Annotated in this window: 62 protein-coding genes, 2 tRNA genes and 1 pseudogene (1 of these 65 running past the window's edge); 44 read left to right on the forward strand and 21 right to left on the reverse strand. The window is 66.4% G+C overall.

The genetic code is table 11. The features are described 5' to 3' along the window. Nucleotides 1-69: 69 nt before the first annotated feature. The gene (locus BLR57_RS07295; RefSeq protein ID WP_089695975.1) at nt 70-1425 is read left to right on the forward strand and encodes a ribonuclease J; all 1356 of its coding nucleotides are present in this window, start codon (nt 70-72) and stop codon (nt 1423-1425) included. Beyond that, nucleotides 1422-2474 (forward strand): geranylfarnesyl diphosphate synthase, encoded by a 1053-nt coding sequence (gene idsA3, locus BLR57_RS07300; protein ID WP_089695980.1) that lies wholly within the window; start codon nt 1422-1424, stop codon nt 2472-2474. Before BLR57_RS07295 ends, idsA3 begins: the two co-directional genes overlap by 4 nt. 251 nt (nt 2475-2725) lie before the next feature. Here idsA3 and bcp read toward each other — a convergent pair whose 3' ends face one another. The 4 genes from bcp to BLR57_RS07320 all read right to left on the reverse strand — a co-directional run bounded on the left by bcp (nt 2726) and on the right by BLR57_RS07320 (nt 5885). Next, complete coding sequence (bcp, locus tag BLR57_RS07305) at nt 2726-3181, reverse strand: thioredoxin-dependent thiol peroxidase (RefSeq protein WP_089695983.1); 456 nt, start codon at nt 3179-3181, stop codon at nt 2726-2728. A gap of 68 nt (nt 3182-3249) precedes the next feature. Next, a complete protein-coding gene (locus tag BLR57_RS07310; protein ID WP_089695986.1) occupies nt 3250-4137 on the reverse strand; it encodes a DNA replication complex subunit Gins51 in 888 nt (295 codons plus the stop codon). Beyond that, nucleotides 4134-5294 (reverse strand): DNA primase small subunit PriS, encoded by a 1161-nt coding sequence (gene priS, locus BLR57_RS07315; RefSeq protein ID WP_089695988.1) that lies wholly within the window; start codon nt 5292-5294, stop codon nt 4134-4136. Before priS ends, BLR57_RS07310 begins: the two co-directional genes overlap by 4 nt. Before the next feature lie 117 nt (nt 5295-5411). Then, nucleotides 5412-5885 (reverse strand): GNAT family N-acetyltransferase, encoded by a 474-nt coding sequence (locus tag BLR57_RS07320; RefSeq protein WP_089695992.1) that lies wholly within the window; start codon nt 5883-5885, stop codon nt 5412-5414. A gap of 162 nt (nt 5886-6047) precedes the next feature. On the opposite strand from BLR57_RS07320, the gene BLR57_RS07325 reads away from it, so the two are divergent. The 3 genes from BLR57_RS07325 (at nt 6048) to BLR57_RS07335 (ending at nt 9233) form a co-directional block, all read left to right on the forward strand. Then, complete coding sequence (locus BLR57_RS07325) at nt 6048-6458, forward strand: archease (protein WP_089697623.1); 411 nt, start codon at nt 6048-6050, stop codon at nt 6456-6458. A 106-nt stretch (nt 6459-6564) separates the two neighbouring features. Beyond that, a complete protein-coding gene (locus BLR57_RS07330; protein WP_089695995.1) occupies nt 6565-7674 on the forward strand; it encodes a DoxX family protein in 1110 nt (369 codons plus the stop codon). Between the two features lie 89 nt (nt 7675-7763). After that, a complete protein-coding gene (locus tag BLR57_RS07335) occupies nt 7764-9233 on the forward strand; it encodes an RtcB family protein (protein WP_089695998.1) in 1470 nt (489 codons plus the stop codon). Between the two features lie 65 nt (nt 9234-9298). Here the strand turns inward: BLR57_RS07335 and BLR57_RS07340 are convergent, their stop codons facing one another. Further along, complete coding sequence (locus BLR57_RS07340; protein WP_089696001.1) at nt 9299-9490, reverse strand: DUF7556 family protein; 192 nt, start codon at nt 9488-9490, stop codon at nt 9299-9301. Between the two features lie 4 nt (nt 9491-9494). Then, entirely contained in the window at nt 9495-9947 is a 453-nt protein-coding gene (locus BLR57_RS07345; RefSeq protein WP_089696003.1) for a DUF7969 family protein, read from the reverse strand. Between the two features lie 164 nt (nt 9948-10111). Between BLR57_RS07345 and BLR57_RS07350 the strand changes: the two genes are divergently transcribed. From BLR57_RS07350 to BLR57_RS07360, 3 genes are all read left to right on the forward strand, one after another. Further along, nucleotides 10112-11155, forward strand: a complete 1044-nt coding sequence (locus BLR57_RS07350) for an Mrp/NBP35 family ATP-binding protein (protein ID WP_089696006.1) — start codon at nt 10112-10114, stop codon at nt 11153-11155. Beyond that, entirely contained in the window at nt 11152-11442 is a 291-nt protein-coding gene (locus BLR57_RS07355; RefSeq protein ID WP_089696010.1) for a DUF7976 family protein, read from the forward strand. Before BLR57_RS07350 ends, BLR57_RS07355 begins: the two co-directional genes overlap by 4 nt. A 70-nt stretch (nt 11443-11512) precedes the next feature. Beyond that, nucleotides 11513-12148 carry a uracil-DNA glycosylase gene (locus BLR57_RS07360; RefSeq protein ID WP_089696013.1) on the forward strand — a complete coding sequence of 212 codons (636 nt, stop codon included), beginning with the start codon at nt 11513-11515 and terminating at the stop codon, nt 12146-12148. A 25-nt stretch (nt 12149-12173) separates the two neighbouring features. Here the strand turns inward: BLR57_RS07360 and BLR57_RS07365 are convergent, their stop codons facing one another. Then, complete coding sequence (locus BLR57_RS07365) at nt 12174-12386, reverse strand: hypothetical protein (RefSeq protein ID WP_089696016.1); 213 nt, start codon at nt 12384-12386, stop codon at nt 12174-12176. A 53-nt stretch (nt 12387-12439) separates the two neighbouring features. Continuing rightward, the gene (locus BLR57_RS07370; protein ID WP_089696019.1) at nt 12440-12649 is read right to left on the reverse strand and encodes a hypothetical protein; all 210 of its coding nucleotides are present in this window, start codon (nt 12647-12649) and stop codon (nt 12440-12442) included. A 232-nt stretch (nt 12650-12881) separates the two neighbouring features. Between BLR57_RS07370 and BLR57_RS07375 the strand changes: the two genes are divergently transcribed. The 6 genes from BLR57_RS07375 (at nt 12882) to BLR57_RS07400 (ending at nt 18213) form a co-directional block, all read left to right on the forward strand. Next, a complete protein-coding gene (locus BLR57_RS07375) occupies nt 12882-13640 on the forward strand; it encodes a DUF2064 domain-containing protein (RefSeq protein ID WP_089696022.1) in 759 nt (252 codons plus the stop codon). Between the two features lie 44 nt (nt 13641-13684). Then, a tRNA-Ser gene (locus BLR57_RS07380) sits at nt 13685-13767 on the forward strand. A gap of 234 nt (nt 13768-14001) precedes the next feature. Beyond that, a complete protein-coding gene (locus BLR57_RS07385) occupies nt 14002-14235 on the forward strand; it encodes an LSM domain-containing protein (RefSeq protein WP_089696026.1) in 234 nt (77 codons plus the stop codon). Next, on the forward strand, nt 14232-14408 hold the full coding sequence (locus tag BLR57_RS07390) for a 50S ribosomal protein L37e (RefSeq protein ID WP_089696029.1): 177 nt from the start codon (nt 14232-14234) through the stop codon (nt 14406-14408). The genes BLR57_RS07385 and BLR57_RS07390 overlap by 4 nt, the downstream gene beginning before the upstream one ends. 286 nt (nt 14409-14694) lie before the next feature. Beyond that, entirely contained in the window at nt 14695-16173 is a 1479-nt protein-coding gene (purF, locus tag BLR57_RS07395) for an amidophosphoribosyltransferase (RefSeq protein WP_089696032.1), read from the forward strand. A 177-nt stretch (nt 16174-16350) separates the two neighbouring features. Continuing rightward, nucleotides 16351-18213 (forward strand): sensor histidine kinase, encoded by a 1863-nt coding sequence (locus tag BLR57_RS07400; RefSeq protein WP_089696034.1) that lies wholly within the window; start codon nt 16351-16353, stop codon nt 18211-18213. Nucleotides 18214-18229: 16 nt separating this feature from the next. Here BLR57_RS07400 and BLR57_RS07405 read toward each other — a convergent pair whose 3' ends face one another. Continuing rightward, the gene (locus tag BLR57_RS07405) at nt 18230-18643 is read right to left on the reverse strand and encodes a pterin cluster protein (protein ID WP_089696037.1); all 414 of its coding nucleotides are present in this window, start codon (nt 18641-18643) and stop codon (nt 18230-18232) included. A 62-nt stretch (nt 18644-18705) separates the two neighbouring features. Further along, nucleotides 18706-19269, reverse strand: a complete 564-nt coding sequence (locus BLR57_RS07410) for a DUF420 domain-containing protein (RefSeq protein ID WP_089696040.1) — start codon at nt 19267-19269, stop codon at nt 18706-18708. 157 nt (nt 19270-19426) lie between these two features. Between BLR57_RS07410 and BLR57_RS07415 the strand changes: the two genes are divergently transcribed. The 5 genes from BLR57_RS07415 (at nt 19427) to BLR57_RS07435 (ending at nt 23372) form a co-directional block, all read left to right on the forward strand. Continuing rightward, nucleotides 19427-19511: transfer RNA gene (locus BLR57_RS07415), tRNA-Leu, on the forward strand. 252 nt (nt 19512-19763) lie between these two features. Continuing rightward, nucleotides 19764-20285 (forward strand): helix-turn-helix domain-containing protein, encoded by a 522-nt coding sequence (locus BLR57_RS07420; protein WP_089696043.1) that lies wholly within the window; start codon nt 19764-19766, stop codon nt 20283-20285. Nucleotides 20286-20324: 39 nt separating this feature from the next. Continuing rightward, nucleotides 20325-21545 carry an alanyl-tRNA editing protein gene (locus BLR57_RS07425; RefSeq protein ID WP_089696046.1) on the forward strand — a complete coding sequence of 407 codons (1221 nt, stop codon included), beginning with the start codon at nt 20325-20327 and terminating at the stop codon, nt 21543-21545. A gap of 87 nt (nt 21546-21632) precedes the next feature. Continuing rightward, complete coding sequence (locus BLR57_RS07430; RefSeq protein WP_089696050.1) at nt 21633-22769, forward strand: acyl-CoA dehydrogenase family protein; 1137 nt, start codon at nt 21633-21635, stop codon at nt 22767-22769. Nucleotides 22770-22832: 63 nt separating this feature from the next. Continuing rightward, nucleotides 22833-23372, forward strand: coding sequence for an HAD family hydrolase (locus BLR57_RS07435; protein ID WP_089697624.1), 540 nt, complete (start codon nt 22833-22835; stop codon nt 23370-23372). A 32-nt stretch (nt 23373-23404) separates the two neighbouring features. Here BLR57_RS07435 and BLR57_RS07440 read toward each other — a convergent pair whose 3' ends face one another. Beyond that, nucleotides 23405-23701, reverse strand: coding sequence for a DUF5822 domain-containing protein (locus tag BLR57_RS07440; RefSeq protein ID WP_089696053.1), 297 nt, complete (start codon nt 23699-23701; stop codon nt 23405-23407). A 187-nt stretch (nt 23702-23888) separates the two neighbouring features. Here BLR57_RS07440 and panB point away from each other — a divergent pair, with 187 nt between their 5' ends. Next, entirely contained in the window at nt 23889-24698 is an 810-nt protein-coding gene (gene panB / locus BLR57_RS07445; RefSeq protein ID WP_089696056.1) for a 3-methyl-2-oxobutanoate hydroxymethyltransferase, read from the forward strand. 140 nt (nt 24699-24838) lie between these two features. Here the strand turns inward: panB and BLR57_RS07450 are convergent, their stop codons facing one another. Beyond that, the gene (locus tag BLR57_RS07450) at nt 24839-25618 is read right to left on the reverse strand and encodes an alpha/beta fold hydrolase (protein ID WP_089697625.1); all 780 of its coding nucleotides are present in this window, start codon (nt 25616-25618) and stop codon (nt 24839-24841) included. A gap of 159 nt (nt 25619-25777) precedes the next feature. On the opposite strand from BLR57_RS07450, the gene BLR57_RS07455 reads away from it, so the two are divergent. Beyond that, entirely contained in the window at nt 25778-26026 is a 249-nt protein-coding gene (locus BLR57_RS07455) for an Hsp20/alpha crystallin family protein (protein WP_089696059.1), read from the forward strand. Next, on the forward strand, nt 26023-28290 hold the full coding sequence (locus BLR57_RS07460) for a CDC48 family AAA ATPase (protein ID WP_089696061.1): 2268 nt from the start codon (nt 26023-26025) through the stop codon (nt 28288-28290). The genes BLR57_RS07455 and BLR57_RS07460 overlap by 4 nt, the downstream gene beginning before the upstream one ends. A gap of 149 nt (nt 28291-28439) precedes the next feature. On the opposite strand, the gene BLR57_RS07465 is transcribed toward BLR57_RS07460, so the two are convergent. Next, nucleotides 28440-28733: a hypothetical protein gene (locus BLR57_RS07465; protein ID WP_089696064.1), complete on the reverse strand. Its 294-nt coding sequence runs from the start codon at nt 28731-28733 to the stop codon at nt 28440-28442. Continuing rightward, complete coding sequence (locus BLR57_RS07470) at nt 28730-28960, reverse strand: hypothetical protein (RefSeq protein ID WP_089696068.1); 231 nt, start codon at nt 28958-28960, stop codon at nt 28730-28732. Before BLR57_RS07470 ends, BLR57_RS07465 begins: the two co-directional genes overlap by 4 nt. A gap of 684 nt (nt 28961-29644) precedes the next feature. On the opposite strand from BLR57_RS07470, the gene BLR57_RS07475 reads away from it, so the two are divergent. Next, nucleotides 29645-31360 carry a glutamate--tRNA ligase gene (locus BLR57_RS07475; protein WP_089696071.1) on the forward strand — a complete coding sequence of 572 codons (1716 nt, stop codon included), beginning with the start codon at nt 29645-29647 and terminating at the stop codon, nt 31358-31360. Between the two features lie 42 nt (nt 31361-31402). On the opposite strand, the gene BLR57_RS07480 is transcribed toward BLR57_RS07475, so the two are convergent. Further along, nucleotides 31403-31897, reverse strand: a complete 495-nt coding sequence (locus BLR57_RS07480; protein ID WP_089696074.1) for a DUF456 domain-containing protein — start codon at nt 31895-31897, stop codon at nt 31403-31405. A gap of 113 nt (nt 31898-32010) precedes the next feature. Between BLR57_RS07480 and BLR57_RS07485 the strand changes: the two genes are divergently transcribed. The 7 genes and pseudogenes from BLR57_RS07485 (at nt 32011) to BLR57_RS07515 (ending at nt 38773) form a co-directional block, all read left to right on the forward strand. After that, on the forward strand, nt 32011-32340 hold the full coding sequence (locus BLR57_RS07485) for a 4Fe-4S dicluster domain-containing protein (RefSeq protein ID WP_089696077.1): 330 nt from the start codon (nt 32011-32013) through the stop codon (nt 32338-32340). A gap of 115 nt (nt 32341-32455) precedes the next feature. After that, nucleotides 32456-33331, forward strand: a pseudogene (locus tag BLR57_RS07490) (electron transfer flavoprotein subunit beta/FixA family protein); the annotation flags it as partial. A gap of 260 nt (nt 33332-33591) precedes the next feature. Next, nucleotides 33592-35304 (forward strand): electron transfer flavoprotein subunit alpha/FixB family protein, encoded by a 1713-nt coding sequence (locus BLR57_RS07495; RefSeq protein WP_089696080.1) that lies wholly within the window; start codon nt 33592-33594, stop codon nt 35302-35304. Beyond that, entirely contained in the window at nt 35297-36988 is a 1692-nt protein-coding gene (locus tag BLR57_RS07500) for an FAD-dependent oxidoreductase (RefSeq protein WP_089696083.1), read from the forward strand. The genes BLR57_RS07495 and BLR57_RS07500 overlap by 8 nt, the downstream gene beginning before the upstream one ends. Before the next feature lie 3 nt (nt 36989-36991). Next, a complete protein-coding gene (locus tag BLR57_RS07505) occupies nt 36992-37447 on the forward strand; it encodes a DUF8055 family protein (RefSeq protein ID WP_244509955.1) in 456 nt (151 codons plus the stop codon). 161 nt (nt 37448-37608) lie between these two features. Further along, a complete protein-coding gene (locus BLR57_RS07510) occupies nt 37609-38343 on the forward strand; it encodes a GNAT family N-acetyltransferase (RefSeq protein WP_089696087.1) in 735 nt (244 codons plus the stop codon). Between the two features lie 103 nt (nt 38344-38446). Further along, nucleotides 38447-38773, forward strand: coding sequence for a hypothetical protein (locus tag BLR57_RS07515; RefSeq protein ID WP_089696090.1), 327 nt, complete (start codon nt 38447-38449; stop codon nt 38771-38773). A gap of 9 nt (nt 38774-38782) precedes the next feature. On the opposite strand, the gene BLR57_RS19315 is transcribed toward BLR57_RS07515, so the two are convergent. From BLR57_RS19315 to BLR57_RS07525, 3 genes are all read right to left on the reverse strand, one after another. Continuing rightward, a complete protein-coding gene (locus BLR57_RS19315) occupies nt 38783-38947 on the reverse strand; it encodes a DUF8014 family protein (protein WP_170830586.1) in 165 nt (54 codons plus the stop codon). 22 nt (nt 38948-38969) lie between these two features. Further along, nucleotides 38970-41225: a tRNA(Met) cytidine acetyltransferase TmcA gene (gene tmcA / locus BLR57_RS07520; RefSeq protein ID WP_089696093.1), complete on the reverse strand. Its 2256-nt coding sequence runs from the start codon at nt 41223-41225 to the stop codon at nt 38970-38972. Between the two features lie 75 nt (nt 41226-41300). After that, a complete protein-coding gene (locus BLR57_RS07525) occupies nt 41301-41582 on the reverse strand; it encodes a hypothetical protein (protein ID WP_089696097.1) in 282 nt (93 codons plus the stop codon). 79 nt (nt 41583-41661) lie between these two features. Here BLR57_RS07525 and BLR57_RS07530 point away from each other — a divergent pair, with 79 nt between their 5' ends. Both BLR57_RS07530 and BLR57_RS07535 read left to right on the forward strand, forming a co-directional pair. After that, on the forward strand, nt 41662-42747 hold the full coding sequence (locus BLR57_RS07530; protein ID WP_089696100.1) for a zinc-binding metallopeptidase family protein: 1086 nt from the start codon (nt 41662-41664) through the stop codon (nt 42745-42747). A 147-nt stretch (nt 42748-42894) separates the two neighbouring features. Then, nucleotides 42895-43371: a 50S ribosomal protein L11 gene (locus tag BLR57_RS07535; RefSeq protein ID WP_089696103.1), complete on the forward strand. Its 477-nt coding sequence runs from the start codon at nt 42895-42897 to the stop codon at nt 43369-43371. 81 nt (nt 43372-43452) lie between these two features. Here the strand turns inward: BLR57_RS07535 and BLR57_RS07540 are convergent, their stop codons facing one another. After that, a complete protein-coding gene (locus tag BLR57_RS07540; RefSeq protein ID WP_089696106.1) occupies nt 43453-44721 on the reverse strand; it encodes an outer membrane protein assembly factor BamB family protein in 1269 nt (422 codons plus the stop codon). A gap of 87 nt (nt 44722-44808) precedes the next feature. On the opposite strand from BLR57_RS07540, the gene BLR57_RS07545 reads away from it, so the two are divergent. The 7 genes from BLR57_RS07545 to BLR57_RS07575 all read left to right on the forward strand — a co-directional run bounded on the left by BLR57_RS07545 (nt 44809) and on the right by BLR57_RS07575 (nt 49365). After that, nucleotides 44809-45153, forward strand: a complete 345-nt coding sequence (locus BLR57_RS07545; protein WP_089696109.1) for a DUF5518 domain-containing protein — start codon at nt 44809-44811, stop codon at nt 45151-45153. A gap of 199 nt (nt 45154-45352) precedes the next feature. Further along, nucleotides 45353-45994 carry a 50S ribosomal protein L1 gene (locus BLR57_RS07550; protein ID WP_089696112.1) on the forward strand — a complete coding sequence of 214 codons (642 nt, stop codon included), beginning with the start codon at nt 45353-45355 and terminating at the stop codon, nt 45992-45994. After that, a complete protein-coding gene (locus BLR57_RS07555) occupies nt 45991-47031 on the forward strand; it encodes a 50S ribosomal protein L10 (protein ID WP_089696115.1) in 1041 nt (346 codons plus the stop codon). Before BLR57_RS07550 ends, BLR57_RS07555 begins: the two co-directional genes overlap by 4 nt. 21 nt (nt 47032-47052) lie before the next feature. After that, complete coding sequence (gene rpl12p, locus BLR57_RS07560; protein WP_089696120.1) at nt 47053-47382, forward strand: 50S ribosomal protein P1; 330 nt, start codon at nt 47053-47055, stop codon at nt 47380-47382. A 241-nt stretch (nt 47383-47623) separates the two neighbouring features. After that, on the forward strand, nt 47624-48865 hold the full coding sequence (locus BLR57_RS07565) for a tripartite tricarboxylate transporter permease (protein ID WP_089696125.1): 1242 nt from the start codon (nt 47624-47626) through the stop codon (nt 48863-48865). Between the two features lie 54 nt (nt 48866-48919). After that, on the forward strand, nt 48920-49096 hold the full coding sequence (locus BLR57_RS07570; protein ID WP_009367546.1) for an HVO_2753 family zinc finger protein: 177 nt from the start codon (nt 48920-48922) through the stop codon (nt 49094-49096). Nucleotides 49097-49098: 2 nt separating this feature from the next. Further along, a complete protein-coding gene (locus BLR57_RS07575) occupies nt 49099-49365 on the forward strand; it encodes an elongation factor 1-beta (protein ID WP_089696128.1) in 267 nt (88 codons plus the stop codon). Between the two features lie 177 nt (nt 49366-49542). On the opposite strand, the gene BLR57_RS19320 is transcribed toward BLR57_RS07575, so the two are convergent. Both BLR57_RS19320 and BLR57_RS07580 read right to left on the reverse strand, forming a co-directional pair. Beyond that, a complete protein-coding gene (locus BLR57_RS19320; protein WP_170830587.1) occupies nt 49543-49716 on the reverse strand; it encodes a hypothetical protein in 174 nt (57 codons plus the stop codon). 56 nt (nt 49717-49772) lie between these two features. Then, nucleotides 49773-50945, reverse strand: coding sequence for a cystathionine gamma-synthase (locus BLR57_RS07580; protein ID WP_089696132.1), 1173 nt, complete (start codon nt 50943-50945; stop codon nt 49773-49775). A gap of 177 nt (nt 50946-51122) precedes the next feature. On the opposite strand from BLR57_RS07580, the gene BLR57_RS07585 reads away from it, so the two are divergent. From BLR57_RS07585 to BLR57_RS07605, 5 genes are all read left to right on the forward strand, one after another. Further along, nucleotides 51123-51413: a 50S ribosomal protein L21e gene (locus BLR57_RS07585; protein WP_089696137.1), complete on the forward strand. Its 291-nt coding sequence runs from the start codon at nt 51123-51125 to the stop codon at nt 51411-51413. Next, nucleotides 51414-51770 (forward strand): RNA polymerase Rpb4 family protein, encoded by a 357-nt coding sequence (locus tag BLR57_RS07590; RefSeq protein WP_089696141.1) that lies wholly within the window; start codon nt 51414-51416, stop codon nt 51768-51770. Between the two features lie 43 nt (nt 51771-51813). After that, nucleotides 51814-52431 (forward strand): DUF655 domain-containing protein, encoded by a 618-nt coding sequence (locus BLR57_RS07595; protein ID WP_089696144.1) that lies wholly within the window; start codon nt 51814-51816, stop codon nt 52429-52431. 83 nt (nt 52432-52514) lie between these two features. Next, nucleotides 52515-53423, forward strand: a complete 909-nt coding sequence (locus BLR57_RS07600; protein WP_089696147.1) for a 16S ribosomal RNA methyltransferase A — start codon at nt 52515-52517, stop codon at nt 53421-53423. A gap of 7 nt (nt 53424-53430) precedes the next feature. Further along, nucleotides 53431-54004, forward strand: partial view of a mechanosensitive ion channel family protein gene (locus BLR57_RS07605; RefSeq protein ID WP_089696150.1) — the beginning only. The gene runs 629 nt beyond the window's last position; 574 of the gene's 1203 nt are visible here — the first part of the coding sequence; its start codon is at nt 53431-53433; the stop codon falls past the right edge of the window.

Raw genomic sequence — 54004 nt, forward strand, 5'->3', positions numbered from 1 at the left:
GTACTGCGGATTTCAGTGAGCACCCTTGCCACGTTTGTGGCGTTTCGATGCTCGGAAACGATTCAAACTATGGAAATCGAAATCGCAACCATTGGCGGCTACGAAGAAGTCGGTCGGCAGATGACTGCCGTCCGCGCCGGTGACGACGTTGTCATCTTCGACATGGGTCTGAACCTCTCGCAGGTTCTCATCCACGACAACGTTGAAACCGAGAAGATGCACAGTCTCGACCTGATCGACATGGGCGCTATCCCGGACGACCGGGTCATGAGCGACCTCGAGGGCGACGTCCAGGCCATCGTCCCCACACACGGCCACCTCGACCACATCGGTGCCATCTCGAAGCTGGCCCACCGCTACGACGCTCCCGTCGTCGCGACGCCGTTCACCATCGAACTGGTGAAACAGCAGGTCCAGGGCGAGAACAAGTTCAACGTCGAGAACGACCTCATCAAGATGTCCGCCGGTGAGACGATGTCCATCGGTGACTCCGGCAAGGTCGACCTCGAGTTCGTCAACGTGACGCACTCCATCATCGACGCCATCAACCCTGTCCTCCACACGCCGGAGGGCGCAGTCGTCTACGGTCTCGACAAGCGGATGGACCACTCGCCGGTCATCGGCGACCCCATCGACATGGAGCGGTTCCGCGAGATCGGCCGCGAGGGCGAGGGCGTCCTCGCCTACATCGAGGACTGTACGAACGCCGGCCGGAAGGGCCGCACGCCCTCCGAGTCCGTCGCCCGTAAGCACCTCAAGGACGTCATGTACTCCGTCGAGGACTACGACGGCGGCATCGTCGCCACGACGTTCTCCTCGCACATCGCCCGCGTCACCTCGCTCGTCGAGTTCGCCCACGACATCGGCCGACAGCCGGTGCTCCTGGGTCGCTCGATGGAGAAGTACTCCGGTACCGCAGAGCGACTGAACTTCGTCGACTTCCCGGACGACCTCGGGATGTACGGCCACCGCAAGTCCGTCGACCGCACGTTCAAGCGGATCATGAAGGAGGGCAAGGAGAAGTACCTCCCCATCGTCACGGGTCACCAGGGCGAGCCGCGCGCGATGCTCACCCGGATGGGTCGCGGCGAGACGCCGTACGAACTGGACGACGGCGACAAGGTCATCTTCTCGGCACGAGTCATCCCGGAGCCGACCAACGAGGGCCAGCGCTACCAGTCCGAGAAGCTCCTGAAGATGCAGGGTGCGCGTATCTACGACGACATCCACGTCTCGGGCCACCTGCGCGAGGAGGGCCACTACGCGATGCTCGACGCGCTGCAGCCGCAGAACGTCATCCCGGCCCACCAGAACCTCAAGGGCTTCGCGCCGTACGTCGACCTGTGTGAGAGCATGGGCTACCGCCTCGGCCGTGACGTCCACGTGACGCGCAACGGCAACATGATCCAGCTCGTAGAGGAATGAGCTCAGAAGCGACGGAACAGCGGGTGCTCGCCGCCGTCGGCGAGCGCCGCGAACTGGTCAACGCCGCCATCGACGAGGATCTGCCGATGGCCGACCCCGAACGGCTGTACGAGGCCGCACGCTACCTGCTGAAGGCCGGTGGCAAGCGGCTCCGCCCGACGGTGTCGTTGCTCGCTGCCGAGGCCGTCGCCGACGTCGACCCGCTCTCGGAAGACTACCGGACGTTCCCGACTGTCGGCGGCGAGGCGTCGGACGTCGACGTGATGGCGGCCGCTGTGAGCCTGGAGGTCATCCAGTCGTTCACGCTCATCCACGACGACATCATGGACGACGACGACCTCCGTCGTGGCGTCCCTGCGGTCCACAAGGCCTACGACACCGAGACGGCCATCCTCGCCGGCGACACGCTCTACTCGAAGGCATTCGAGATCATGGCCGAGACGGGGGCGGACCCCGCCGACGGTCTCGAAGCGATGCGGATGCTCGCGAGCACCTGTACCAAGATCTGCGAGGGCCAGGCGCTCGACGTGCAGTTCGAGTCCGAGACCGAGGTGCTCCCCGAGGAGTATCTCGACATGGTCGAGCACAAGACCGCCGTCCTCTACGGGGCGGCCGCGGCCATCCCGGCCATCATCCTCGGCGCGGACGAGGAGGTCGTCGACGCGCTCTACCAGTACGGCATCGACTCGGGTCGCGCCTTCCAGATCCAAGACGACGTGCTGGACCTGACGGTCCCGAGCGAGAAACTCGGCAAGCAGCGCGGCTCGGACCTCGTCGAGGACAAGGAGACGCTCATCACGCTGCACGCCCGCCAACAGGGCGTCGACGTGGACGGGCTCGTCGACAGCGAGACCGTCGAAGCCGTCACCGAGGAAGAGATCGACGCCGCCGTCGAGCGGCTCGAAGAGGCAGGCAGCATCGACTACGCCCGCCAGACGGCCCGCGACCTGACCGAACAGAGCAAGGAGTGTCTCGACGTCCTGCCGGACAACGAGGCGCGCGAACTGCTCTGCGACATCGCGGACTACCTCATCACGCGCGGCTACTGAGTAGTCGAGATACTCGGCTCGTTCGCCTTATTCGGCGTACTCGGGTCTCTTCGACCCGGTTCGGTTCTCGGGAGTGAGGCAACTGTCCCGCTCCCGTCGCCGACAAACGGACAACTAGTGACAAGTTCTTTTCACCGGAAACGTGGTGTGTTGCGGAGCCGACGCTCTCGGGAGAACGAGTCGGACGGTATCCACTCTGCCGGGCGGTGTCACATAAGCGGTTCGACTAGTGCCGACACGCGACGACGCGATCAGTCGAGGTCCGCGAGAATCTCCTCGGCGTGACCGTCGGGTGAGACGCCCTCGTAGACGTGCTCGACCGTGCCGTCCGCGCCGACGACGTACGTGTTGCGGAAGACGCCGTCGAAGGTGTTGCCGAACATGTTCTTCTCGCCGTAGGACTCGTACTTCTCGGAGACCTCGCCGTCCTCGTCGGAGAGCAGCGTGAAGGGTAGGTCGAACTTCGCGGCGAAGTCGTCGAGGTCGTCGACGGGGTCGTCGCTGATGCCGAGGACGGCCACGTCCCGCTCCTCGAAGGCGTCCCACGAGTCGCGGAAGCCGCAGGCCTCGGTCGTACAGCCCGGCGTGTCCGCACGCGGGTAGAAGTAGACGATGACGGGGCGTCCGCGGAAGTCCGAAAGCGAGACAGACTCGCCGTCTTGGTCGGGCAGTTCGAAGTTGGGGGCGGTGTCGCCGACGCTGAGCATATGTGACTCTGTCTCGGGCAGAACCAAACCGTTTCGCTTCTCGCTTTGCACTTCTCGCGCGCAGACGCTCAGTCCAACTTCTCTGCGGCCTCGCGCTCGATGAGCGGTTCGGCGTTCGTCGTCGGCAGCATCACGACGTCGTCGGTCGCGAGGTCGTACTCGCGCTCGTCGACGCCGAAGATGGAGCCGACGTCCTTCGTGATGCGCACCGTCGTCCGCTCGGTGTCGTCCGCTGCCGCTTCCGTCGCGTCGGGAGCCGCCGGAGCGTCGGCCGACGCGTCGGTCGACTCGTCGGACGGTTCCGAGACCGCACCCGGCGGCGCGGGTTCGGGGTCGACCGGTGTGTGGTCATCCGTGGAGTCGTTGTCGGCTGCGGGCGACTGTTGCGCGTCCGCTTCGGCGTCGGTCGTGTCGCCGCCCATCGCGTCGGCGAGGACGCCACCGGCGGCCGAGTCGGCCGGCTCGGTCTGTGGGACCGGGGTGGACGACTCGCCTCGAGAGCCGTCGGGACCGACCATGTCGGTGGCAGCCGTCGACATCGACTCTCCCCCGGTGTCGACCGGCTCCCGCTTGCCCGCGAGGATGGCGAGGACGTTCTCCTTGTTCTCCTCGATGCGGGCGACGAGGTCCTCGAACAGCGCCTTCTCCTCGGCGGTCATCCCGTCTTCGTCGACGGGCATCTCGGCGGCGGCGAAGCTCGCGAGCTTGACCACCTTGCCGACGCGGCGTTCGTAGACCGCCTCGATGACCTCTTCGGCCGTTTCGATCTCGTCGGTGAGTCTGGAGACCTCCGGCGAGGAGAAGGGGTCGTCGGCCTCCTCGGCCGCGGCCGACCGCTCCGCCTTCAGGTCGGCGATGTAGCCCGCGACGTCGCCGTAGAACGAGTCCCGAAGATGCTGTAAGCTGTCTTTCCGTCGCTCCTTCGACTGGACCGTTCGTAGCTCGTCGAGATTCATTCTTTGGCCTTCTCCGCGTCACCGCGTGCCATCAGCAGCACGCCGACACATTCACGGACTGAATTCTCTCCCGGTTCGATATTAGTCCTTTCCCCGAACATCTCGACGGTCGCCGGCTTGTCCGCTTCGACCGTGATGAGCCGCCGCGTGAACCGCTCGGGGACAGCGTCCTCGAGCGGCTGGAAGTCGTCGACCGCGTCGCGCTCGATGCGCTGCACTTCGAGACCGGTCCCGCCGTGCAGGCTCCCCGGCAGCCGGATGAGCCGCCGGAGGTCGGTCGTCACGGGTTCGTCGATGGGAGCGGTCTGCTCCTCGACGACCTCCTGGGCGAGTGCTTCCACGAGCATCCGCAGGCCGGGACCGCCGGCCTCGACGTTGCCCGTCTGAACCGCCTCGGAGTTGCGCTCGAACGCGCCGAGAATCGTCGTCGCCCGCCCCTCGCCGATTCCGTCGAGTTCCTGCAGTCGGTCGAGGGCGTCGTCTTCGTCCATCGCGTCGAGTTCGTCCACGAACGCGAGGAGGCGGTCGTGAGTGCGCTTCCCCCAGCCGCCTTCCGTGCGGAGCATCCGGCGAGTCGTCCCGCCGACGGCCCGCGTCTGGACGAGACCGTCGAAGTCGAGGTCGATGGCGCGGATGTAGTCGACGATCTCGCGCCGCGCCTCGCTGTCCAGTTCGCGGACGCCCTCGTCGCGGACGTGGACGTGGTAGCCACGGCCGCCCGAGAAGACCACCTCCAGCTCTTCGAAGCCGAAGTCGTCTTCGAGGATGTCGAGCAAGCGGAGGAGCGCTCCCTTACACGCCGTCAACATTCCCTTGTAACTCGTCTGCTCGGGGTCGATTGCGGGCAGGTGGTCGGCGTCGAGGTCGAAGACGAGATCCGCAGACCGCCAGTCTTTGGCACTCATCGATTTGGCGCTCGGGTCGGTGTAGCGCGCCGCGGAGAAGTAGGCGTGCCGCGGTGCTTCGCGCGCGAGGAAGTCCCCGATGTGGCCGAGGTTGAGCAGCGACTCGTGGCGAACCATCGTCGTCCCCGACCCCGCAGTCCACGGGATGTAGCCCCACTCGCGGGCGTCCGCGTTCGGCGGCGGCGTCACCGTCGCCTGTCGGTAGTAGTCGCCGAACCGCCCTTTGAGGTAGTCGCGCGTCCGAGCGTCCATCGCTTTCGGTTGTTTGTGCGAACGGCGGTTTAGTCGTTGTCTTTGTCCGCGCTTCCGAGAGGCTGCCACACGACGCCGTGGCTGGTCGGGATGGTGTCTCCAGCAGCACGTACCGCGTCAGCGACGCATGAACTCGCTTAGCTTGTCGCGCAATCCGTCCTCACCGAGTTTGAGATAGTAGGCTCCGCCGCCGTCCTCGTAGTAGTTGTCGATGCGGCGTTTGACCCGGAAGCCGATGTGCTTGTAGAACTCCAGGGCGGGGGCGTTTGTCGTCCGCGCGTGGCAGGTCACGGAGCGGTGGTTGTCTGCGACCTCGGCGACGAGCATCTCGCCGAACCCCTCGCCGCGGACGTCCGGATTGACGGCGAGAAAGAGGATGTAGCCGTCGCGTCGCGCCGAGGCGAAGCCGAGGAGCGTGTCGTCTTCGTAGAGGAGGTAGGTCGTCGAGCGACGGTAGGCGTCCATGAAGAAGCCACGACGCTGCTTGAGGACGCCCTCCTCGCGACGGACACGCTCTTTCAACTCCCACGCCTCCTCGGCGTGCGTGTCGTTGCCCGGGGCATCCGTCCGTTTCTCCACGTTGACGCTCACTACCACGCGTGTAATAGGGATGGGAATATAACTCCACCGTCGCGTTCTGTCGTCCTGACGAGTTGGTGGCCGACGAGTCGGTGAGGCTGGTCTCACGTCACTGACGCCCGGCCGTCGCCCCGAGCGGAAACCACTATGTCGGCGACTGTCGACTGTCCACTCGTGAGCTTCGAACTGCGTGACCACACCGCCGACGTGGCTGTTGAGGCGACCGCCGCCGACTGCTCCGGACTCTTCGGGGCGGTCGCCGACGGTCTCGCCGCCGCGATGTGTGAGTCCATCCCCGCCGACGGCGAGCGTTTCTCCGTCACTGTCCGCGCCGAGAGCCGCGAGGCCCTGCTGTTCGACTATCTCGACCAGCTCATTTACGAGCGTGACGTGCGTGCCGTCCTCCCCGTCGACAACCGCGCCGACGTCCGCGAGGACGACGACGAGTGGGTCGTCGACGCCAGTGCTCGCGGCGTCCCGCTCCAGGGTCTCGGCGCGCGCGAGGTCAAGGCCGTGACCTACTCGGAGATGCTGGTCGAGGAGACCGACGAGGGCTGGCACGGCTACGTCGTTTTCGACGTGTGAATAATTGTTGTAAATTGCCGTTAGATACCTACAGACTCTAAATTTCAGGAGTTTTGGTGGTGAGAGACTGCGCTGGATTAAGGACCGTCGGGACCGAAGCGTCCGTGTGAACCGGCGTCTCTCTGCGGCACTCGTCGCGACGACCGCGCTCCTCGCGAGCAGCGGCGTCGCCAGTGCCCACGTCAAGTACGTAACGCCCGGAAGCGACCCCGTCGCTGTTGTCGAGTTCCTCCTCTCGGCACTCTCCGACCCGTTCAACCTCGCCGTCCTCGCGCTCGGTGGGGTGTCGATCGCGGTCGGGGGCCTCCTCTATCTCCGCTTTCGACCCGCCCGCCGCGACATCACGCTCCTCCGATCGCTGCTCACGGACTACCAGGACCTCCTGCCGTGGCTGTTGCGACTGAGTGTCGGCCTTCCGCTGGTCGGTGCGGGCTTCGCGGGCTACTTCTTCTCGCCCGCCGTCGAGCCTGCGGCACCGACGTTCGTCCGCCTGTTCGGCATCTCGACGGGCTTTCTCGTCCTGTTCGGCTTCGGAACCCGCTTCGTCGCCACCGTCGGTCTGTTGTCGTATCTCGTCGGCTTCGTCCTCAATCCGGCACTGATGCTCGCCTTCGAGTTCGTCCCCGGATTCATCGCGCTCGCGCTCGTGGGCGGCGGCCGCCCGAGTGCCGACCAGGTCATCGCCCGGATGGCCGACGACGAGCGGACGATCTACTCGCGTATCGACCCGTTCTACCGCACCGTCGCCAAGCCGTTCGCCGAGCGCGTCCAGCCCTACGAGGCACTCGTCCCTATCGTGTTGCGGGTGGGTCTCGGCATCTCGTTCATCTATCTCGGCGTCGCCCAGAAGCTGATGAACCCCGGCGAGTCACTCGCCGTCGTCGCGAAGTACAACCTGACTGCGGTCGTCCCGGTCGGCCCGGAGCTGTGGGTCATCGGCGCGGGGCTGACGGAGACGCTCGTCGGCGTGATGTTCATCGTCGGCCTGTTCACGCGGGCGTTCTCCGGTGTCGCCTTCCTGCTCTTCACGACGACGCTGTTCGGCCTGCCGGACGACCCGGTGCTCGCACACATCTCGCTGTTCGGTCTCGTCTCGGCACTGCTCGTCACGGGTGCCGGTGCGTTCTCGGTGGACGAGTGGCTCCACGCGATGGACGACGACCCGAACACGCCCGGTATCGTCCGTGGCGGTATCACGAGTGAAGATAGTAGATAGGCTGCGGGGTTGGGTCGCCCGCAGTCCACAGTCCTACCTGACGCCGCGGGACAACAACGCTATTCCCGTCGTCTCTCGTCTCTCCGTGCATGACCACGCGAGAGACCAAGGAGTTCGACGGTATCACCCTCGAACGGGTCCGCGAACACGTCTGGGAGATTCCCCAGGAGGGCGAGATGCGCGTTCCGGCGCGCGTGCTCGCTTCCGAACCCCTCCTCGAACAGATCGGCGACGACAAGACGCTCCAGCAGTTGAAGAACGCGACCCACCTGCCGGGCATCACCAAACACGCGCTCTGTATGCCCGACGGCCACCAGGGCTACGGCTTCCCCGTCGGCGGCGTCGGCGCGACGGACGCCGAGAAGGGTTGTATCTCGCCCGGCGCGGTCGGCTACGACATCAACTGCGGCGTCCGGATGATGCGGACGAACCTGACCTACGACGACCTCAAGGGGAAGGAAGAGGAACTCGTCGACTCGCTCTTTGCGAACGTTCCTTCGGGTCTCGGCGGCGGCGGCGTCGTCGAGGAGGGCATCGACACGGTCGAGGAGATTCTGGCCCGTGGGATGGACTGGGCGCTCGAACGCGGCTACGCCACTGAAGCGGACCTCGCGCACTGCGAGGACGAGGGGATGCGCCCCGACGCCGACCCCGACGCAGTGTCGCAGAAAGCCAAAGACCGAGGGAAGAACCAGATCGGTTCGCTCGGCTCGGGCAACCACTTCCTCGAAGTCCAGCGCGTCACCGACGTCTTCCGGCCCGAGGTCGGGGAGGCCTATGGACTCGAAGAGGACCAGATCGTCGTCCTCATCCACTGCGGTTCTCGGGGGCTCGGCCACCAGACCTGTACGGACTATCTCCGCCGTATCGAAAAGGAACACGCCGACCTGCTGGAAGACCTGCCGGACAAGGAACTCGCCGCCGCGCCCGCTGGTTCGGAACTCGCTGAGGAGTATTACGGCGCGATGTGTGCGGCCATCAACTTCGCGTGGGTCAACCGCCAGCTCATCATGCACCGGACGCGACAGGTGTTCGCCCGCGTCTTCGGCCGCGACTGGGAGGACATGGAGATGGAACTGCTCTACGACGTCGCGCACAATATCGCGAAGAAGGAGACGCACACCGTCGAGGGCGAGGAGCGCGAACTCTACGTCCACCGGAAAGGGGCGACTCGGGCGTTCCCGGCGGGCCATCCCGAGGTCCCGGCGGCCTACCGCGATGTCGGCCAGCCGGTCATCATTCCCGGCAGCATGGGTGCGGGGAGCTACGTCCTCCGCGGCGGCGACGAGTCGATGGGTCTCACGTTCGGCTCGACGGCCCACGGCGCGGGCCGCGTCATGTCCCGAACGCAGGCGAAACAGGAGTTCTGGGGCGAGACGGTGCAGGACGAACTCCGCGACCAGGAGAAAATCTACGTCAAGGCGCAGTCGGGCGCGACGGTCGCCGAGGAGGCACCCGGCGTCTACAAGGACGTCGACGAGGTCGTCCGCGTCAGCGACGACCTCGGCATCGGCGACAAGGTCGCCCGCACGTATCCGGTCTGTAACATCAAGGGGTAGTCGGCGACGCTGTCGCCGTGGTGAGGTGAGTCAGTAACAGTCGTCGTCGCGAGCGCGGTAGCGTCTCAGCGCCACTCGTCCAACGAGGGTGCGTCGTCGACGTCGACCGACAGCCACGCGTCGTCGCGCTCGGTGTCGGCGATGACCAACTCGGCCCGGCGGCCTTCGCCGTCGACGGCGGCCATCACCGACTCGTCACCACGCTCGCGTAACGCGCCGAGGTAGCTCTCGCTCCCGGAGGGGTTTGCTCGACTCATGGTATCACCGGAAAGAGGGACCGCGCGGGCCACTCGGCGTCGCCGGGCTGTTTCCGTCTCCGATGTGGACGTACTCCGAGGGCTGCCGCGGGTCGAGTTCCTCCCCGTCGGCGAACTTGACGAAGCTGAGATAGAAGGGTTCACCGCAGCCGAGAGCGGCCGTGTCGGCGTCCGCGGAGGCGTCGGCCGTGCCCTCTTCCCCGTCGGCGTCGCTGCCGACAGTGGACGCGGCGTCGTCGCCCGCCGTCCACGGGTTCGCCCGCCACGTGAGATTCGGTGCGTCGTCGCCGCAGACGAACCGGACGCCCTCGGCGTCCTCGAAGTCCTCGTCGGGGGCGGCGTACGTCCATCCCTCGAAGGGGTAGGGCGTGACCGCCTTGTCCGCGAGATACTCGTCGCGGTCGACGTCGACCATCGTCTCACAATGGGGACAGTAGTACGAGACGGTGAACGTCATACTTCGAGGTTGGTCGTAGAGTAACTTAATCACCCCGTCTTCGGGTGCCGAAAGCGGCCCGAATTGCCTCGACCGGCGGCGAATCCGCCAGCGAGCGGCACCGAGAAGCCGGCGGACGCGCCCCTGTCGTTACCCTTATTCGCGGCACGCTCCGACAACGGGGCATGAACGAAGCGGACGTCCGCGATCTGTTGCAGTCTGTCGAGGACCCCGACCTCGGCGACGACATCGTCTCGCTCGGACTCGTCAACGCGGTGGAGGTCGACGGCGACGCCGTCCGAATCTCGCTCGCGCTCGGCGCGCCCTACGCCCCCCACGAGACAGACATCGCGAGCCAGGTACGCGACGTACTCGGCGAGCACTTCGAGGAGGTCGACCTCACGGCGAAGCTCCCCTCGTCGCTGTCGGCCGACGAGCAGGTGCTGCCGGGCGTGAAGAACATCATCGCCGTTGCGAGTGGGAAAGGCGGGGTCGGCAAGTCGACCGTCGCGGTCAACCTCGCGGCCGGCCTGTCGAAACTCGGTGCGCGCGTCGGCCTGTTCGACGCCGACATCTACGGGCCGAACGTCCCGCGGATGGTCGACGCGGGCGAGCGGCCGCAGGCGACCGCCGACCAAAGCATCGTCCCGCCGGAGAAGTACGGGATGAAGCTGATGTCGATGGCCTTCCTCGTCGGCGAGGACGACCCGGTCATCTGGCGCGGCCCGATGGTCCACAAGATTCTGACCCAGCTCACCGAGGACGTCGAGTGGGGCGAACTGGACTACATGATTCTCGACCTCCCGCCGGGCACGGGCGACACTCAACTCACTGTCCTCCAGACGCTGCCGCTGACGGGCGCGGTCATCGTGACGACGCCGCAGGGCGTCGCCGTCGACGACGCTCGCAAGGGGCTGCGGATGTTCGGCAAGCACGACACGAACGTCCTCGGTGTCGCCGAGAACATGTCGAGTTTCAAATGTCCGGACTGTGGCGGCACGCACGACATCTTCGGCTCCGGCGGCGGTAAGGCGATGGCCGAGGAGAACGACCTGCCCTACCTCGGCGGCATCCCGCTCGACCCGGCCGTCCGGTCGGGCGGCGACGGCGGCAAGCCCATCGTCCTCGACGACGACAGCGAGACGGGTGACGCCTTCCGCGTCCTGACGGAGAACGTCGCCAACAACGTCGGCATCGTCAACCGCCGCGGGGTGCAGCGACAGCGATGACGGCGGAGGAACCGGCCGACGACGAGGGACGTGAGACCGACGAGCAGGACTGGCAGATGGCTCCCGACAGCGACGCCGCCTTCCAGCCGGACCCCGAGCGGGTCGCCCTCATCCGGGAGATCGCCGAGGACGTCCGGGGCGACAGCTCCGAGAGCAAGCAGCTCGCGGCCATCCTCTACCGCGTCAGCGACCTCTACGACGCCGAGGGCAGCACGTCGCCCGAGGAGATCTACCTCAACGTGCGACACATCATGAACATCAAAGAGCAAGGCGGCATCGAGCGGTAGCCGAGTCGGCCGCCGACACCCCCAACGCACAGTCCCGCACCGTTTTAGTTCTCGACATCCACTCCCGACTGTGGACGCTCACCAGGACACCTTCGCGAACCCCTTCAGTATGGACGCCGACTGTACGAACTGTGCAGCCCTCTGTGAGACGCGCACGTCGGTCGTCCACGGCTACGGCGACGTCGGCGCGGAGTTCCTCTTCGTCGGCGAGGCTCCGAGCGAGGCAGCCGACGCCGCGGGTGTCCCGTTCGTCGGCGACGCGGCCGGTGAACGACTGCAGCGGATGCTCGGCGAGTTGGGCTTCGTCCGCTCGGACCCCGACTCACTGGAACCGGACATCCAGAACGCCTTTCTGACCTACCTCACCCGGTGTCGCCATCCCGAACGGCCACCCGCAGACGAGGAGGTCGTCACCTGCGAACCCTACCTGAACGCGGAGATCCGGATGATCAACCCACAGATCATCGTCCCTATCGGCCAGCGGGCACTGGAAGAGCTGGCCGTCGAGTACACGACCCGACGACCCGACAGCTTCGACGTCGACGCCGAACACGCGACGACCATCCGGGGCCGTGGCTTCGAACTCATCCCGATGGTCGCCCTCGACGAGCAGACCGACGAACAGAGCGAGGCCTTCGTCGAGCACTTCATGGAGAACGTCTTCTCGCGGGACTACCGCCAGACGAAGGGTCGACGGAGCCGTTGAGTCGCCGAGTCGGTGCGTCACGGAACTACCAGTAGGTCGTCTCGACGTTCTCCGCACGACTGATGCCGCCGAGTGCCAGCCAGCCGACGACGGCGGCGACAAGAACGAGTGTGACGAGCGATGGAAGGAGTACATCGGCCGTTGCGAGCAGTCCCGTGACGAGACTGACGAGGCTGCCGACGACCGAGAGGGCGACGACGGCGACGGCGAGCCGAGCGAGGAGACAGAGCGTGTTCATACGCACTGCTCGGTCACGGCGGGCTTAACTCGGTCGGCCGACCGTGCCTCAGGTCACTGTTGGAGGCTCGAAACGAGTCCGTAGGCACGGGGGAGCGACCGTCGCGCGAGGAGGAGGGCAGCGATGGAGGCACCGAGACCGATGCTGAGGGCACTTGCGGATCGTTCGTCGAAACCGAGACCGAGTGCGACGGGAATCGCTATCGTCGAGAGGACGGCGTAGGCACCGACTGCTTCACCCAGGGGACCAACTCCGGGAATCATACCCGGTTTTACGCTCTCGTGTACCGTCAACATAGACTCCGTAACGCACGTCGTGCCGACGTCGTGGCTCGTGTTGCGAGCGGACAACATCGCAGTCCCGCGTTCGGGTATGACAGCACTACCGTGGCCGTGTGGTCGGCTCGCCTCGATACGAGTGCGATGCCAGTTGAGTGAGCGCGGCCCATCGGTGGAGACCAGCGCGTTCAAGACGCCGCCGCGACCAGTATCGGCCATGACCACCATCGCCGTCTTCGTCGACCCGCCGCGTGAGGGGCTCGTCGGCACCGAACTGGCCGAGACGAGTCCGTTGACCTCCTCGGAAGCGGCCGACTTCTACGCCGCGTGCATCAAAGACGCCATCCTCGCCGCCGAACGCTCGGGCGGCGAGCTGCTCGTCAACTACCGGCCCGACGACCTCATTCCCGAGGAGTTCCACGGCGAGCAGAGTGCCGAGGCGGAGGTCCGCGCGCTCGTTGCCGACGCGCTCGGCGACACGAGCGACGTCCGCTTCGAGGTGCAGGTCGGCTCGACGTTCGACGCACGGGCGGGCAACACGGTCAGTCACCTGCTGCGCGAGGAGGGCGTCCAGTCGGTCGCCATCGTCCGCGGCAACGCCCCGATGCTCCTGCGGACGGCCATCGACTCGGCGGCGATGAAGCTCCGGACCAACGACGTGCTGCTCGGTCCCTCGACGGAGGGTCGCGTCTACTACGCGGCGTTCCGCGAGGCAATCGACTTCGAAGGCGCGTTCGAGACACCCGAACTGGACACGCTGGCGGACCGTGCCGACGACACCGGCCACACGACGGAGTTCATCCCGATGCAGCCCGTCGTCGAGACGGGCGACGACCTCGCGACGTTCCTGCCGCTGCTCGAATCGCGCGTCACGGCAGAACGCATCGTCCCGAAGCACACGGCGACGCTCGTCCGCGAGCTCGGCCTGCGGGTCGAAACCGACGACGCGGGCGACCTGACCGTCGTCCGCGACTGAGGACCGGTAGTTCTTAGACCCACGACCCGGTATCGACATCTGTTGGTGGGATGGCAGAGTGGACTATTGCGCCTGCCTTGAAAGCAGGTAGCCTTTGGCTTCCTGGGTTCGAATCCCAGTCCCACCGCATTCTCGGATGAACACTCACGGCGAGCAGCTCGTCTGATCGCCACTGACGTGAATCCGTCACCGCGGGCCACCGACTGACAGACTCACAGTCGCTGTCGATCCACTGAATCCTCCCGTCCACAGGTTCGATTCCCCACAGACAGGTTACGACAGTGGAAGTTTCGCCCGCTCGTCGCCCGGAAACGGAGGAACAACCAGTACGTTTAATACCGAAACGCGAAGCGTCTCTGCCATGAGCGGACGACCTCTCGATGTTCTCGAAGCATCTCTGAACGAGCCGGTGACGGTGCAGTTGAAGGACGGTGCCGCCTACTTCGGGACACTCGCAGGCTACGATCAGCATATGAACGTCGTGCTCGAAGAGAGCCTCGACGTCGACGACGACACGCTCGGCGAACTGGACGTCGAAGCGGTCGAAGACACAACGATTATACGCGGCGATAACGTCGTCACCATCAAAGCATGACCGGTGCTGGTACCCCGAGCCAAGGGAAGAAGAACAAGACGACGCACGTCAAGTGCCGCCGCTGCGGCGAGAAGTCCTACCACTCCCGGAAGAAGGTCTGCTCGTCCTGTGGCTTCGGCAAATCGGCGAAGCGTCGAGAGTACGCCTGGCAGTCGAAATCCGGCGACAACTAAATTTCGACCATTCGTTTCGGCACCGGACCTTCCGGTCGCCGACGCAGACACCACCGCCGAGCGGTAGCTCGGTCTGTTCTCTGTTCTCTCTCCCGTCGAGTGACTGCTGTCTCTGTCACCTTGGAGCGCGCCGCCCACTGAACCTGTCGCCCACGGTCGAAACCGGTCGTCGACACGTCGCTCGGCGCGCCAGAGATATGCACGACACTGCATACAATCGTCGGCAAAACCACCGAATACGGCACAATGGCGAGGGTTTTTACCCTTGGACTTCCCAGCGTCGCCCATGGCAGACGGGCGGGACTACTCCCACGACGGTCCGACAGAGAAGTGCGGTGTCGTCGGCGTTTCGCTGGCCGACCGCAACGCCGCACGACCACTGTACTACTCGCTGTACGCACTCCAGCACCGTGGACAGGAGTCCGCGGGCATCGTCACCCACGACGGCTTCCAGCAGCACAGCCACGTCGACATGGGACTCGTGGGCGACGTCTTCGACGAGGACGACCTCGACCAGTTGAACGGCCCGGCAGGCATCGGCCACGTCCGCTATCCGACCGCGGGCGGCGTCAACAACTGCTGTGCCCAGCCCTTCTCGGTCTCGTTCAAGTCCGGCGCGCTCGGGCTCGCGCACAACGGCAATCTCGTCAACGCCGACGAACTCCGCGACGAACTGGAGAGTCTCGGCCACGCCTTTACCTCCTCGGGCGACACGGAGGTCATCGCCCACGACCTCGCCCGCAACCTCCTCGAAGAGGACCTCGTCCGTGCGGTCAAACGGACGATGGAGCGCATCCACGGGTCGTACTCGCTGACCATCATGCACGACGACATGGTCCTCGGCGTCCGTGACCCACAGGGCAACCGCCCGCTCTGTATCGGAAAGGTCGACGACGGCTACGTCGTCGCTAGCGAGTCCGCCGCCATCGACACACTCGACGGGGAACTCGTCCGCGACGTCCGACCGGGTGAACTCGTCCTCCTCGAGAAGGGAGGGACAGGCTTCGACTCGTACCAACTAGTCGAACCCGACAACACCGCCCACTGTTTCTTCGAACACGTCTACTTCGCCCGGCCCGACTCCATCATCGACGACAACCTCGTCTACGAGGTCCGCCGCAACCTGGGCCGGAAGCTCTGGGAGGAGAGCGGCATCGACACCGACGTCGTCATGCCCGTCCCCGACTCGGGCCGTGCCTTCGCCTCCGGCTACGCCGAGGCCGCAAACGAGGACGAGGAGGCCGACGGCGTCGAGTTCGCCGAGGGGCTGATGAAGAACCGCTACGTCGGCCGGACGTTCATCATGCCGACCCAAGACGAGCGCGAACGCGCCGTCCGCCTGAAGCTCAACCCCATCAAGTCCACCGTCGAGGGCAAGACCGTCACCATCATCGACGACAGCATCGTTCGCGGGACGACCTCGAACCAGCTCGTCGACCTGCTGCGCGACGCGGGAGCCGAGGAGGTCCACATGCGCATCGGCGCGCCGGCCATCGTCGCGCCGTGTTACATGGGCATCGACATGGCCTCGCGCGAAGAACTCATCGCCGCAGGGCAGAGTACCGAGGACGTCCGGGACGTCATCGGTGCCGACAGCCTCTCGTATCTCTCCATCGACGCCATCGCCGACGTGCTCGGACAGTCCCGTGCGGACCTCTGTCTCGGCTGTGTGACCGGCGAATATCCTTACGACATCGACGGCGAACCGACCGACCGCGACGTCGAACGTCCGACCGTCGGTGAGCGGACGCTCGCCGACGACTGAGACGACTGAGACGACTGAGACGACTGAGACGGCCGACCACCGCCCCTCTACTCTTCACACTATCTGACAAGTCGGTGGAGATCGGATTCCCGTTACGGACTGTTTAGCGTCTCAAACTGATGGAAAGTCCGCTTCGACACCCAATGATTCATATATCTTTTCACCGATATACTCTCGATGGCCGTCGGTCTGTCCCCGTTACTGCTCGTCAACGTACTCGCCACCCTTGCCGCGGCAGGGCTGGTTGGGTTCTTCTGGCGGCAGCGCCGGTCGATCCGCGGCGGGACGCTCCTCACCATCATCTCGTTGTCGGCGTTGGTGTGGGCCGGCTGTTACTCGGCCTCCATCGCCGCCACGGGCTTCGAGGACAAACTGTTCTGGTACCGGCTGCGCTACTTCGGAAACGCCTTCGGCGCGCTGGCGTGGTTCCTCTTCGTCACCATCTACACCGGCCACGGCCGGTACGTGACGCGGCGGCGTGTCGCGGTGCTCGTCGCACTGGAAGCCGTCTCGGTCGTCGTCGTCTGGACGAACCGGACGCCGTTCGCCGACGGCCTCCACAACCTCTGGTACGAGGGGCTCGCAGAGGCGACGGTGGCCGGAGCGACCGTCGTCGACCCGTCGCCCGGACTGCTCTACTGGGGCTACACCAGTCTGAACGGCTTTCTGTTCTTGCTCGCCGCGGGCTTCCTGTTCGAGCTGTTCATCCGTCCCGAGCAGCGGGTCCACGGCCGCCGGAACTTCGCGCTACTCGCCGGGTCGTTCGTGCCCTTCGCGCTGAACGTCATCTTCAAACTGCTCGAAGAGCCGCTTGATCCGACACCCATCGGACTGGCGTTCACGATGCTCCTCGTCGCCTACGCCGTCTTCGGGTTCGGTGTCTTCGACGTGTTGCCGGTCGCCCGTGCCAGCGTCGTCGAGGCACTCGACGTCGGCGTCCTCGTCTTCGACAACGACGGCGTCGTCGTCGACGCCAACCGGCTCGCGAACGAACTGCTCGACGGACAGCAGGGAAGCGTCCTCGGTCAGTCCGTCACGTCGGTGCTCGCGGGTGCGACCCGGCTCGACGATGCCGACACACGCCCGGACGATACCGACATCCGCCCCGACGGCGACCGGCTGTTGTCGGTCGAGACGCTCACCGCGGGCGAGAACCGCGCCTTGGAGTACGCGCCCGAGGGGTCCGACCGGGTCTACGAGGTCCGCATCTCCGCGCTTGGCGACGGTGACCTCGGCCACGTCGCCCTCCTGTACGACGTCACCGACAGACGGCTGCGGGAGCGACGCCTCCGGACACAGAACGAGAAGCTCGACGAGTTCGCGAGCATCGTCAGCCACGACCTCCGGAACCCGTTGAACGTCGCGGTCGGCTACCTCGGACTGGTCCGCGACGGCGACGGCGGCGACGACTCCCTCGAACGCGTCGACGGCGCGCTCGGCCGGATGGAGGCGCTCATCGACGATCTCCTAGCACTCGCTCGGAGCGGCCGTGTCATCGGCGAGACCGAACCGGTGTCGCTCGAGACCGTCGTCCGAGCGGCGTGGGGCAACGTCCCGACGGAGGTGGCGACACTGTCGGTCGAAGAGGGCCGGATGGTCGACGCGGACGTCGCCCGACTGACGGAGCTTCTCGAGAACCTGTTCCGAAACAGCGTGGAACACGGCTCAGAGGGGCTGTCGACGCGCGGGGCGAGCGCGGTGGGAGCCGAAGCTGCCGAAGCTGCCGAGGGGTCGGTCGCCCCCGAGCGGGGCGTGACCATCCGCGTCGGCGCGACACAGGACGGCTTCTTCGTCGAGGACGACGGCCCGGGGCTGCCCCCCGACAAGCGCGATCTGGTCTTCGAGCGGGGATACACGACTGCGCGGACGGGAACCGGCTTCGGTCTCGCCATCGTCCGCGAGATCGTCCTCGCCCACGGCTGGGAGGTCCAGGCGACAGAGGGACGTGGCGGCGGTGCACGCTTCGAGGTCAGGACGGTGCCACGGTCGCCGACGCCTCCGGAGCCACCGGTTCCGACCCTCGACGCGGACGACGACTGATCGCTCTCTGCTCGGTTCAACAGCAGAACATGAACGGGTAGATGAGTGCAACACGGTCGCCGTCGTGGAGTTCCGCGTCGAACCCACCGAGATGTTCGTTGAACCGGCCGTTGATACAGATCCGGGCGTAGGCCCGTGACTGCTCACCTTCGGGGTTCTTGCGCCAGGTACCGGGCAGGTCGGCCGGCGGCCGTACCCATCCGTGGGCCGACGCGTCCGCCTCCGTCTCGGCGATGAGCAGGTCCCGCACGTCGTACTCGGCGAAGAACGCCTCGAGGAACGCACGCAGCGTCGTCCCCTCGAACGTGAACTCTCGGCGCGACCAGCCGAGCTCGCGGCGGACGTGGCCCGTCGCCTTGACGTCGACTGTCGTCTCCGTCGGTTCTCCCTCGTTCTCGCTGGCTGTGCCAGTCGTGGCTGTCGAGACCATAGGTGAAGGTAGTCGCTCCGACGACAATGGTGTGTCTCTCGTTCCCACGGACTGGGAATCTCTCAGTAGAGCCAGTAGAGCAGCACGTAGACGACGTTCCCCAGTGCGAACGAGACGAGCCACAGTGCGGCGGCGACGCGCCCGAACCGCCTGTGACTCGTCTCGTAGAGTTCCGAGACGGGTCGCGTGAGGGCTAACAGCAGCACGTAGTAGAGAAGCGGGATACAGACGATGGCGAGCAGGATGTGGATCGCCAGCGTCGGCAGGTAGACGAACCGGTAGACGGCCGTGGGACCGCCGAAATCGGCCGCGCCGGTCAGCGTCACCTTGTAGAGATAGAGGACCAGGAAGGTAACGAACAGCGCGAGCGACGTGAGCATCATCGCGCGGTGCTTCCCGACGTCGCCGCGGCGGATGAATCGGACGCCGGCGACGATCGTGCCGATGGCGAACGTGCTAACGACGGCGTTGACGTGCGGGATGGCGTCGAGGACGGCGGTCGACGCCCGCGGGATGAACGTCGACGGAATCGCTCCGAGGACCGCGCCGAACACGAGCGCGAGCGAGACGACGGTCAACACCGCGGTCAGTGCCGTGACGTGGTTTCGGGCGCGCTGCAGTTCCATGTAGGCCCTGGGGACGGAGCCGGCATGAAGGGTTCGGACCCGGTGACGACGGCGGAGCCGAGAGACGTGGGAACGACGGACAGTGCAGAGTCAAAGGAAAGCGCTTTTATTTAACCCCGAAAAAGAGAGGAGTGCAGTAAGACAAGACACGTAGCGAGCGTGGGTAGCCAAGCCAGGCCAACGGCGCAGCGTTGAGGGCGCTGTCCTGTAGAGGTCCGCCGGTTCAAATCCGGTCCCACGCATCGCAAACGCGGTCCCTCGGGGCCGCAGACGGGGCGGCGATGCCGTCCCGCACACGATGCAGGTGACGTCCCTACACGGACATCACCCACGCACAATCCTTACAGACGCCAACTGCCGAGCCGCGCTGCTCGTCGGTGGCGTCCGTTCTCTCGACTCGCGAGCGACGCGGCTGTCTCCCTAGCTGGGCCGCAACGCGGGGAGTGACATCTAACTGCCACGGATTTAAACGGATAGCAGCACTACCGGAGTGCATGGCTAAGTATTCGACCGGACGCAGCGGAGGTGGCGACGACGGCGATTCCTGTGAACTCTGCGGGAAGCAGAGCGGGAAGCTTCGGAAGGCGAACGTCGCCGGGGCCGACCTCCTCGTCTGTCCGGACTGCGCGCCGCACAGCGAGAACCGCAGCAAGGACCGCAAGCGCAGCCAGCAGGACCAGCAGCGCGACAACACGGAGGTCTCCCGGAAGAAGCGCGCCGCGCAGACGGCCGCGAAGATGTACGACGCCCAGAAAGGCGACGCGAAACACTGGGAGGAGAAGGGGACGAGCTACGAGAAAGACCGGCTGCCCTATCTCGTCTCGGACTACGGCGACAGAGTCGAGGACGCCCGCCAGGACGCCGGACTGACCGTCGAAGACCTCGCCGCCGAACTCGACATCGACGAGGACGACATCCTCGCCGTCGAGCAGGGCCGTGCCACCCGCGCCGGCGTCGGCGGTTCTGTGGTCAAGAAGCTCGAAGAACGGCTCGGTCTCTCGCTCGTCGACGAGTAACCTCGTATCTTTTTGTCGACCCGGCGTTTTCGGACGTCCATGCCACAGTCTCTCGCACCTGCGGAGCCGGACGTCCGAGAGTTCGCCGCGAGCGTCGCCGCCGTCGACGGCCGCGACGTCGTCCTCGACAGCACCTACTTCTACGCCGAGAGCGGCGGCCAGCCGGCCGATCGGGGAACGCTCGCCGGCCACGTCGTCGAGCACGTCGGGACCAGAGACGGTCAGGTCGTCCACACGCTCGCCGAGGCACCCGACGTCGCGGTCGGCGAGACCGTCGTCGGCGTCGTCGACAACGACTTCCGGACCTACTGTATGCGGGCGCACACCGCCAGCCACGCGCTCTACGGCGCGGGCCGGGAGTTACTCGACGACCTCGGCTACGGCGGCTTCAACATCGACTCGGAGAAGGTCAGGGTCGACTTCGAGACCTCTACCGACATCGACGATTCGGTCCTCATCGCCCTCGAACGGCTCGTCAACCGGGTCGTCTGGGACTCCCTGCCCGTCTCGTGGGAGGAAGTCCCCGTCGCGGAGGCTCGCGCCCGCGAGGAGGTCGCGTTCAACGTCAAGACCGAGGAGGGCGTGTTCGCAGACAGCGACAGCGTCCGCATCGTCACTATCGGCGGGGACGGGAGCGACGGGAAGGACGTCGACCCCTTCGACGTCGCGGCCTGCGGCGGGACCCACGTCTCGAACACCCGCGAGATCGGGCCGGTCGAACTGCTGGGTCGCTCGAACCCCGGCGAAGGGCTGACCCGCGTCGAGTTCGCCGTCGGCCCGGCGGCCATCGACCGCAGAGCGAGCCAGAAGCGGGCGACGCTGGCGACGGCGCGCGAACTCGGGACCGGCGTGTCGGAGATGCCCGAGATGGTGCGGAGCCTCCGGGACACCACTGAAGAACTGGAAGCCAGTCTCGCGGACCTGAAGACGGAGGTGCTGACGACGCGACTGGCCGCCCTCGACACGGTCGAGCGCGACGGGCTGACGTGGCGGGTCGGCACCGTCTCGGGCTTCGGCGCGAACGACGTCGGCGACGCGGCCAAGAGTGTCGTCGGCGACGGCGCGGACGTGGCCGTCGTCGCGGGTCAGCAGGGGTCGACGTTCGTCGTCGTCGCCTCGACGGGCGACGTCGCCGCGGTCGACGTGGTCGACGAGATTACCGACGAGTTCGGCGGTGGCGGCGGGGGTGGGCCGACGTTCGCGCAGGGCGGCGGACTCGGTGCCGACCCCGCGGACGTGGTGGCGTCGCTTCGAGAGTGACGGCCAGACACGTCGCCGACCGTGCGATTCTGACCCATGCGTCCGGCCATTAGTCATCTTTTTCCACCAACGACCGAATTCACAGACATGGTATTCGCAGACGTCGACTCCGCGCTGACCGCCGAACAGCGGGCGATCCGCGACGTCGTCCACGAGTTCGCCGTCGAGGAGATTCGACCGGGCGCGCAGGAGGCCGACGAGACCGAGACCTTCCCCGAGGACGTGTGGGACGGTCTCGCCGAGTTGGACCTGACTGGTCTCACCGTCCCCGAGGAGTACGGCGGCTTCGGCGCGGACCGCACGACCTACGCCATCGTCAACGAGCAGGTCGCCTACGGCCAGCTCGCCGTCGCCACCGCGCTCTCCGTCCACTGTCTCGCCACCTCCTGTATCGCCGAGTTCGGCACCGAGGACGTGAAAGACGAGTGGCTCCCCGACATGGTCTCCGGTCGGCCTGTCGGCGCGTTCTGTCTCTCCGAGCCGCAGGCCGGCTCGAACCCCGCGGAGATGACGACCCGTGCCGAGAAGGACGGCGACGAGTACGTCATCTCCGGCGAGAAGCAGTGGATCACCAACGGCCAGCGGGCGGGCGTCTACATCGTCTTCGCGAAGGCCGACGAGGGCATCACGCAGTTCCTCGTCCCCGCCGACTACGACGGCGTGAAGGTGGGAAAGAAGGAGCACAAACTCGGTCTCCGCGCCAGCGACACCACGGGCATGACCTTCGACGGCGTGCGCGTTCCGGAGGAGTACCGCCTCACCGAGGAGGGCAAGGGTCTCTCCTCGGCGTTCAAGATTCTGACCGGCGGCCGGGTCGGCATCGCCTCGCAGGCAGTCGGTCTCGCGCAGGCCGCCTTCGACGACGCGAAGGCCTACGCCGCGGACCGCGAACAGTTCGACCAGCCCATCAGCGACTTCCAGACCATCCGCCACAAGTTCGCCGACATGGCGACGCAGCTACAGGCCTCGCGGCTGCTCGTCCGCGAGGCGGCGCGACAGGAGGACAACGGCCAGGACCCCCGCATCGCGGCGGCGATGGCCAAATACTTCGCCAGCGAGGCGGCCGTCGACATCACCAACGAGGCGGTGCAGATCCACGGCGGCTACGGCTACACGACCGACTTCGACGTCGAACGCTACTACCGCGACTCGAAGATCACGACCATCTACGAGGGGACCTCGGAGATTCAAAAGACCATCATCGCCCGCGGCCTCCTCGATTAGCTGACCGAAGCCGTCTTTTCCTTTCCTCTCTGAGCTTCCCTCGTGAACCCTGCACTCGACGACATGGCCGAGTTCGACGCCGTCGTCTACGACCTCGACGGGACGCTCGTCCGTCTCGCGGTGAACTGGAACGACGTCGCGAGCGACGTCGTCGACGTCTTCGCCGACGCCGGGGTCGACGCGGCCGACTACGACCTCTGGGGGATGCTCGACCTCGCCGACGAGCACGGCCTCCGCGCGGAGGTCGAGGCGGCCATCGCCGACCACGAGACGACGGGCGCGCGGGAGTCGACGCGGCTGCCACTGGCGGACACTGTCGCCGACCAGACCGTCCCCGTCGGCGTCTGCTCGCTCAACTGTGAGGCCTCCTGCCGCGTCGCACTCGACGTCCACGAACTCGCGACCCACGTCGACAGCGTCGTCGGCCGCGACTCCGTGGCGACGCGCAAACCCGACCCCGAACCGCTCTTGGCAACGCTCCGGGGACTGGACGTCGACGCCGCCGACGCGCTGTTCATCGGCGACTCACGGCGCGACGCGGAGACCGCAGAGCGGGCGGGAACCGCGTTTCGGTACGTCGACGGCGGGCCGTCGAACTTCTAAGTAGGGTCGTCGGAGTTCTGCGGAATCGAAAATCAGTCGTCTGCGCGGCTCTCAGTGCCGTTCTCTGTCTCTATTTCGTCCGGGTCGCTGCCGCCGTCACCGGCGTTCGTCCGTTTCGCGTAGAGGAAGACGGGGATGGCCGTGAGAATCCAGATGATCGCCCCGACTCGGATGGCGAACTCCGCGCGGGCACCCCACGTCGGCAGTGTCGCCTGTAACGAGAGCGCGGTGACGATGGGCGCGCCGACGAGGATGGTCATGACGAAGGTGACCTGCATCACCCAGCCGTAGTCGACACCCTCGGGATTCGAGCGTTCGACGGGTTGCACAGGCGGAGATTCGGGCGGAGGGGCTAATGCGTGCCGGTTCGCACAGTCGCTCGGTCCGCTCGCATTCATTCGATCCCGGTCCGTTCGCGCTGGAAATCTGTTCGCTTGCTGTGAACTCCGATAAACGACCGTGTACGACCGGCGGCACAACGAGACGCTTTTCACGCTTCCGGGAGGTTCGTCGGGTATGACCACGGTACGGGACATCCGCGCGAAGGCCGGGACCGAGGCTATCACGATGTTGACGGCGTACGACGCACCGACGGCGGCCGTCGTCGACGGGGCGGGAACCGACCTCGTACTCGTCGGCGACAGCATGGGCAACGCGGCTCTGGGCTACGACTCGACGCTCCCCGTGACGGTCGAAGAGGTCGAGAGCCGGACGGCCGCCGTCGCCCGCGCGACGAGCGACGCCGTCGTCGTCGCCGACATGCCCTTCCTCTCGGTCGGCGTCAGCGAGGCCCAGAGCATTGAGCACTGTGGCCGGATGCTCAAGGAGGCGAACGCCGACGCCGTCAAGCTGGAGTCCGGCCCGCACACCGTCGAGCTGACCGAGAAACTGGTCCAGCTCGGGATTCCCGTGATGGCACATCTCGGCCTGACGCCCCAGCAGGTCAAATCGACCGGCTACCAAAGACAGGGGACGACGAAGGAGGACGCCCAGGAGATTCTCGACCTCGCGCGCGCCCACGAGGAAGCGGGGGCGTTCTCGCTCGTGCTCGAACACGTCCCGGCCAACCTCGCCGCGCAGGTGACTGCGGCACTGGACATCCCGACCATCGGCATCGGTGCCGGTCCCGACTGTGACGGGCAGGTGCTCGTTGTCAACGACGTGTTGGGGCTGAGCGACCGTGCGCCGCCCTTCGCCGAGCAGTTCGGCGACGTGAAGTCCGTGATGGAAGAGGCGGTCGGCGACTACGTCGAGGCCGTCGAGTCCGGCACGTTCCCGGCCGACGAACACAGCCACGTCGAGGACGACCTGGACGAACTGTACTGAGAACCCGGCCGAGCTGGCATCCGAAAAGCAGGCGACCGCAGTGGTTTTTCTCGCTGTTCAGGGAGTCGATGGAGTCGGTGGAGCCGATGGAGCTGATGGAGCTGATGGATTCGGTGACGCCGTGAGCGGCTGCACTGCCCTCACAGCGAGCCGAGGAACTCCTCGACGGCCGCGTTGAACGCCGCGGGCTGTTCGAGCATCGCGAGATGGGCCGCGTCGTCGACGGTGGCCAGTCGGCAGTCCGGAATCTGCTCGGCCAGATACTCGTGATAGCGCGGCGGGGTCAGCTTGTCGTGGTCGCCGACGACCGCAAGTGTCGGCACGTCGATTCGGCTCACCTCGTCCCGCACGTCGAAGCTGTGGCAGGTCCGGAAGTCCCGTACCGTCACGCGCTGGCCAGCGTCGTACATCCCCTCGCGAGACTCCTCGAGGACGCGCTCGTCGGCGTCGTGGAAGAGTCGGTCGGGGGCGTGGAGGAACTCGACAGCGCGGTCGAAGTCGTCGTCGAGCCACGCGAGCAGGTCCTCGAGGACGCTGAGTCTCGCGCCGGTCCCCGCGAGCACGAGACCGTCGAGCGGGAGGTCGCGGTCGAGGGCGACCGTCATGGCGACGGCACCGCCGAGGGAGTTGCCGACGAGGACGCTGGCGTCCGTCTCGCGGGCGACGGCGACCGCGTCGTCGACGTAGGCCGCGAGTGCCTCGCCGCCGGGGTCGGTCTCGACGTCGTCGCTCTCGCCGTGGCCGCTCAGGTCGAGCGCGACGACCGGCCTGTCGTCGGCGAGCCGCGACTGCGCCTTCCAGACGGCGTGTGACCCGCCGCTACCGTGGACGAAGAGCACCGCCGACCCCGTGTCGGCCGAGTCGCCACGGAACCACCGCTGGTAGGCCGTGGTGCGGCCGTGGTGTGTCACTGTTTGCATGATGGTGGTGTTCTCGGCACGGAACATAAACCCGCAGGGAACCGTGACTTTCCGGTGGAACCGCAATTCTACTCTCTTTCGCTGATTCGGCCACCGTCTGCCGATTCACCGCCGAAAGCCTTAAATACTTAGATAGCTAACTTGGAGTTAGGATTCCTCATGAGTCAACAACTGTTCGAAGGTCGTGACGACCGCTTCCTCCGCCGGTACGACTACGACGACCAGTGGGTCGTCGCGGCCGACCTGCGAGTGTCTGATGAGGCTGTCGACGTCGACATCGTCGGCCAGACGGCCATCGTCGTCGTCGACGCGGGCGACCGGCTGTTCGAGACCGAGTTCGAACTGCCCGGTTCCGACGCGCAAGTGTTTATGAAAAACGGCGTCCTCACTATTACCGGTTCACAATGAAGCTCACTGTCAAACCACTCAAGCAGAAAGACGCGGGTCGTGGACTCGCAGCGATCGACCGCGTGGCCGCAAAGGAGATGGATCTCACCGGCGGCGACTTCATCCGTCTCGAAGGTAAGGACGGGACCGCCATCGCGCGCGTCTGGCCGGGCTACCCGGAAGACGACGGCACGGGTGTCGTCCGTATCGACGGCCGACTCCGCCAACAGGCCAACGTCGGCATCGACGACAAGGTCGACGTCGAGAAGGCGGACGTCAAGCCCGCCGACTCCGTGACTATCGCGCTCCCGCAGAACCTCCGTATCAGCGGCAACATCGCGCCGCACATCCGTGACAAGCTCTCCGGACAGCCCGTGACGAAGGGGCAGTCGGTCCAGATCCCCTTCGGCTTCGGCTTCATCGCCAGCCAGGGCCAGTCGGTCCCGCTGAAGATCGCGGACACGAAGCCCGGGGGCACCGTCGTCATCAACGACTCGACGGAGATCTCCATCAGCGAGAAGCCCGCAGAGCAGATCCGCGGTCCCTCTGGCTCGGGCGGAGCGAGCAGTGACGGGCCGGACGTGGCCTACGAGGACATCGGTGGTCTCGACCGCGAGTTAGAACAGGTTCGGGAGATGATCGAACTGCCGATGCGGCATCCGGAGCTGTTCAAACGCCTCGGCATCGAGCCGCCGAAGGGCGTCCTGCTCCACGGCCCGCCGGGCACGGGCAAGACGCTCATCGCCAAGGCCGTCGCCAACGAGATCGACGCCTCGTTCCACACGATTTCGGGTCCCGAAATCATGTCGAAATACTACGGCGAGTCCGAAGAGCAGCTCCGTGAGGTGTTCGAGGAGGCGACCGAGAACGCCCCGGCCATCGTCTTCATGGACGAACTCGACTCCATCGCCGCCAAGCGCGAGGAGGCCGGTGGCGACGTCGAACGCCGTGTCGTCGCGCAGCTCCTCAGCCTGATGGACGGACTCGAAGAGCGCGGTCAGGTCGTCGTCATCGGCGCGACCAACCGCGTCGACGCCATCGACCCCGCGCTCCGCCGCGGTGGCCGCTTCGACCGCGAGATCGAAATCGGCGTCCCGGACCGCGAGGGCCGCAAGGAGATCCTCCAGGTCCACACGCGCAACATGCCGCTGGCCGACGGCGTCGACCTCGACATGTACGCCGACAGCACCCACGGCTTCGTCGGCGCGGACCTCGAATCGCTCGCCAAGGAGGCGGCGATGACCGCCCTGCGGCGCATCCGTCCGCAGCTCGACCTCGAAGCCGACGAGATCGACGCCGAGGTCTTAGAGAACCTCGACGTCACCGAGGAGGACTTCAAGGAGGCGATAAAGGGGATCGAACCCTCCGCGCTCCGCGAGGTCTTCGTCGAAGTTCCGGACGTCACCTGGGAGGACGTCGGCGGTCTCGAAGGCACCAAAGAGCGGCTCCGCGAGACCATCCAGTGGCCGCTGGAGTATCCCGAAGTGTTCCAGCAGATGGACATGGAGGCCGCGAAGGGTGTCTTGCTCTACGGCCCGCCGGGGACGGGGAAGACGCTCTTGGCGAAGGCTGTCGCCAACGAGTCCGAGTCCAACTTCATCTCGATCAAGGGGCCGGAACTCCTGAACAAGTTCGTCGGCGAGTCCGAGAAGGGCGTCCGCGAAGTGTTCAAGAAAGCCCGCGAGAACGCCCCGACGGTGGTGTTCTTCGACGAGATCGACTCCATCGCGACCGAACGCGGCCGCAACTCCGGCGACTCCGGCGTCAGCGAGCGCGTCGTCTCGCAACTGCTGACGGAACTCGACGGGCTGGAGTCGCTCGAAGACGTCGTCGTCATCGCGACGACCAACCGGCCGGACCTCATCGACTCGGCACTCCTGCGTCCCGGCCGGCTGGACCGCCACGTCCACGTGCCCGTCCCGGACGAGGAGGGTCGCCGCAAGATCCTCGAAGTCCACACCCAGCACAAGCCGCTGGCCGACTCGGTGGACCTCGACAAACTGGCCCGCAAGACCGAGGGCTACGTCGGTGCCGACCTCGAAGCACTCGCCCGCGAGGCCTCGATGGCGGCCTCCCGCGAGTTCATCCGCAGCGTCGCCAAGGACGACGTCGACGAGTCCATCGGTAACGTCCGCGTGACGATGGACCACTTCGAGGACGCACTCGACGAGGTTCGCGCCAGCGTCACCGAAGAGACCCGCCAGCGCTACGAGGAGATCGAGGAGCGCTTCAAGAAGAGCGACGTCGAGAAGGACGAAGGCGAGTACGGCCGGACGTTCCAATAACGACGACCTTTTTCAGAGTCGGGTGCGCCTGTGGCGCACCACTCCTTGAAAAAAGCTCGACCAAAAAACTCTCGCGAGGCTCGGGCCTGACGGCCCTCGCTCGCGGTGCAATGCAGTCAGTTCGGCTGTCGTCGACGACGGGTTTGTTTTCATAGATTCCTGACTCTGAGCACCAGCAGGCTCAGGAACGCGACTGTGCCGATGCCAGCGACGACGTAGAGATACCACGGTGCGGGTTCCGTCGTCGTCTCGAACTCCGGGTCGACCCGAGCGTAGAGACCGCCGGCGACGACGGTCAGGGCGAATACGAGTCCGGCGAGGGTGGGAACTGTCGGCCCGTCCGTCAGTATCTTCAGCCCGTATTCCGTCACGAAGTTCAGGCCGAAGAGAACCAGCAGGTACGCGAGGACGTCTATCTTCCGAACGGCTGGCAGCTCGGTCATTCAGTCTCTACCTGCTGGAGGTCACGAACGAGCCAGTCTTTCGTCACCAGTGCGGCGTGGCTTCCGACGAAGAGACCGCCGCCGAGGAGCACTGTGGTGGGAAAGACCGCGACGAGCCAGTCGTACGGCCCACCGAAGTAGTTCGTCGTCCGGACGAGGACGTGGACGACGAGCGCGAGCAACATCGCCTGGACGGTGAGGAGGAGTTCGATTCTGTGGCTGCCCATACACGAACCTTCCACGGCCGTGACAAGAGTCGTTCGGCTGCCCCAGTCGGGTGTCGCGCGGAAGAACCAACCAATCGGCAAGAACATCGAAGGCCACAATGTTTATGTCGTGTCGTGCGTTAGCGTTTACCACGACAAGATATACCACGAAACCTCGGGCCGTACCGCCAACCAACTGTCCGACCCGTATCGTCAATCAATCAGAATCGACATCCAACCGGAACCGCCAGTCAACTGGAATCGCCAACCAAACAGAATCGACATCCAACCGGAATCGCCAGTCAACTGGAATCGCCAACCAAACAGAATCGCTACATGACCAGAACCGCCCGTTGATCATCCCAACACACGAAACAGAGCGATACAACCTGAACCAAACACGTCTCCAACCGACCGACTGCACCGCTCACCAACCAACCCGTACCGTTCGCCAACCAACTCGCATCGCTCGCCAATCAACCCGTATCGTACGCCAACCACCGCAGCAGTATCGCACACCAACCAATCCTTCGGACTACTCATAACTGACGAGCGATAGCGACGGATCGTTTCGTATTGATATCGAACGACGAGACACATCACTGTCGACGCACGCTCGCCGCGCACCTCCCGCCGTGGCACTCCTCACCACCGTTCGCGCCCAATCCCCACTCGTTTTTACCCGGCAGACGGAACCCACTCCCGATGGACGACGACTTACGCGACCGCGTTCGAGCGGAGGCGGAGAAACACGCCCTGTTCAACGCGCTCAAACACGACAGCGACGCCGACGTGGGTGCCATCATGGGCCCGCTGATGGGCGAGAACCCCGACTTCCGTCCCCACGGGAGCGAAGTCCCCGGCATCGTCGGCGGCGTCGTCAGCGAGGTCAACGGCATGGACACCGCCGAGAAGCGCGAGCGACTCGGTGAGCTCGCACCCGAGGAACTGGAGGAACTCGACTCCGAGGACGAAAAGGACGACCAGCTCCTGCCCGACCTGCCGAACGTCGAGGAGTACGACGAGATTCGGATGCGCGTCGCGCCGAACCCCAACGGCCCGTGGCATATCGGCCACGCCCGCATGCCCGCCGTCATCGGGACGTACAAGGAGATGTACGACGGCTCGTTCCTGGTTCGCTTCGACGACACCGACCCCGAGACGAAGCGGCCGGACCTCTCGGCCTACGACGCCATCCTCGACGACATCGACTATCTCGGCTTCGAGCCGGACGAGGTCATCAAAGCCTCCGACCGCGTCGAGACCTACTACGACCACGCGCGGGAACTCATCGACCTCGGCGGGGCGTACACCTGCTCCTGCGGCGGTGAGGAGTTCTCCGACCTGAAGAACAGCGGCGAACCCTGCCCGCACCGCGACAAGGACGTCGAGACCGTCCACGAGGAGTTCGACGCGATGGTCGACGGCGACTACTCCTCCGGCGAGATGGTACTGCGCGTCAAGACCGACATCGAGCACAAGAACCCCGCGCTGCGCGACTTCGTCGCCTTCCGGATGGTCGACACGCCGCACCCGCGAGAGGAAGCTGAGGACTACCGCGCGTGGCCGATGCTCGACTTCCAGTCCGGTATCGACGACCAGCTGACGGGCGTCAGCCACATCATCCGCGGCATCGACCTGCAGGACTCCGCGAAACGCCAGCAGTTCGTCTACGACTACTTCGGCTGGGACTACCCCGAAGTGCTCCACTGGGGCCACGTCCAGGTCGACGAGTACGATATCAAGATGTCCACGTCGACCATCAAGCAGCTCATCGAGGACGGTGAACTCAACGGCTGGGACGACCCGCGCGCGCCGACCATCGGGAGCCTCCGCCGCCGCGGCATCCTCGGTTCGGCCATCGTTGACGCGATGGTCGGTCTCGGGATGTCGACCAGCGGTGTCGACCTCGCGATGTCGACGGTCTACGCCAACAACCGCGACATCGTCGACGACGAGGCGAACCGCTACTTCCTCGTCCGCGACGGCGTCGAGAAGGCCGTCGTCGGCGGACCCGAGGCCGGCGAGCCGCCGCTGCACCCCGACCACGAGGACCGCGGCCGTCGCCACATCCCCGTGCCCGGTGCAGTTCGCGTCGAACCCAACGACGTGCCCGCCAACGGCGAGCGCGTCTGGCTCAAGGGCTACGGCTGTGTCCGCCACACGCGCGACGCGTTCGAGTACACCGGCGACGACATCAGTGCCGTCCGCGACGAGGGCGTCGACGTCATCCACTGGGTGCCCGCGGACGACACTGTCTCCGTGACGATGCGGACCGCCGACGGCGACGTCGAAGGCGAGGCCGAACCGGACTTCGCCGACGCCGACGTGGACGAGGTCGTCCAGTTCGAGCGGATCGGCTTCACCCGCGTCGACGAGCAGGGCGACGACGAGACCGTCGTCTACTGGACGCACAAGTAGCGCGTCTCTGTCCGTCTCTTTCTCCTCTCTCCGGTCGACGGATTACAGAAACACGACGACGAGCATCACGGCGAGCACCGACGCCGTCAGGACGAGCTGCACCGCCGACGAGGCCAGCACGCCGACCGTCGCGTACGCGGCGGTCCGCAGGCTCTCGTCGACGTCGTCGTTACGGTAGTATTCGACGGCGAACACCGTCCCCGCGATACCCAGGAGGATGCCGAACGGCCCGGCGACGAAGAAGAGCGCGAAGCCGACGAGCGCGGCGACGCCGGTCGTCGTCAGCGACGCGCCGCCCGCGCGGGCCGCGATGGGTCCCGAGAAGTAGTCGACGACGAGTGCGACGAGTCCGAGCACCGTCACGCCTGCGAGGACGAGGAGACTCGGGACGGCGTAGCCCGTCGTCCACCAGTAGAGATAGACCCCGGCGAGCGACGCGAGCGCGCCCGGTACGAGCGGGAGGACGCTGCCGACGACGCCGACGACGAGGAGGGCGAGCGCGACGAGTGCCAGCGGCTCCAGCGCGAGGAGTTCCATAGGGGCGAGATGGCGGGCGTGGACAAATAGTCGGCGTCGTGACGCGGCCGTCTCGGCGGGACGTCGGGCGGTACGTCTGTAAGAACTAAGTGTATCGTCAGTGTTGTTCAGCTATGGCAATCGACCCGAACTTCGAGAAGAACCGCGAGAAAGTCGGCGAGGAGAACGGCGTCGCCGTCTGGGGACCGGTCGAGCCGCCGGAGTCACTCGGCATCCACGGGACGCACGTCGCCGTCGACTACGACATCTGTCTCGCCGACGGGGCCTGCCTCGAAGACTGTCCGGTCGACGTCTTCACGTGGGTCGACACGCCCGACCACCCCGAGAGCGAGATCAAGGCCGAACCGACCAACGAGGACCAGTGTATCGACTGTATGCTCTGTGTCGACGTCTGTCCGGTCGACGCCATCGACGTCGACCCCGGCCGCGCGGGCCGCATCTAAAGCCGCTCTCGACCTTCTCGTCTTCTCCGCACGGTGAGCTGTCGCTGTGGTGGCCGATACTGTGCGAACTATTATTATAAATTCGGACTATCACTAGCCACGAGGGATGTAACCAATGCACACAGTCGTTCTGACGAAGGGAGTTCCCGACTTCCGCGAGGGGAAGGTATCGTTCGACGAAGACGGCCATCTGGAGCGCGGAAAGACGCCGACGGTGATGAACCCGAACGACGCGTTCGCGCTGGACGCGGCGTTACAGACACGGGTCCGACACGGCGGTCGCGTGACCGTGATGAGTATGGGGCCGCCGGGCTATCAGGAGGTGTTGGAGGAGGCGATGTCGTCGTCCTACGCCGACGACCTCTATCTCGTCTCCGACCGTGAGATGGCGGCCGCCGACACTTGGGCGACGGCCATCACGCTCAGCGCGGCCATCGAGCGGCTCGGGACGCCGGACCTGATTTTCGCGGGCTTCAAGACCGCAGACGGAGAGACGGGCCACACCGGCCCGCAGACCTGCTGGTGTCTCGACCTGCCCATCCTCACCCACGTCGTCTCGCTCGACGTCGACGAGGAGGCGGGCACAGTTCGCGCCGAGCGGCTCGTCGAGGGCGACATCACCGAGCGCGAGACGGTCGAGGCGTCGCTGCCCGCGTTCGTCATCGCCGATCCGGAGTTCACGCCGACCTACCGCTCCGCGTCGCACCGACTCACGCTCAAGGAACTCCGCGCCGTCGCGGCGGAGCGCGCCGCGAACTTCGAGGACCATCTCACCGTGTGGGACCACTCGGACCTGAACCTCGACCCCGACTACATCGGCCTGGACGGCTCGCCGACCATCGTCTCGTCGGTCGACCCGATTCCGAAGGCCCCCGCCGAGCGCGAGGCCACGATGGTCTCGCCGACGGACCAGACGGCCATGGCCGAGGTCTTCGAGACGATGCAGCCCTTTGCGGCGGGCGGTGCTGGCACTGCCGACGCTGCTGCCGACGGCGGCGTCGAGACAGACGGTGGTGTCGAAACGGATGAAGGACTCGACACGGGAGACGGTCCCGAAACCGACGGCGGTGTCGACGTCGACGTCGCCCGCACGGACCTTCCGGCGGTGTTCCGCGCCGAGCCGACGGAACTCGTCGCCGTCGCCGAAGAGCCGACCGAACTCGCCGTCGTCGACGACGTGGCCGACGTTCCTGCCGTGGTCTTCTCACCGACTCCCGCGGACGACGCTGAGGCCGACGGAGGCGAGCGGCGATGACGCTCGACCCGAACGACTACGAGATGGCCGAACTCGGCCCCGCAATCAAGGACGTCGATGATCTCGACGAACTCCACTCGATTCTGGACGCCGAGAAGGAGGGACAGAACCGCGCTGGCGCGATCGCGCTCATCGAGAGCCGCATCGAGAAGTTCGAGGGCGACGGCGAGGAGGAAGTGGCGGACGCCGGTGAACTGGACCTCGAGGAGATGTCGACCGCCGACGTCGGCAACGCCGTGCAGTCCATCGACGAGGTGGCCGACCTCCGAGACCTGCTCGACCGCGAGAAGGAAGGGCAAGACCGCAAGGGCGTCAAGCGACTCATCGAGAGCCGCATCGACTCCATCGAAGGCAGCGAGGAGCGCGACGATGTCGACGTCGAAGCCGTCGAGGAGCTGCCGCCGGAGGAGAAGCATCCGGACCTCTCGCATCCGACCGCCGACAAGCGGCACGTCCGCGCGCTCCACGGCGGCGTCTACCGCGACCTCTGGGTCTACTGTGAGACGCAAGCGGGCGAGCTGGTCGACGTCTCGAAGGAGATGCTCGGGAAGTCCCGCGAGCTGATGGACGACTACAACGACCGCTACGACACCGACGAGCGGGTCGTCGCGGTGCTCATCGGCGACGACGTCTCGAAGCACACCGACGACGTGATCGCCTACGGCGCGGACGTCGTCGTCGTCCACGAGGACGAACGATTGAGTCGGTTCCAACACAAACCCTTCTGCGAGCTCTTCTGCGACATGGCACGCGGCGGCGCGAGCCACGACGGCGGCGAGGTTTCTGGAGGAAGAGACGCGGACTGGCGCGACTACGACAAGCCGCGCTACGTGCTGTTCCCGGCGACGAACAACGGCCGAGACCTCTCGGCGCAGGTGCAGGCCGAGCTCGACTCGGGGCTGGCGAGCGACTGTTCGGACCTCTACATCGAGGACACGGTCATCTCAAACCCCGTCAAGACCGGCGTCGCGGGCGAGAAGAAGACCTTCGAGCGCGTCCTGCACATGAAGCGGCCGGACTTCTCGGGCTTCGAATATTCGACCATCCTCTGTCTCGACAACCCGCGACGCGAGTTCCATCCGCAGGGAGGTTCGGTCATTCCGGGGAGCTTCGAGATTCCCGACCCGGACCACGAACGCGAGGGCGAGGTCGTTCGCCACGAGGCCGACCTCGACGACGACTGGTTCAGCGTCTCCGTAACCGGCTACGAGAAACTGGACGAGGGCGTCGACCTGACCGGCCGCGACGTCATCGTCGCCGTCGGCCGGGGCATCGGCGACGACCCGACGCGGGGTATCGAACTCGCGGTCGACCTCGCCAACGCCTTCGAGGACGCCGACGTCGGCGTCTCGCGGGGCATCGTCACCGGCTCCTACCAGTTCGACGGCCACGTCGAGCGGTACACCCACGAGGACCGCCAGATCGGCGAGACGGGACAGGTCGTCGCGCCGAAGCTCTACATCGCCGCCGGCATCTCCGGGGCGGTCCAGCACAAGGTCGGCATGGACGAATCCGACGTCATCGTCGCCGTCAACACCGACCCCGAGGCGCGTATCCGCGACTTCTCGGACTACTTCGTCGAGGGCGACCTCTTCGAGGTGCTGCCCCGACTGACAGAGGCGCTGAAGAACGGCGAGTTCGAAGCCGCGCTCGCCGAAACGCCGCCGGGTGGGCCCGCCGTGACCGACGGAGGTGACGGCGATGAGTGAGTCCGAGCGGCCACCCGAGAGCGAGGCGCGCGAACACTACGAGGCCGTCGTCGTCGGCGCGGGACCGGGCGGGGCGGCCGCCGCGGCGACGTTCGCGAACTACGGCATCGAGACGCTCGTCCTCGAACTCGGCGTCGAAGCCGGGGCGAAGAACGTCTCCGGCGGGCTCATCTACGCCGAAGAGTCCGCGCCGTACACCATCGACGACCTCTTTCCGGGGTTCCGCGAGGCGGCCGCCGAACGGCCCATCACGGAGTACTACATCCACAACGTCGCGGGCGACCGGGTCAAGACGTTCGACCTGACGGACCTCCACGAACACGATACCGAGTGGTCCGACGCCGTCCTCCGGCGGACGATGGACTCGTGGCTGGCCGAGCAGGTCCACGAGAAGACGAAGGAGACCGGCGGCGGCCTCCTGACGGGCGTCCGCGTCAACGGCCTCCTGCGGGAGAACGGCCGCATCGTCGGCGTCACCTGCGACGAACTCGACCCCATCACGGCCGACATCGTCGTCGCCGCCGACGGCGTCACCTCCGAGCTGGCGCGCGAAGCCGGCCTGATGGACTGGGAACGCCCTGAGGAGTGGTTCCAGGGCGTCAAGGCCGTGGTGGATATGCCGCACGACCGTATCGCCGAACGGTTCGGCGTCGACGACGACGAGGGCGTGGCCCATCTGTTCTCGGGCGACCTGTTCCAGGACGTCCGCGGCGGGGGGTTCCTCTACACGAACCGCGCGTCGCTCTCCATCGGGACGGTGTTCCATCTGGACAGCCTCGTCGCCGAGCAGGCCGAACCGCACCAGTTGCTCGACGGCCTGCTCACGCATCCGCTGCTCGCCGAGTGGCTCGGCGACGACTACACCGAGTTGGAGTACTCGGCGAAGCTCGTGCCCGACTCGAAGAAGGTCGCCCTGCGCGAGCCGTACAAAGACAACCTCGTCGTCGTCGGCGACGCCGCCGGCCAGATGCAGGCGCAGGGCCCCATCATCAAGGGGATGAACCACGCCGTCACGGCGGGCGCGCTCGCCGCCGAGGCCTACGCCGAGGCGAAGTCGCGCAACAGCCCCGAGTCGGCGGGCGCGCTCTACGCGCAGAAACTCCGCGACGAGGGCGTGATGGACAAGCTCCGGCCGCGGGGATACGACGTCGTGAGCGCGCTCGGCGAGCGCGAGCCCGTCGCGAGCCTCACCGACGCCGTTCTCACCTCGCCGGTCGGTCGACTCGGCGTCCGCGCGCTCGGCGGCCAGCTCGAACGGCTCTACAACACCTCGGCGTTGTCGATGCTGATTCCGGACACGAAGACGCCGTACGTCACCCTGCCGCGAATCATCGCGGAGGAACTCGGCGAACCCGTCGTCGACGAGAGCCGCGTCCAGCCGCCGAGTCTGGAGGAGCGCATCGGCGCGCTGACCTACGACACCGACGTCGGCAACGCCCACATCGTCCTGCAGGACAACTCCTTCGAGGCGAGCGGCGCGGCCGTCTCGGCCTGCCCGGTCAGCGCGGTCGACTTCGGCGGCGGCTGTTACCGCGAGGAGACGGTCAAGACCAACGGCAGCGAGGAGCGCGTCGTGAGTCTCGATACCCAGCCCTGCGTCGAGTGTGGGACCTGTGCTGTCGTCGCCGACACCGACTGGAACCATCCGAGCGGTGGCAAGGGAATCGAGTTCAGACAGGGGTGAACGATGGGCGACACAGACGACGCGGCGGCTGAGCTGGGGACGACGGGGGGAGACGCGCCGACCGACGGGTCGGCCGACGTGGCCCACTCGGGCTACGTCCACCGCATCCGCGACCTCGCCGACGAGGCGCGAGCCGCGCGCGAGTCGTTCGCGCCGCCCGAGGCGACGAGCGAACCGCCCGACGAGCGAGCACTCCGGTGTGCCAGAGACGGGGTTGGTCCGGTCGTCGGTCTCTACGTCGAGGCCCACACCGCCCAGTGGGACGTGGCCTTCTCGGCCGAAGAGCTACGCTTGCTCCACCGCGCGCTCAACGACTGGCTGACGTGCTACGCGCAGTGCTACGGCGTCGACCTCGACGCGTCGTTCTCGATTCGCGAGGCCGCCGAGATGCTGCTCAAGACGCACAACGTCCGCGACACGGCCCAACTCCTGACCTGCGTCCCGTCGCGACGCGAGTGACCGACCCGACAGTCACGGCAGCGGGGTAAGTGCCGACGGTCGCGGTAGCGGGAAGATGTTGCCAGCCGCGGTAGCGAGGGGGGTGTCGACGGCGACGCGGACTCTCTCGTGTATAATTATCACGAACAACAATTATGTACTGTGGCGTGGTAACAGTCTGCATGGAGATCACGGAGAGGTTGAACTTCGACCACAAGGACCGCAAGGACGTCTACGACTACATCGAGAGCAACGGAACCGTCCGCGAGGACGAGGTTCGTCGGGCACTCAGGATGGACCCCGGCGCGCTCGGCGCGCATCTGACCATCCTCCGACGTGACGGCTACATCCGAAAGGTCGGCGACAAGGTACAGGTCGCCTACGAGGAGGAGGAAGCCCAGACTCACAAGTCCGACGGCGTCGAGTTCACCATCCGGTCGGCCCAGGAGGTCGACCTCGACCGGCTCGTCGACACAATCCACGAGGTCGCCGAAGAGGGCACCTACATCGAGGCCGAGACGGTCGCCGACGTCATCGACCACGAGGAGGTCATCCTCCGACACAACGAGACCGGCTCGCGGATGTTCTTCGTCGCCAGCGTCGACGACGACGTCGTCGGCTGGGTCCACCTCGACCTGCCCGAGGCCGAGAAACTGAGCCACACCGCCGTCCTCACGGTCGGCCTGCGCTCGGAGTTCCGCGGCCACGGCATCGGCACGAAGCTCCTCGAACGCGGCACCGAGTGGGCGCGCGGGCACAGCTTCGAGAAGCTCTACAACAGCGTCCCGGCGACGAACGACCAAGCCATCGCGTTCCTCGAAGGCCACGGCTGGAAGACCGAGGCCGTCCGCGAGGACCACTACAAGATGAACGGCGACTACGTCGACGAAGTGATGATGGCCGCCGACCTCCGGTAATCACCTCGAAACCGTTCCCAGTTCTCCGTTTTTTCACGGTCGCCAGCGACGACGTCGTGTCACCCGCCGATACGTTCTTGCCGGACGGTAGTGAAATCGAAGTATGCTCTCGCCCTCCATCCGAGCCGCCGCGAAACGCGTCGTCGCCGGTGCGTTTCTGCTGTATTCGCTGGCCGCGCTCGGTCTCTACTGGAACTACATCGTCACCTCGCGGACGCTCTCCGCACTCCTCGTGGACCCGTTCGGCTCGACGTTCACGCTCGCCGTCACGGCGATGTCTCTCGGTGTCGCTGTCGGGAGCCTCGGTGTCGCGACGGAGACGCTCGACCGCCACCGCGCCGGCTATCTCCGCGCGATGCGTGTCTGCGGCGCGGTCGGACTCGTCGGCGTTGGCGGGCTTCTCGTGGCCACCGTCGTCAGCGGACTCTGAGCGTTCCGCTCACCGCCAGTCAACCTCTGCGCCCTCCAGCACCTCGGCGACGACGCCGTCCTGCTGGACCAACGCGCGCCCGTGGGCCGTACAGACCTCTCGGTCCTCTGCCCACGGGATGTAGAGCCGCACGGCCGCCTCGCGGTCACAGCCCGACTCGCTACACTCTGCCATGCCTCACTATCGCACGCGACGGCTATTCGGTGTACCGCCCGCGCTCGGCGTGGGCGACGTCGCTCCCGTAGGCGTCGACGAGCGGCTTGTACGCGTTGCCGAGCGAGCGCATACACTGGCCGGTCGAGTGGTAGTCGAGTGCGTCGGCCACGTCGTCCCACGGCGTACATTGGAGCACTTTCCGCACGAGCAGGCGTTCTTCGCGCGGCGACAACTCGGGCCCGTCGGGGTCCGAGAGGGTCCGAACCGCGAGGTCGCGGAAGGCTCGCGGAGCCGTCCCGTAGAGTCCCGGCCCGTAGGACGCGCCCGCGACGACCTGCCAGTCGCGGTCCGTGAGGTCCAGCGGGGCGTCGCCGTGCGTCGCCCGAATCGCGGCGCGGGCGACGTCGGGGTCGAGGTCCCGCAAGGTGTCGCTCAGGACGCCCTCGATACGCCGGAGGAACCAGTCGGTGTGGCGGCTCTGTAGTTCCCTCCCGGCCTCGCTCGTCGGGTCGAGCATCAACGCGGAATATTCGCCGCTCGTGGCGTTGCGGGTCGTCGAGAGATGGACTGTCCGGTAGCCGTTACGTTCCCAGAAGCGCAGCAGTTCCGGGGTCGCGCCGTAGCCGACTCCCAGCCAGTCGACGTCGGCGGCGAACTCCTCGCGGACTCGCTGGAGGAGGTGCGACCCGAGTCCCTGCGAGCGGACGGCGTGGTGTGTGGCGATACGCATGACGCGGTAGCCGACCGGAACCGCGGCGTCCTCGTCGCGGAGCTGGCTGGTCAGCACGTCGGGGAGCATGTTGCCCCGCACCCGGCCGCCGTCGTACATCTCGCTTCGCAACTCGGCGTCAAGACCGCCCTCGCGGGCGAGCAGCGCGACGGAGACGACGTGGCCGTCGTGCAGCAGTGCTCTGAGCGTGAGGTTGGGCGCGTCGAGCAGACGCGCGAGGTCGGTCGGTTCGGTCCGGTAGTGCGCGAGCACGAGCAGTCCGAACGCCTCGCGCAGCAGATGTTCGTCGGCAGCGAGGTCGTCGGGAGTGAGGTCGCGGTACTCCACGCTCTCGACGTCGGCGTCGACGACGAGCGGGTCGACCGCGGGCTGGGCGTCGAGCAGGAGCGCGCGGAAGGCCCAAGACTCCACGGGGTCGCCGCGGGCGTAGCGGATCGGCTCGGCGAGGTGGACGTCGCGGACGGCGAGGTCGCTCTCGGCCAAGCGGTCCCGAAAGCGGACGGAGAAGCCGCGACCTGCGCCCTCGTAGCCGTGGATGGTGGTGAAGAAGCCCGCGGTGGGCGCGTCGAGGAACCGTTCGAGCAGGCGAACCGGGAGCGCGGCGGCCTCGTCGACGAGCAGCACGTCCGGGCCGTCGGGGAGCGTCGCCGCGGTCGGCGGGTCGGCGAAGCGGACGTGGCCGCCTTCGATGGTCCGGAGGTGGGGTCCGGATTCGTCGTCTCCGTCGTCTCGCTCGCCCGCCAACGCGCCGATTCCCGACAGGAGCTCTCGCGCACGGGCGAAGACTTCCGCGGCATTTCGGCTCCCAGGCGCAGTGACGAGCACGTCCCGCCCCTCAGCGGCGAGGCTCCCCGCGGCCAACCCGGCCGCGCTGGACTTCCCTCGACCGCGGTCGGCCTCGACGACGACAGCGTGACCCGACCCGCGGAGGCGTTCGAGCGACCGGACCGCCCGTGCTTGGTCGCCCGTGAGACACGACTCGTAGGCGAGCGCGGGAAAGACCGCGTCGCCGGGAGCGGCGGGCGTGGTTCGGGGTGTCGCCGCCGGGGCGTCCGTCAGACCGTCGCGTTCGACTTCGTCCCGATCGACGTCGACGACGGCGACGCCGGGATGCTGGCGGAGCGTCTCGACCAGCCGCCGTCGGAACCGGCCGGTCACGTCGTCGACGGTAAAGGGCGGGACGGCGAGATACTCGTCGAAGCCGCCGCGGGCGTCGGGCCAGTCGTCCAGTGGGGGCGTGAGGAGGACGAGCAGGCCGCCGCCGTCGACGGCACCCACCAGTCGGCCGACGGCGTTGGGAGAGAACTCGCCGTGGGCGTCGAGGACGACGCAGTCGCGGGTGGTGCCGAGCAGGTCGCCGGCGTGTTTGGGGTGGACTCGCTCGAAGCGAAAGCCCTCGCGTTCGGTGACGACGGTGACGCCGTCGTCGGCGAACCCGGCGGTCTCGACGACGTCGTAGGCCGCGTCGAACCCGGCGTCGCGGTCGCCCGCGAGGACGAGCAGCCGACGCTCGTCGGCGCGTTCGGTCTCGGCGCGGAGTCGCCCGGCGAGGGAACTGGGGTTCATACCCCCGGCTTGTCGGCCGGGGGGTTTGGCGGTTTCTCTCTGGACGTGGGTGAGAGCGTCAAAAACGGTCGCGGTTCAGTTCTCGTCGACGAGCTCGTCGAGGTCTTCTAACTCGTCGAGGTCCGCGCCACCGGCGAGTTTCTTCGCGGCGACCGCGAGACCGACGAGGAGGACGAGCACGAGCACGACCGGGAGGAGCTTCTTACCGCCCGAGCAGCCGCTCTCGTCGGCCTCAGCGTCGTCGAATTCGAGTTCTTCGTCGGTCGCTTCGTCGCCGGTCGAGATCGATTTGGGACCGAACTGGACGTCGCCGTCGCCGAGATGCAGTTCGAGGAAGGTGAACTTCTTGTCTGCCATACTGGTCAATACGCCGACGGGCGGCTTAGGGCTTGTCCCACATCGTCGCCTTCTTGCGCTCGCTCCGTCGAGCCTCTCTATGGACGATACACGACGCGAGTTCCTCGAATCGCTCCTGACGACGCCCAGCCCCTCCGGCTTCGAGACGGCCGGTCAGCGCGTCTGGGTCGACTACGTCACCGAGTTCGCCGACGAGGTCACGACCGACGCCTACGGTAACGCGGTCGCGGTCCACGAGGGCTCCGGCGACGGCCCGGAGATCGCCTTCACCGGCCACGCCGACGAGATCGGCTACATCGTGCGCGACGTCACCGAGGACGGCTTCGTCCGTATCGGTCCCATCGGCGGCGCGGACCGCACGGTCTCGAAGGGCCAGCACGTGACGGTCCACACCGACGCGCACGATGCGAGTGCCGACGACGCGGCCGTCGCTGGCGTCGTCGGCCAGACAGCCATCCACCTCCGCGACGTGGGCAACGAGGAGTACGACGACCTCGAGGAGCAGTTCGTCGACATCGGTGCGGAGACTGCCGAGGAAGCGGGCGAGTTGGTCGAAGTCGGCGACCCCGTCACCGTCAACACGCAGGTGCAGGACCTCGCAGGCGACCGGCTCGCAGCCCGCGGGATGGACAACCGTATCGGGACGTGGGCGGCCGCCGAAGGGCTGCGCCGGGCGGTCGAAGCCGACGTGGACGCGACGGTCTACGCCGTCTCGACGGTCCAAGAGGAGAACGGCGTGCAGGGCGCGAAGATGGTCGGATTCGACCTGAACCCTGACGCAGCCGTCGCTATCGACGTCACGCACGCGACGGACAACCCGGACGTCGACAAGAAGCGGCAGGGACCGGTCGAGTTGGGCAAGGGGCCGGTCGTCGGCCGCGGCAGCGCGAACCATCCGAAGCTCGTCGACCTCGCGCGGTCGGCCGCGGCGGGGGCGGAGATGGACGTCCAGCTGCAGGCGGCGGGCGTCCGGACGGGCACCGACGCCGACGCCTTCTTCACGAGCCGCAGCGGGATTCCCGCGCTGAACATCGGCCTGCCCAACCGCTACATGCACACGCCGGTCGAGGTCATCGACACCGCGGACCTCGTCGGCGTCGCCGACCTGCTCGGGGCGATGGCGCGCGAGGCTGGCGCGGTCGACTCGTTCGCGGTCGATATCTGAGTGGCCGGAGCGTCCAGAGCCTCCGGAGCAGCCGAAGCCTCCGGAAACCCGGGAGTGCCGCTCGCTGGCGCGTGAGCCTGTAACTGGCTCACATGGCTACTGGACCGAAAGAAAACCGTTAAAAGTCGTCGCAGGGACTATTCGGACATGGCTGGAACTATCGAAGCACTCGTTCCTGGCGGGAAGGCCAATCCTGGCCCGCCCCTCGGTCCGGAACTCGGACCGACGCCCGTGAACGTGCAGGACGTCGTCAGCGAGATCAACGAGCAGACCGCCGCGTTCGACGGTATGGAAGTCCCAATCACCGTCGAGTACGAGGACGACGGCTCGTTCACCATCGAAGTCGGTGTCCCGCCGACGGCCGCGCTCATCAAGGACGAGGTCGGATTCGAGAGTGGCAGCGGCGAGCCGCAGAAGAACTTCGTCGCTGACATGAGCATCGAACAGGTGAAGAAGGTCGCCGAGCAGAAGATCTCGGACCTCCTCGCCTACGACGTGAAGAACGCCGCGAAGGAAGTCGCCGGGACGTGTGCCTCCCTCGGTGTCACCATCGAAGGCAACGACGCCCGCGAGTTCAAGAAGCGCGTCGACGAGGGCGAGTACGACGACGTTCTCCTCGCATAAGCGACCAGGCGACCTCTCTTCGTCTTACGTTTCCGACCGGCGAGCGACGGCTCCGTCCGCCGCTCGCTGACGACTGACCGTTCACTCTCCGGTGCCAACCAACCGAACCGCCTTCCCCGGCGTCTCGTCGGTCGCCCGACTCGTGAAGACGACGCCGTCGTCGACGAGCGGGTCGCAGCTGACCCACCCCGCGACGTCGACGGACCACACCGCCGCACCGTCGGCTTTGTCCAGTGCGTAGAGGTTGGTGTCGTACGACCCGACGAGGACGTGGTCGCGCGTCACGGTCGGACAGCCGACGATGTAGCCGCCGGTCCGAAAGTGCCACTCCTCCTCGCCGCTCGCGGCATCGAATGCCCGGAGGAAGCCGTCGTGGCCGCCGATGTAGACGGTTTCCGAATCGGTGTCGACCGACGCTCCGCCCATGACGAGGTCGTCGGTCGCGACCGCCCAGTCCTCTTTTCCTGTTTCGAGGTCGACGCGGTAGACCGACTCGTCCCACGACCCGAAGAAGGCCGCGCCGTCGTACGTCGCGATGGGGCCCTTGATGGGGCGGCCGGTGTCGAACGTCCACAGCGGCTCGCGGTCGGGGTAGGACCAGCCGTAGAGCGTCCCGTCGTTGGAGCCGACCGTCAGTTTTCCGAGTTCGCGGTCGATGGCGATGGTCGAGTGGGGGTGGTCCGTGGGCCGGCCGTCGGTCCAGACCACCTCGCCCGTGAGCGCGTCGCACGCGGCGAGCGAGCCGTCGGGCGCGCTGTGCTCGACGGCGATGTAGACCAGCCCGTCGTGGTAGCCGGGGCTGGAGCCGATAGCGTCGCCGAGCTGGGTGCGCCAGAGCTGTTCGCCGGACTCCACGTCGAAGGCGTAGAGCGCGCCGTCGTACGCGCCGACGTAGACCAGTCCGTTGGCGATAGTGGGCGTACCGTGGATGCCACGTCGGCTGGGGCTGGTCTCGGCGAGCCAGTCGACGGAGCCGTCGAGCGCGACGGAGCGGACCGCGCCGTCGTCGCCGGGGATGACGTAGTTACCCGCTGGGTCGCGGACGGCACTGGCCTTCGCGGCGGTGTGCTCGCCCGTGTTGACCGCGTCGAGTTCCCACGCGACCTCCACTGTGCTCGGAACCGTTGTCTCGGGCTGGTAGCCCTGCCGTCGGAGGTCGCCACGGAAGGTGGTGAACGCCTCGGCGTCGGCGGGGGCGCGGTCGGCCGCGCCGGGACCGGTGGTGGTGCCGTCGAGCGCGAAGCGGCCGAGCGGGGAGTCGGCGAGTCGGCCGACACAGCCGGCGAGACCGGAGAGAGTAGCAACGCCGGCGACGGAGCCGGTTCGGAGGAACGACCGTCTGGTGGGCATTTTCCGAACGTGGACACCCCGACAGCATAGGGTTTGTGTCGATGGGGAGCCACCCGACTTTTCACGGTCGGCCGTGAATCCCGGCCCATGTCCGAACGCAGTTCCCTGCTCAACGCCGCCATCGGCGGCGTCGTCACCATCGTCACCGCCTTCCTCCCGTTTTCGCCCATCATCGGGGGCGCGACGGCTGGCTATCTCGAACGTACCGACGGCGTCCGCGTCGGCGCGCTGTCGGGTGCCATCGCGGCGGTCCCGCTCGTGCTCGTCGTCCTCGCTGCGGGCTTCCTGTTCGCGTTCGTTCCCGACCCGACGGCTGCGGGTGGGCTGTTCCTGTTCGTGCTCGTCGCCGTCGTGTTAGCGGTACTCTACACCGTCGGTCTCGGCGCGCTCGGGGGTCTCGTCGGCGTCTACCTCGCCGAGGAGTTCGCGTAGGACGGCTCGCCTCGGATATCCTCGCCGCACGGCTCGGAGAAACGAACGCTGAGACGGCCGAGAACACCGCGTCAACGCGCCACACCCCGACACTCGCTTCGACGCTTTTAAGTCCGGCATAACCGTCCCTCGAAGTGAGACAGGCCTCGCCTGTTTCACTGACCCGTAGGAGCAATCCTGCGTACTACGGAGGTGAATAATGGCAGACGATACACTAGTACAAGCAGTCTCTCGCGCACTCGACGAGGCCCCTGAGCGGAACTTCCGCGAAACGGTCGACCTCGCGATCAACCTGCGCGACCTCGACCTCAACGACCCGTCGAAGCGTATCGACGAGGGCGTGGTTCTCCCGGCCGGTACCGGCCAGGACACCCAGATTGTGGTGTTCGCCACAGGCGAAACCGCGCTCCGAGCAGAAGACGTCGCTGACAAAGTTCTCAGCCCCGACGAGCTGGAAGAACTCGGCGACGACTCCGATGCTGCAAAGGACCTCGCAGACGAAACCGACTTCTTCGTCGCAGAGGCCAGCATGATGCAGAACATCGGTCGCTACCTCGGTACGGTGCTGGGTCCGCGCGGCAAGATGCCGACGCCGCTCCAGCCCGAGGACGACGTGGTCGAGACCGTGAACCGCATGAAGAACACCGTCCAGCTTCGCTCTCGCGACCGCCGCACGTTCCACACGCGCGTCGGTGCGGACGACATGTCCGCCGACGAGATCTCGGACAACATCGACGTCATCATCCGGCGTCTCGAGGCGAACCTCGAGAAGGGTCCCCTCAACATCGACTCCATCTACGTGAAGACGACGATGGGTCCCGCCGTGGAGGTCAACGCATGAGCGAAAGCGAATCCGTCCGCCGTACCGAGACGATTCCGCAGTGGAAGCAGGACGAAGTCGACGCGCTCGTCGACTTCATCCAGGGCTACTCCTCTGTCGGTATCGTCGGCGTCGCCGGAATCCCGAGCAAGCAGCTCCAGAACATGCGCCGCGGCCTGCACGGTAAGGCCGAGGTCCGCATGAGCCGGAACACGCTCGTGACCCGCGCGCTGGACGAGGTCGACTCCGGCTACGAGGAACTCAACGAGTTCATCGCCGGCCAGGTCGCCCTCATCGGTACCAACGACAACCCGTTCGGGCTGTACAAGCAGCTCGAAGAGTCCAAGACCCCCGCCCCGATCAACGCGGGCGAGGTGGCCCCGAACGACATCGTCATCCCCGAGGGTGACACCGGTGTCGATCCGGGTCCGTTCGTGGGTGAGCTCCAGCAGATCGGAGCCAGCGCCCGCATCATGGACGGGTCCATCAAGGTCACCGAGGACTCGACGGTGCTCTCTGAGGGCGAGGTCGTCAGCGAAGACCTCGCGAACGTCCTCAGCGAACTCGGCATCGAGCCCAAAGAAGTCGGGCTCGACCTCAAGAGCGTGTACTCCGAAGGCGTCCTCTTCGCACCCGAAGAGCTCGCAATCGACGTCGACGAGTACCGCGCGGACATCCAGTCGGCGGTCTCGGCAGCGACCAATCTCTCGGTCAACGCCGTCTACCCGACGACCCAGACCGCGCCGACGCTCCTCGGCAAGGCAGCAGGCCAGGCGAAAGCACTCGGCCTCCACGCCGCCATCGAGAACGAGGAACTTATGCCGGAACTCGTCGCCCGTGCCGACGCGCAGCTTCGCGCGCTCGCCGCACAGATCGACGACGAAGAGGCACTCCCGGAGGAACTGCGCGGTGCCGCCGCAGCCGCACCCGCAGCGTCCGACGAGGAGGAGGAAGATGTACAGGCTGACGAAGAAGCAGAAGCCGACACCGAGGAAGCCGCCGACGACGACGAAGACGACGAAGACGACGGCGACGGTCTCGGCATGATGTTCGGCTAACTACAAGGAGAACTTAGGACAATGGAATACGTTTACGCAGCTCTCATCCTGAACGAGACGGGCGAAGAGATCAACGAAGACAACATCACGGCGGTCCTCGACGCAGCAGGCGTCGACGTCGAAGAATCCCGCGTCAAGGCGCTCGTCGCCGCGCTGGAGGACGTCGACATCGAGGAAGCCATCGAGACGGCCGCTGCCGCACCGGCAGCAGCCCCCGCTGGTGGCTCGTCTGACTCCGACTCCGAGGAACTCGACACCACGGACGAGGAAGAAGAGGCCGCTGAAGAAGAAGAAGACGACGACGACGAGGACGACGACTCCGGCGAGGGTCTCGGCGAGCTCTTCGGTTAAACCCGGACTGCACGCCCCTCACGTCTCGACTTCACGAAATCCCGATTTTTCTTTCGACGCTACACAGAGAGCGGTAGCTCTGTTGCCGTCACCATCGTCGCCGCCACCGTCATCGTCGCTGTCGCTCGTCGTCGCTGTCATCGGTCGTCACCGTCGTCCTTGTCTCCTGACGCCCGACAGCCGACTCACCCACCACTCCGAGCCGACGGTTTATCACCGATGACGGGACCACCTCGTCGCGATGGACTCTCTCGGCGTCGCCGTCGCCTTCGACCCCACGACGAGCGTCGCCGTCCTCGCGTTCACGGTCGGCGGCGTCGCGCTCGGCACCCTGAGCGGGCTCGTACCGGGACTCCACGCCAACAACTTCGCGCTCTTGCTCGCGTCCGTCGCCACCGCGGTCCCCGGCCCGCCACGACTCGTCGGCGCGGCCATGCTCGCTGCCGGCGTCGTCCACACCTTCCTCGACGTGGTGCCCGCGCTCGCCCTCGGGGTACCTGACGCGGCGATGGCGGCCACGGCCTTGCCGGGCCACCGTCTCGTCGTCGCTGGCCGCGGCCGTGAGGCACTCAGACTCTCCGCACTCGGCAGTGCCCTCGCCGTTCTGCTCGCGCTCCCACTCGCGGTTCCCGTGACCGAACTGATGACGGCGATCTATCCGACCGTCCGTGCGAATCTCCCACTCGTCTTGGCGGGTGTCGTCGCCTTCCTGCTCGTCACCGAACCGACCGCTCGGGCTGCACTCGGTGGCGCGGTCTGCTTCGTCGCCAGCGCGGCACTCGGTGCGTACACTCTCGACCTCTCGCCAGCCGCCCCGCTCGACGCCGGTGGGATGCTCGCGCCGCTGTTCGCCGGGCTGTTCGGCGCGCCCGTCCTCATCGACGCGCTGGACGGGGCGGGCGTTCCCCCGCAGGCCGACGCCACACTGACCATGGCCCCACGGACACTCGGGACGACTGCGTTCGCAGGGTCGGCGGCCGGTGCCGTGGTCGGCTACCTGCCCGGCATCTCCGCGGCCATCGCCTCGGTGCTCGCACTGCCGCTGACGCCGAACGACGACGGAGCACGCGGCTTTCTGGTGGCGACGAGCGGGGCGAACACAGCTAATTCGGTCTTCGCGCTCTTCGCACTCGTTGCCCTCGGGACGCCCCGGACGGGCGTGATGGTCGCGCTCGACGGAGCCGTCTCCTCGCCGTCGCTTGCGTCCTTCCTACCTGTGGTGGTCGTCGCTGCGGTGGCGGGCTTCGCGCTCGTGCTCGTCGTCGGCGACTGGTATCTGCGGGTCGTCGGCCGGACGGACTACCGGGTCCTCTCGCTCGCGGTCCTCGCGCTGCTCGTCGTCCTCTCGGGGTTGTTCGCCGGACTCACCGGCGTGCTGACCTTCGCCGTCGCGACGGCGGTCGGGCTCGTACCGCCGCGGCTCGGCACGCGCCGCGTGCATCTGATGGGCGTGTTAGTCGGACCCTTGGCACTCGGTCTCTGACCCCCGGCGCGAGGAAAGACAATCATTAAAAGTCGTCGCCCGGTTTGTCTGTGTATGAGCCAATCGCAGCAGCAGGAGCGTCAGTGTGTCTCCTGTGGCATCAACATCGCCGGGATGAGCGCTGCCCGTTTCAAGTGCCCGGACTGTGGGCAGGTCATCTTCCGATGCGCGAAGTGCCGTAAGCAGAGCAACCTCTACGAGTGCCCGGACTGCGGGTTCATGGGGCCCTAACGATGGGGAAGGTTGCTGCACGCATGAAGGTCATGCCGCAGAGCCCTGAAATCGACCTCGACGAGCTCCAGGAGCGTCTCGAGGAAGCCCTCCCGGAGGGTGCGACCATCAACCGCGTCGACCGCGAGGATGTCGCGTTCGGTCTCATCGCGCTCTTCCCGACCGTGCTCGTCCCGGACGGCTCCGGCGGCACGGAAGCAGTCGAGGAAGCGTTCGCTGACGTCGAGGGCGTCGAGTCCGTCGGTGTCGACCAGGTCGGTCGGATTTAAACAACGACCTTCGACCTTTTTTCAGCGCGGGGCCTCGCACGCCTCCGGCGTGCTCGACCCCGCTAAAAAAGCTCGGCCAAAAAACCCGCTCGCGAGGCTCACTTCGTTCGCCTCGCGTCCAGCGTTCTTGTACTCGACAGCGACGGCACCGCGTCGCCGAGAGATTTTCTCCGCTACCTACGGTCTCAGGCGGCCCATCCGACCCTGATGGTGCTTCTGCACGAGATGGAGCACGACACCGACGACGAGCAGCATCACGCCGAGCGGGAGCCACAGCATCTCGACGAGACTGATGACGATCGGAGCGACGAGCAGTATCGCGCCGATAGCCGCGATGTGGAGGGGCTTCATCGACTATTGAGTCAGTCGGTCAGGTGAATAAGCTTTCGAGCGTCCGACAGGCCGAGTTACTCCAACGCCGCGTCGAACGCCTGCTGGAGATCCGCCGTCATGTCGTCGATGTGCTCGATGCCGACGCTGACACGGATGAGACCGTCCGTCAGGCCTGCCGCGAGCCGTTCCTCGCGGGGGATGGCGGCGTGAGTCATCGCCGCTGGCTGTTCGATGAGGCTCTCGACGCCACCGAGGGACTCCGCGAGCGTGAAGACCTCCGTCTCCTCGATGACGGTGCTGGCCTCCTCCAGCGTTCCGTCGAACTCGAAGGAGAGCATCCCGCCGAAGTCGTCCATCTGCTCCGTTGCCAACTCGTGCTGCGGGTGACTCTCCAGCCCGGGATAGAACACTTCGTCGACGGCCTCGTGGTCGTCGAGCCACGCGGCGAGCGCGCGGGCGTTGTCGCAGTGGCGGTCCATCCGTACGGGCAGGGTCTTCGTCCCGCGGAGGACGAGGAAACAGTCGAACGGTCCAGGCGTCGCGCCGACGGAGTTCTGGTAGAAGCCGATCTCCTCGTCCAGCTCCTCGTCGTCGACGACGAGCGCGCCGCCGACGACGTCCGAGTGGCCGCCGAGATACTTGGTCAGCGAGTGGGAGACGATGTCCGCGCCGTGTTCGAGCGGCCGCTGGAGATACGGCGTCGCGAAGGTGTTGTCGACGGCACAGAGCGCGTCGTACTCGTGGGCGATGTCGGCGAGCGCGCCGATGTCGTTGACGTTCATCAGCGGATTCGTCGGCGTCTCGACCCAGACGAGTTCGGTGTTCTCGCCCATTGCGTCGGCGACGGCCGCGTGGTCGGTGGTGTCGACGAAGTCGAACTCCAGGTCGTACTGCTCGTAGACCTGCGTGAAGATGCGGTGGGTGCCGCCGTAGACGTCGTCGCCCGCGACGACGTGGTCGCCCGCTTCCAGCAGGTTGAGCACGGTGTTGATCGCGCCCATCCCCGAGGAGAAACAGCGGCCGTAGTCGCCACCCTCCAGCGAGGCGAGGTTGGATTCGAGGTCCGTGCGCGTCGGGTTCCCCGTCCGGGAGTATTCGTAGCCCCGGTGGTCGCCGGGACCGTCCTGTTTGTACGTCGAGTTGGCGTAGATGGGCGTCATGAGCGCGCCCGTCTCCTCGTCGGGTTCCTGCCCGGCGTGGATGGCGCGCGTCTCGATCCGCTGGGAGCGTTGGAAGTCGTCGGTCATACGCGTGGAGTCGCAACGGCCCGGCTAAAGCGTGGCTATCGGCGAATATTGCGGGTCGGGAGAGCCAGTTCGGCTGTGGTGGCACGCGAGCGGCCGCGCCGGGTGTGTCACAGACACCCGTCCGCGACGGAGAACGCACCTTTTATAATCGAACCTGCAGTAATCGAACTCACGACTATGCCGAGTTCGAACGGTCCCATGAACGGTACGCGAGGAAAGCTGTCGAACAAACCCCGCGAGCGTGGCACGTCTCCGCCGCAGCGCGCGATTCAGGAGTACGACGTCGGTCAGAAGGTCCACCTCAAGCTCGATCCGAGCGTCCGCAAGGGTCGCTTCCACCCGCGCTTCAACGGGCACACCGGTGAAGTGCTCGGAAAGCAGGGTCGCGCGTTCAAAGTCGAAATCAACGACGGCGGCAAGCGCAAGACGATCATCGTCCGCCCCGCCCACCTGCGCGCCCAGAAGTAGATGACCATCTTCAAAGAGAAGCTCGACGAGGAGTATCTCACCGTCTCGGAGGTGAAAGAGCTGCTCCAAGAGGTCGAAGCAGAGCGAGCCGCTGACCCGGACCGTGAGCTGCGCTACGAGCTGGCGCGTGCGATCGAGCACGTCAACCGGTTTACCGTCCTCTCGCCGGAGCAGTCGCGCGAACTCGTCGCCGAGCTTGAGGAGTTGGAAAAGGTCGACGAAGCGACCGCCTACAAGATCGCCGACCTGCTCCCCGCGGACCGTGACGAGCTCCGCACCGTCTTCGCCAAACAGCGCTACGCGCTGGACGGCGACGAACTCGACGAGATTCTCAACGTCGTCGCGAAGTACGCGTAATCCGTCCAACTGTTTAAATAGACAGTGGACGTATCCGTCTTTTATGACTAGTTCCGAGAGCGGTGACGCCGACGCGAGCGGTGACGCCGACGCGAGTGCCGACGTCGGTCACGCGGTCGTCCTCGACTATCTCCCGCACGGACGCGCCGACGACAACCGCCCGCAGTACAAGAAGCAGCCCGTTGCGTACGCCCTCGGCGAGGCTGACTTCACGCTCTTCGAGCTGACGCTCGCAGAGGACGCCGACGTGGGCATCGGCGACCGGGTCGTCGTCACCCCGGAGACGGACCGTGACCGCGTCGCGCGCGTGCGCACCGTCGACTACGACGACGTCTCGAACGGCGCGCACTCCGAGCTGGAGTACGTCGTCGCCGACATCGTCGAGGCCAACGAACGGCGGTTCGTCGACTTCTACAACGACGCCCAGCCCATCACGCTCCGCCTGCACCAGCTGAACCTGCTGCCGGGCATCGGGAAGAAGCTCCGCAACAACATCCTCGACGAGCGCAAGCGCAAGCCCTTCGAGAGTTTCGAAGAACTCGAAGAGCGCGTCTCCGGGCTGCACCGTCCCAAGGAGGTACTCGTCGAGCGCGTCCTCGAAGAGCTTCGTGACGAGGACCTGAAGTACAAGACCTTCGTCCGGCGCGACCGCGGTCAGTAGTCGCCCGAGCAGCGAGGAGACCTTCCCGGAACGGCCGCGAGACAAACGAGACTTTTAGGCCCGTCGACGGCGAAGCGGTGACAATGACTGAGCAGGACGGCACCGCTGCCGACCTCTACGGCGGGCGACGCCTCAGAGAACCCGACGCGCTCATCCGGCGTGCGGGTCTCCGCGGTGATCCCGACCAAGACCAGCACTTCCTCGTCGACGACCGCGTCCTCGACCGCGTCCCGACGTATCTCCCCGACGATGCCGACACCTCCCATCTCCTCGAAGTGGGTGCGGGGACGGGCGCGCTGACCGACCGGCTGCTCGCCGTCGGTGACCACGTGACCGTCGTCGAACGCGACGTCCGGCTCGTCGAGTTCCTCCGCCGCGAGTTCGCAGACGACATCGAGGCCGGAACCCTGAGCGTCCTCGAAGGCGACGCGCTGGAGGTCGACCTCCCCGACTTCACCGCCTGCGTCGCCAACCTCCCGTACGGCATCTCCAGTGAGATCACCTTCCGGCTCCTGCCGGAGGGCAAGCCGCTCGTCTTGATGTTCCAAAAGGAGTTCGCCGAGCGGATGGCCGCCGCCCCGGCGACCGACGAGTACGGCCGACTCTCCGTGAGCGCGCAACACTACGCCGACGTGGAAGTCGTCGAACCCGTGCCGCCGACGGCCTTCTCGCCGCCGCCCGCAGTCGACAGCGCGGTCGTCCGGACGACCCCGCGCGCGCCGGACTACGAGGTCGACGACCCCGAGTTCTTCCTCGACTTCGTGAAGGGGATGTTCACCCAGCGGCGCAAGACTCTCAGAAACGGCATCCGCAACACGACCCACATCACGGGCATCAGCGACGCCGCGGCCGTCGTCGAGGCGGTCGACGCCCACGACGAGGATCTGCTCCGCAAGCGCGCCGGAAAGCTCGCGCCCGCACAGTTCGCCGAACTGGCCGCCATCGCCGCCGACGTGGAGCACCGCGCGGGCGACGGCGCGGACGACGACTGATCGGACGATGATTCCACAACTGGTGTTGCAGACGTCGGCACCGACGACGACACCGACGGGTAACTCGACGGCCGCGTCGGACCCGCTCGGGTCGTTGCTCAGTGCCGTCGGACAGGGGCTCTTTCCCGACGGTCTCGCCTTCGGGCTGCAGGTCCTGTTGACGATCATCATCGTGGCAGTCGTCCTGATCGTCCGCTACTACGAGGACAAGTGGGTCCAATCGCACTCGTTCGACTCGGTCAAGCGTGTCGCCATCGCTGGCGGCATCGCTCTCTTCACGGCGGTCGGCGTGCTGCTGCTCATCGACGTCTGGGAACTCGGCACACAGCTCCGCGACTCGTTCGGTAGTCTCAGGAGCCAACGGCTCGCCGGTCGCGTCCTCATCTCGGCGGTCCTCATCGGTATCACCTACACCCTGTCGAACTTCGTCGGCCGGGTCATCCAGGTCGCATCGGGGTCGGGCGACGCCATCAGCCGCCACCAACAGGAGATCATCTACCGGCTCACCCAGATCGGGATGTACGCGACGGTGGTGCTCGTCGTCCTCAGCCTGTTCACGCAGGACATCGGCAGCCTCCTCG

The organism is Halogranum gelatinilyticum (assembly GCF_900103715.1).
In the GTDB taxonomy this organism is placed as follows: domain Archaea; phylum Halobacteriota; class Halobacteria; order Halobacteriales; family Haloferacaceae; genus Halogranum; species Halogranum gelatinilyticum.

Coding starts and splice junctions, on each gene's coding strand:
- BLR57_RS07295 (WP_089695975.1), top strand. CDS start 70: ATGGAAATCGAAATCGCAACCATTGGCGGCTACGAAGAAGTCGGTCGG.
- idsA3 (WP_089695980.1), top strand. CDS start 1,422: ATGAGCTCAGAAGCGACGGAACAGCGGGTGCTCGCCGCCGTCGGCGAG.
- bcp (WP_089695983.1), bottom strand. CDS start 3,181: ATGCTCAGCGTCGGCGACACCGCCCCCAACTTCGAACTGCCCGACCAA.
- BLR57_RS07310 (WP_089695986.1), bottom strand. CDS start 4,137: ATGAATCTCGACGAGCTACGAACGGTCCAGTCGAAGGAGCGACGGAAA.
- priS (WP_089695988.1), bottom strand. CDS start 5,294: ATGGACGCTCGGACGCGCGACTACCTCAAAGGGCGGTTCGGCGACTAC.
- BLR57_RS07335 (WP_089695998.1), top strand. CDS start 7,764: ATGACCACGCGAGAGACCAAGGAGTTCGACGGTATCACCCTCGAACGG.
- BLR57_RS07340 (WP_089696001.1), bottom strand. CDS start 9,490: ATGAGTCGAGCAAACCCCTCCGGGAGCGAGAGCTACCTCGGCGCGTTA.
- BLR57_RS07345 (WP_089696003.1), bottom strand. CDS start 9,947: ATGACGTTCACCGTCTCGTACTACTGTCCCCATTGTGAGACGATGGTC.
- BLR57_RS07350 (WP_089696006.1), top strand. CDS start 10,112: ATGAACGAAGCGGACGTCCGCGATCTGTTGCAGTCTGTCGAGGACCCC.
- BLR57_RS07355 (WP_089696010.1), top strand. CDS start 11,152: ATGACGGCGGAGGAACCGGCCGACGACGAGGGACGTGAGACCGACGAG.
- BLR57_RS07365 (WP_089696016.1), bottom strand. CDS start 12,386: ATGAACACGCTCTGTCTCCTCGCTCGGCTCGCCGTCGCCGTCGTCGCC.
- BLR57_RS07370 (WP_089696019.1), bottom strand. CDS start 12,649: ATGATTCCCGGAGTTGGTCCCCTGGGTGAAGCAGTCGGTGCCTACGCC.
- BLR57_RS07375 (WP_089696022.1), top strand. CDS start 12,882: ATGACCACCATCGCCGTCTTCGTCGACCCGCCGCGTGAGGGGCTCGTC.
- BLR57_RS07385 (WP_089696026.1), top strand. CDS start 14,002: ATGAGCGGACGACCTCTCGATGTTCTCGAAGCATCTCTGAACGAGCCG.
- BLR57_RS07390 (WP_089696029.1), top strand. CDS start 14,232: ATGACCGGTGCTGGTACCCCGAGCCAAGGGAAGAAGAACAAGACGACG.
- purF (WP_089696032.1), top strand. CDS start 14,695: ATGGCAGACGGGCGGGACTACTCCCACGACGGTCCGACAGAGAAGTGC.
- BLR57_RS07400 (WP_089696034.1), top strand. CDS start 16,351: ATGGCCGTCGGTCTGTCCCCGTTACTGCTCGTCAACGTACTCGCCACC.
- BLR57_RS07405 (WP_089696037.1), bottom strand. CDS start 18,643: ATGGTCTCGACAGCCACGACTGGCACAGCCAGCGAGAACGAGGGAGAA.
- BLR57_RS07410 (WP_089696040.1), bottom strand. CDS start 19,269: ATGGAACTGCAGCGCGCCCGAAACCACGTCACGGCACTGACCGCGGTG.
- BLR57_RS07420 (WP_089696043.1), top strand. CDS start 19,764: ATGGCTAAGTATTCGACCGGACGCAGCGGAGGTGGCGACGACGGCGAT.
- BLR57_RS07425 (WP_089696046.1), top strand. CDS start 20,325: ATGCCACAGTCTCTCGCACCTGCGGAGCCGGACGTCCGAGAGTTCGCC.
- BLR57_RS07430 (WP_089696050.1), top strand. CDS start 21,633: ATGGTATTCGCAGACGTCGACTCCGCGCTGACCGCCGAACAGCGGGCG.
- BLR57_RS07435 (WP_089697624.1), top strand. CDS start 22,833: ATGGCCGAGTTCGACGCCGTCGTCTACGACCTCGACGGGACGCTCGTC.
- panB (WP_089696056.1), top strand. CDS start 23,889: ATGACCACGGTACGGGACATCCGCGCGAAGGCCGGGACCGAGGCTATC.
- BLR57_RS07450 (WP_089697625.1), bottom strand. CDS start 25,618: ATGCAAACAGTGACACACCACGGCCGCACCACGGCCTACCAGCGGTGG.
- BLR57_RS07455 (WP_089696059.1), top strand. CDS start 25,778: ATGAGTCAACAACTGTTCGAAGGTCGTGACGACCGCTTCCTCCGCCGG.
- BLR57_RS07460 (WP_089696061.1), top strand. CDS start 26,023: ATGAAGCTCACTGTCAAACCACTCAAGCAGAAAGACGCGGGTCGTGGA.
- BLR57_RS07465 (WP_089696064.1), bottom strand. CDS start 28,733: ATGACCGAGCTGCCAGCCGTTCGGAAGATAGACGTCCTCGCGTACCTG.
- BLR57_RS07470 (WP_089696068.1), bottom strand. CDS start 28,960: ATGGGCAGCCACAGAATCGAACTCCTCCTCACCGTCCAGGCGATGTTG.
- BLR57_RS07475 (WP_089696071.1), top strand. CDS start 29,645: ATGGACGACGACTTACGCGACCGCGTTCGAGCGGAGGCGGAGAAACAC.
- BLR57_RS07480 (WP_089696074.1), bottom strand. CDS start 31,897: ATGGAACTCCTCGCGCTGGAGCCGCTGGCACTCGTCGCGCTCGCCCTC.
- BLR57_RS07485 (WP_089696077.1), top strand. CDS start 32,011: ATGGCAATCGACCCGAACTTCGAGAAGAACCGCGAGAAAGTCGGCGAG.
- BLR57_RS07495 (WP_089696080.1), top strand. CDS start 33,592: ATGACGCTCGACCCGAACGACTACGAGATGGCCGAACTCGGCCCCGCA.
- BLR57_RS07500 (WP_089696083.1), top strand. CDS start 35,297: ATGAGTGAGTCCGAGCGGCCACCCGAGAGCGAGGCGCGCGAACACTAC.
- BLR57_RS07505 (WP_244509955.1), top strand. CDS start 36,992: ATGGGCGACACAGACGACGCGGCGGCTGAGCTGGGGACGACGGGGGGA.
- BLR57_RS07510 (WP_089696087.1), top strand. CDS start 37,609: ATGGAGATCACGGAGAGGTTGAACTTCGACCACAAGGACCGCAAGGAC.
- BLR57_RS07515 (WP_089696090.1), top strand. CDS start 38,447: ATGCTCTCGCCCTCCATCCGAGCCGCCGCGAAACGCGTCGTCGCCGGT.
- BLR57_RS19315 (WP_170830586.1), bottom strand. CDS start 38,947: ATGGCAGAGTGTAGCGAGTCGGGCTGTGACCGCGAGGCGGCCGTGCGG.
- tmcA (WP_089696093.1), bottom strand. CDS start 41,225: ATGAACCCCAGTTCCCTCGCCGGGCGACTCCGCGCCGAGACCGAACGC.
- BLR57_RS07525 (WP_089696097.1), bottom strand. CDS start 41,582: ATGGCAGACAAGAAGTTCACCTTCCTCGAACTGCATCTCGGCGACGGC.
- BLR57_RS07530 (WP_089696100.1), top strand. CDS start 41,662: ATGGACGATACACGACGCGAGTTCCTCGAATCGCTCCTGACGACGCCC.
- BLR57_RS07535 (WP_089696103.1), top strand. CDS start 42,895: ATGGCTGGAACTATCGAAGCACTCGTTCCTGGCGGGAAGGCCAATCCT.
- BLR57_RS07540 (WP_089696106.1), bottom strand. CDS start 44,721: ATGCCCACCAGACGGTCGTTCCTCCGAACCGGCTCCGTCGCCGGCGTT.
- BLR57_RS07545 (WP_089696109.1), top strand. CDS start 44,809: ATGTCCGAACGCAGTTCCCTGCTCAACGCCGCCATCGGCGGCGTCGTC.
- BLR57_RS07550 (WP_089696112.1), top strand. CDS start 45,353: ATGGCAGACGATACACTAGTACAAGCAGTCTCTCGCGCACTCGACGAG.
- BLR57_RS07555 (WP_089696115.1), top strand. CDS start 45,991: ATGAGCGAAAGCGAATCCGTCCGCCGTACCGAGACGATTCCGCAGTGG.
- rpl12p (WP_089696120.1), top strand. CDS start 47,053: ATGGAATACGTTTACGCAGCTCTCATCCTGAACGAGACGGGCGAAGAG.
- BLR57_RS07565 (WP_089696125.1), top strand. CDS start 47,624: ATGGACTCTCTCGGCGTCGCCGTCGCCTTCGACCCCACGACGAGCGTC.
- BLR57_RS07570 (WP_009367546.1), top strand. CDS start 48,920: ATGAGCCAATCGCAGCAGCAGGAGCGTCAGTGTGTCTCCTGTGGCATC.
- BLR57_RS07575 (WP_089696128.1), top strand. CDS start 49,099: ATGGGGAAGGTTGCTGCACGCATGAAGGTCATGCCGCAGAGCCCTGAA.
- BLR57_RS19320 (WP_170830587.1), bottom strand. CDS start 49,716: ATGAAGCCCCTCCACATCGCGGCTATCGGCGCGATACTGCTCGTCGCT.
- BLR57_RS07580 (WP_089696132.1), bottom strand. CDS start 50,945: ATGACCGACGACTTCCAACGCTCCCAGCGGATCGAGACGCGCGCCATC.
- BLR57_RS07585 (WP_089696137.1), top strand. CDS start 51,123: ATGCCGAGTTCGAACGGTCCCATGAACGGTACGCGAGGAAAGCTGTCG.
- BLR57_RS07590 (WP_089696141.1), top strand. CDS start 51,414: ATGACCATCTTCAAAGAGAAGCTCGACGAGGAGTATCTCACCGTCTCG.
- BLR57_RS07595 (WP_089696144.1), top strand. CDS start 51,814: ATGACTAGTTCCGAGAGCGGTGACGCCGACGCGAGCGGTGACGCCGAC.
- BLR57_RS07600 (WP_089696147.1), top strand. CDS start 52,515: ATGACTGAGCAGGACGGCACCGCTGCCGACCTCTACGGCGGGCGACGC.